This is a genomic window from Veillonella sp. Ser01 (assembly GCF_053850375.1).
On record NZ_JBSPUA010000001.1, the window covers coordinates 749,731 to 807,401 of the forward strand.

Annotated in this window: 51 protein-coding genes (2 of these 51 only partly in view); 6 read left to right on the forward strand and 45 right to left on the reverse strand. The window is 37.6% G+C overall.

Annotated features, from left to right (window positions below; genetic code table 11):
- The 33 genes from ACWTVK_RS03565 to ACWTVK_RS03725 all read right to left on the reverse strand — a co-directional run.
- On the reverse strand, positions 1 to 854 hold the 5' portion of the coding sequence (locus ACWTVK_RS03565; protein WP_295819146.1) for an ABC transporter substrate-binding protein. It extends 295 nt beyond the left edge of the window; only the first 854 of its 1,149 coding nucleotides appear in the window; the start codon lies at positions 852 to 854; its stop codon lies off the left edge, out of view.
- Between the two features lie 109 nt (positions 855 to 963).
- Positions 964 to 2,883: an ABC-F family ATP-binding cassette domain-containing protein gene (locus tag ACWTVK_RS03570; protein WP_456045950.1), complete on the reverse strand. Its 1,920-nt coding sequence runs from the start codon at positions 2,881 to 2,883 to the stop codon at positions 964 to 966.
- A 28-nt stretch (positions 2,884 to 2,911) separates the two neighbouring features.
- Positions 2,912 to 4,213: a type II secretion system protein GspD gene (locus ACWTVK_RS03575; RefSeq protein ID WP_456045951.1), complete on the reverse strand. Its 1,302-nt coding sequence runs from the start codon at positions 4,211 to 4,213 to the stop codon at positions 2,912 to 2,914.
- Positions 4,195 to 4,989 (reverse strand): hypothetical protein, encoded by a 795-nt coding sequence (locus ACWTVK_RS03580; protein ID WP_456045952.1) that lies wholly within the window; start codon positions 4,987 to 4,989, stop codon positions 4,195 to 4,197. The genes ACWTVK_RS03575 and ACWTVK_RS03580 overlap by 19 nt, the downstream gene beginning before the upstream one ends.
- Positions 4,990 to 5,118: 129 nt before the next feature.
- Positions 5,119 to 6,108: a UDP-glucose 4-epimerase GalE gene (galE, locus tag ACWTVK_RS03585; protein WP_456045953.1), complete on the reverse strand. Its 990-nt coding sequence runs from the start codon at positions 6,106 to 6,108 to the stop codon at positions 5,119 to 5,121.
- 9 nt (positions 6,109 to 6,117) lie between these two features.
- Positions 6,118 to 7,554 (reverse strand): glucose-6-phosphate isomerase, encoded by a 1,437-nt coding sequence (locus ACWTVK_RS03590; RefSeq protein ID WP_105085410.1) that lies wholly within the window; start codon positions 7,552 to 7,554, stop codon positions 6,118 to 6,120.
- Positions 7,555 to 7,638: 84 nt separating this feature from the next.
- The gene (locus ACWTVK_RS03595) at positions 7,639 to 7,917 is read right to left on the reverse strand and encodes a DUF1294 domain-containing protein (RefSeq protein ID WP_456045954.1); all 279 of its coding nucleotides are present in this window, start codon (positions 7,915 to 7,917) and stop codon (positions 7,639 to 7,641) included.
- A 20-nt stretch (positions 7,918 to 7,937) separates the two neighbouring features.
- Positions 7,938 to 8,861, reverse strand: a complete 924-nt coding sequence (locus ACWTVK_RS03600) for an NAD-dependent epimerase/dehydratase family protein (protein WP_456045955.1) — start codon at positions 8,859 to 8,861, stop codon at positions 7,938 to 7,940.
- Positions 8,862 to 8,883: 22 nt separating this feature from the next.
- A complete protein-coding gene (locus ACWTVK_RS03605) occupies positions 8,884 to 9,609 on the reverse strand; it encodes a ribonuclease H1 domain-containing protein (protein ID WP_456045956.1) in 726 nt (241 codons plus the stop codon).
- 9 nt (positions 9,610 to 9,618) lie between these two features.
- A complete protein-coding gene (gene ybaK, locus ACWTVK_RS03610; protein WP_105094441.1) occupies positions 9,619 to 10,110 on the reverse strand; it encodes a Cys-tRNA(Pro) deacylase in 492 nt (163 codons plus the stop codon).
- An 86-nt stretch (positions 10,111 to 10,196) separates the two neighbouring features.
- A complete protein-coding gene (locus tag ACWTVK_RS03615) occupies positions 10,197 to 11,195 on the reverse strand; it encodes a nucleoid-associated protein (protein ID WP_456045957.1) in 999 nt (332 codons plus the stop codon).
- A 27-nt stretch (positions 11,196 to 11,222) separates the two neighbouring features.
- Positions 11,223 to 12,518, reverse strand: a complete 1,296-nt coding sequence (locus ACWTVK_RS03620) for an AMP-binding protein (protein WP_456045958.1) — start codon at positions 12,516 to 12,518, stop codon at positions 11,223 to 11,225.
- Position 12,519: 1 nt separating this feature from the next.
- The gene (locus ACWTVK_RS03625; protein ID WP_456045959.1) at positions 12,520 to 13,626 is read right to left on the reverse strand and encodes a thiolase family protein; all 1,107 of its coding nucleotides are present in this window, start codon (positions 13,624 to 13,626) and stop codon (positions 12,520 to 12,522) included.
- A 66-nt stretch (positions 13,627 to 13,692) separates the two neighbouring features.
- On the reverse strand, positions 13,693 to 14,205 hold the full coding sequence (locus tag ACWTVK_RS03630) for a biotin transporter BioY (protein ID WP_456045960.1): 513 nt from the start codon (positions 14,203 to 14,205) through the stop codon (positions 13,693 to 13,695).
- A gap of 8 nt (positions 14,206 to 14,213) precedes the next feature.
- Positions 14,214 to 14,780, reverse strand: a complete 567-nt coding sequence (locus ACWTVK_RS03635) for a hypothetical protein (protein WP_456045961.1) — start codon at positions 14,778 to 14,780, stop codon at positions 14,214 to 14,216.
- A gap of 189 nt (positions 14,781 to 14,969) precedes the next feature.
- Positions 14,970 to 15,833 (reverse strand): UTP--glucose-1-phosphate uridylyltransferase GalU, encoded by an 864-nt coding sequence (gene galU, locus ACWTVK_RS03640; RefSeq protein WP_005387062.1) that lies wholly within the window; start codon positions 15,831 to 15,833, stop codon positions 14,970 to 14,972.
- A 13-nt stretch (positions 15,834 to 15,846) separates the two neighbouring features.
- On the reverse strand, positions 15,847 to 17,400 hold the full coding sequence (locus ACWTVK_RS03645) for an LptA/OstA family protein (protein WP_456045962.1): 1,554 nt from the start codon (positions 17,398 to 17,400) through the stop codon (positions 15,847 to 15,849).
- 37 nt (positions 17,401 to 17,437) lie between these two features.
- Complete coding sequence (locus tag ACWTVK_RS03650) at positions 17,438 to 18,556, reverse strand: hypothetical protein (RefSeq protein ID WP_456045963.1); 1,119 nt, start codon at positions 18,554 to 18,556, stop codon at positions 17,438 to 17,440.
- Between the two features lie 108 nt (positions 18,557 to 18,664).
- On the reverse strand, positions 18,665 to 19,111 hold the full coding sequence (locus ACWTVK_RS03655; RefSeq protein WP_005387067.1) for a hypothetical protein: 447 nt from the start codon (positions 19,109 to 19,111) through the stop codon (positions 18,665 to 18,667).
- A 258-nt stretch (positions 19,112 to 19,369) separates the two neighbouring features.
- Complete coding sequence (gene hypE, locus ACWTVK_RS03660; protein WP_456045964.1) at positions 19,370 to 20,377, reverse strand: hydrogenase expression/formation protein HypE; 1,008 nt, start codon at positions 20,375 to 20,377, stop codon at positions 19,370 to 19,372.
- A 1-nt stretch (position 20,378) separates the two neighbouring features.
- Positions 20,379 to 21,497 carry a hydrogenase formation protein HypD gene (hypD, locus tag ACWTVK_RS03665; RefSeq protein ID WP_060924795.1) on the reverse strand — a complete coding sequence of 373 codons (1,119 nt, stop codon included), beginning with the start codon at positions 21,495 to 21,497 and terminating at the stop codon, positions 20,379 to 20,381.
- Positions 21,457 to 21,708, reverse strand: coding sequence for a HypC/HybG/HupF family hydrogenase formation chaperone (locus tag ACWTVK_RS03670; RefSeq protein ID WP_060924796.1), 252 nt, complete (start codon positions 21,706 to 21,708; stop codon positions 21,457 to 21,459). Before ACWTVK_RS03670 ends, hypD begins: the two co-directional genes overlap by 41 nt.
- Before the next feature lie 143 nt (positions 21,709 to 21,851).
- Positions 21,852 to 24,131, reverse strand: coding sequence for a carbamoyltransferase HypF (hypF, locus tag ACWTVK_RS03675; protein ID WP_456045965.1), 2,280 nt, complete (start codon positions 24,129 to 24,131; stop codon positions 21,852 to 21,854).
- Positions 24,132 to 24,166: 35 nt separating this feature from the next.
- Complete coding sequence (scfB, locus tag ACWTVK_RS03680; protein ID WP_295867512.1) at positions 24,167 to 25,576, reverse strand: thioether cross-link-forming SCIFF peptide maturase; 1,410 nt, start codon at positions 25,574 to 25,576, stop codon at positions 24,167 to 24,169.
- A 166-nt stretch (positions 25,577 to 25,742) separates the two neighbouring features.
- The gene (scfA, locus tag ACWTVK_RS03685; RefSeq protein WP_004693318.1) at positions 25,743 to 25,886 is read right to left on the reverse strand and encodes a six-cysteine ranthipeptide SCIFF; all 144 of its coding nucleotides are present in this window, start codon (positions 25,884 to 25,886) and stop codon (positions 25,743 to 25,745) included.
- A 67-nt stretch (positions 25,887 to 25,953) separates the two neighbouring features.
- On the reverse strand, positions 25,954 to 26,745 hold the full coding sequence (locus tag ACWTVK_RS03690; RefSeq protein WP_456045966.1) for an ECF transporter S component: 792 nt from the start codon (positions 26,743 to 26,745) through the stop codon (positions 25,954 to 25,956).
- 49 nt (positions 26,746 to 26,794) lie between these two features.
- On the reverse strand, positions 26,795 to 27,637 hold the full coding sequence (locus ACWTVK_RS03695; protein ID WP_456045967.1) for a hypothetical protein: 843 nt from the start codon (positions 27,635 to 27,637) through the stop codon (positions 26,795 to 26,797).
- Positions 27,630 to 28,034 (reverse strand): hypothetical protein, encoded by a 405-nt coding sequence (locus ACWTVK_RS03700; RefSeq protein WP_105085392.1) that lies wholly within the window; start codon positions 28,032 to 28,034, stop codon positions 27,630 to 27,632. The genes ACWTVK_RS03695 and ACWTVK_RS03700 overlap by 8 nt, the downstream gene beginning before the upstream one ends.
- 115 nt (positions 28,035 to 28,149) lie before the next feature.
- Complete coding sequence (locus ACWTVK_RS03705) at positions 28,150 to 30,288, reverse strand: heavy metal translocating P-type ATPase (RefSeq protein ID WP_456045968.1); 2,139 nt, start codon at positions 30,286 to 30,288, stop codon at positions 28,150 to 28,152.
- Between the two features lie 16 nt (positions 30,289 to 30,304).
- Positions 30,305 to 30,565, reverse strand: coding sequence for a DUF6110 family protein (locus ACWTVK_RS03710; protein WP_005376730.1), 261 nt, complete (start codon positions 30,563 to 30,565; stop codon positions 30,305 to 30,307).
- Between the two features lie 107 nt (positions 30,566 to 30,672).
- Positions 30,673 to 30,879 carry a FeoB-associated Cys-rich membrane protein gene (locus ACWTVK_RS03715; protein ID WP_060918993.1) on the reverse strand — a complete coding sequence of 69 codons (207 nt, stop codon included), beginning with the start codon at positions 30,877 to 30,879 and terminating at the stop codon, positions 30,673 to 30,675.
- A 231-nt stretch (positions 30,880 to 31,110) separates the two neighbouring features.
- Positions 31,111 to 33,483 carry a ferrous iron transport protein B gene (gene feoB / locus ACWTVK_RS03720; RefSeq protein ID WP_456045969.1) on the reverse strand — a complete coding sequence of 791 codons (2,373 nt, stop codon included), beginning with the start codon at positions 33,481 to 33,483 and terminating at the stop codon, positions 31,111 to 31,113.
- A gap of 9 nt (positions 33,484 to 33,492) precedes the next feature.
- Positions 33,493 to 33,726, reverse strand: a complete 234-nt coding sequence (locus ACWTVK_RS03725) for a FeoA family protein (RefSeq protein WP_287518812.1) — start codon at positions 33,724 to 33,726, stop codon at positions 33,493 to 33,495.
- Between the two features lie 543 nt (positions 33,727 to 34,269).
- On the opposite strand from ACWTVK_RS03725, the gene ACWTVK_RS03730 reads away from it, so the two are divergent.
- Positions 34,270 to 35,568, forward strand: a complete 1,299-nt coding sequence (locus tag ACWTVK_RS03730; RefSeq protein ID WP_456045970.1) for a DEAD/DEAH box helicase — start codon at positions 34,270 to 34,272, stop codon at positions 35,566 to 35,568.
- A gap of 39 nt (positions 35,569 to 35,607) precedes the next feature.
- Here ACWTVK_RS03730 and ACWTVK_RS03735 read toward each other — a convergent pair whose 3' ends face one another.
- Positions 35,608 to 37,917: a DNA topoisomerase 3 gene (locus ACWTVK_RS03735; RefSeq protein ID WP_456045971.1), complete on the reverse strand. Its 2,310-nt coding sequence runs from the start codon at positions 37,915 to 37,917 to the stop codon at positions 35,608 to 35,610.
- Between the two features lie 176 nt (positions 37,918 to 38,093).
- Here ACWTVK_RS03735 and ACWTVK_RS03740 point away from each other — a divergent pair, with 176 nt between their 5' ends.
- Complete coding sequence (locus ACWTVK_RS03740; protein ID WP_060924805.1) at positions 38,094 to 39,689, forward strand: peptide chain release factor 3; 1,596 nt, start codon at positions 38,094 to 38,096, stop codon at positions 39,687 to 39,689.
- A gap of 360 nt (positions 39,690 to 40,049) precedes the next feature.
- Positions 40,050 to 41,297, forward strand: coding sequence for a sodium/glutamate symporter (locus ACWTVK_RS03745; protein WP_314109522.1), 1,248 nt, complete (start codon positions 40,050 to 40,052; stop codon positions 41,295 to 41,297).
- A gap of 123 nt (positions 41,298 to 41,420) precedes the next feature.
- Here the strand turns inward: ACWTVK_RS03745 and rsmA are convergent, their stop codons facing one another.
- The gene (gene rsmA, locus ACWTVK_RS03750) at positions 41,421 to 42,275 is read right to left on the reverse strand and encodes a 16S rRNA (adenine(1518)-N(6)/adenine(1519)-N(6))-dimethyltransferase RsmA (protein WP_456045972.1); all 855 of its coding nucleotides are present in this window, start codon (positions 42,273 to 42,275) and stop codon (positions 41,421 to 41,423) included.
- Between the two features lie 13 nt (positions 42,276 to 42,288).
- Complete coding sequence (gene rnmV / locus ACWTVK_RS03755) at positions 42,289 to 42,816, reverse strand: ribonuclease M5 (RefSeq protein WP_303940076.1); 528 nt, start codon at positions 42,814 to 42,816, stop codon at positions 42,289 to 42,291.
- A gap of 105 nt (positions 42,817 to 42,921) precedes the next feature.
- Between rnmV and ACWTVK_RS03760 the strand changes: the two genes are divergently transcribed.
- The 3 genes from ACWTVK_RS03760 to msrB all read left to right on the forward strand — a co-directional run bounded on the left by ACWTVK_RS03760 (position 42,922) and on the right by msrB (position 46,251).
- Positions 42,922 to 43,860: a LysR family transcriptional regulator gene (locus tag ACWTVK_RS03760; protein WP_303940074.1), complete on the forward strand. Its 939-nt coding sequence runs from the start codon at positions 42,922 to 42,924 to the stop codon at positions 43,858 to 43,860.
- 330 nt (positions 43,861 to 44,190) lie between these two features.
- Positions 44,191 to 45,312, forward strand: a complete 1,122-nt coding sequence (locus tag ACWTVK_RS03765; RefSeq protein WP_456045973.1) for a 5-methyltetrahydropteroyltriglutamate--homocysteine S-methyltransferase — start codon at positions 44,191 to 44,193, stop codon at positions 45,310 to 45,312.
- The gene (msrB, locus tag ACWTVK_RS03770) at positions 45,313 to 46,251 is read left to right on the forward strand and encodes a peptide-methionine (R)-S-oxide reductase MsrB (protein WP_456045974.1); all 939 of its coding nucleotides are present in this window, start codon (positions 45,313 to 45,315) and stop codon (positions 46,249 to 46,251) included.
- Positions 46,252 to 46,408: 157 nt separating this feature from the next.
- Here the strand turns inward: msrB and ACWTVK_RS03775 are convergent, their stop codons facing one another.
- The 9 genes from ACWTVK_RS03775 to ACWTVK_RS03815 all read right to left on the reverse strand — a co-directional run.
- Positions 46,409 to 47,386: a 3D domain-containing protein gene (locus ACWTVK_RS03775; protein ID WP_060924812.1), complete on the reverse strand. Its 978-nt coding sequence runs from the start codon at positions 47,384 to 47,386 to the stop codon at positions 46,409 to 46,411.
- Between the two features lie 429 nt (positions 47,387 to 47,815).
- On the reverse strand, positions 47,816 to 49,930 hold the full coding sequence (gene ppk1 / locus ACWTVK_RS03780; protein ID WP_456045975.1) for a polyphosphate kinase 1: 2,115 nt from the start codon (positions 49,928 to 49,930) through the stop codon (positions 47,816 to 47,818).
- Positions 49,920 to 51,485 carry a Ppx/GppA phosphatase family protein gene (locus ACWTVK_RS03785; protein ID WP_456045976.1) on the reverse strand — a complete coding sequence of 522 codons (1,566 nt, stop codon included), beginning with the start codon at positions 51,483 to 51,485 and terminating at the stop codon, positions 49,920 to 49,922. The genes ppk1 and ACWTVK_RS03785 overlap by 11 nt, the downstream gene beginning before the upstream one ends.
- Positions 51,485 to 53,032: an exopolyphosphatase gene (gene ppx, locus ACWTVK_RS03790; protein WP_303940064.1), complete on the reverse strand. Its 1,548-nt coding sequence runs from the start codon at positions 53,030 to 53,032 to the stop codon at positions 51,485 to 51,487. Before ppx ends, ACWTVK_RS03785 begins: the two co-directional genes overlap by 1 nt.
- A 203-nt stretch (positions 53,033 to 53,235) precedes the next feature.
- Positions 53,236 to 54,006 carry a TatD family hydrolase gene (locus ACWTVK_RS03795; RefSeq protein ID WP_155086899.1) on the reverse strand — a complete coding sequence of 257 codons (771 nt, stop codon included), beginning with the start codon at positions 54,004 to 54,006 and terminating at the stop codon, positions 53,236 to 53,238.
- A complete protein-coding gene (gene metG, locus ACWTVK_RS03800) occupies positions 54,006 to 55,952 on the reverse strand; it encodes a methionine--tRNA ligase (protein WP_456045977.1) in 1,947 nt (648 codons plus the stop codon). The genes ACWTVK_RS03795 and metG overlap by 1 nt, the downstream gene beginning before the upstream one ends.
- Positions 55,953 to 55,986: 34 nt before the next feature.
- Positions 55,987 to 56,835, reverse strand: coding sequence for a 16S rRNA (cytidine(1402)-2'-O)-methyltransferase (gene rsmI, locus ACWTVK_RS03805; protein ID WP_456045978.1), 849 nt, complete (start codon positions 56,833 to 56,835; stop codon positions 55,987 to 55,989).
- Positions 56,825 to 57,550, reverse strand: coding sequence for a tRNA1(Val) (adenine(37)-N6)-methyltransferase (locus ACWTVK_RS03810; protein ID WP_303940060.1), 726 nt, complete (start codon positions 57,548 to 57,550; stop codon positions 56,825 to 56,827). The genes rsmI and ACWTVK_RS03810 overlap by 11 nt, the downstream gene beginning before the upstream one ends.
- A protein-coding gene (locus ACWTVK_RS03815; protein ID WP_024064291.1) for a PSP1 domain-containing protein crosses the window boundary here: on the reverse strand, positions 57,543 to 57,671 show its 3' portion. The gene runs 717 nt beyond the window's last position; only the last 129 of its 846 coding nucleotides appear in the window; its start codon lies beyond the right edge, outside the window; its stop codon occupies positions 57,543 to 57,545. Before ACWTVK_RS03815 ends, ACWTVK_RS03810 begins: the two co-directional genes overlap by 8 nt.

A 57,671-nucleotide genomic window follows, 5' to 3' on the forward strand; every position in this document is an offset into this window, starting at 1 on the left:
AACCAAGGTGTACCTACGATAACACCATCAGCTGCAGCACCTGCAATTTTAATGAATTCAGGGCTGTTGAAACCATTAGAACCAATTACAGGTTGATTCATACCCATTTCACGCATTTTTTTCATGATTAATGCGCCTTCTTGGTAAAGAGAAGCAACTACGATAACATCAGGTTTTGCTTGTTGAATTTTAGTTAATTGTGCAGAGAAATCTGTATCTTTGTCTGCAAATGTTTCAGTATCAACGATTTGTACACCTTCAGATTCCAATGCTTTACGAGCTGTATTATTTACAGATACCATTTGGTCATTGTTATTAGAGTACATAATAGCTGCAGTTTTGAAGCCTAAAGTTTTATGTGCTTCTTTAATTGCAGTATCTACTGCCAAGGATTCAGGTACAGCGTTACGGAAAATGTAATCGCCGATATCTGTAATACCTTCAGCAGTTGTAGATGTGCCAAGAGCTACGATTTTGCTTTTGTTTGCTACAGGACCTGCTGCCATCATTTCGCCAGATAACATTGGGCCAATAACAGCTACAACTTTATCTTTAGAAATTACTTTATTCATTGCATTGATAGCTTCGTTTTTATCACCTTTAGTATCTTCTACTAATAAGTTGATTTTCACAGCATTTGCATCAGCGTTGATTTCGCTTACTGCCAATTCTGCACCAGCTTTAATGGATTCACCATATGCTGCTGCACCACCAGTTGTTGTTGTTAACAAAGCAATTTTAGCTTCATTGCTATTTGCATTACCTGCATCTTTATTACTGCCACAACCAGCAGCAACTGCCATTACACCAGCAAGACCAAAAATGGCTGCTTTTTTTAACATGGATTTATTCATGCTACACCCTTCCTTTGAAACATAAAACTTTAAATCTATATCTATATTATTAGAGTTTTTAATCCTTTGTCAATTAAAATAACTCTATAATAATATATACTATTATAAGTTATTCAGATAATCGTTCCCATTTTTCATACAATGCATCTAACTCACTTTGTGTTGATTCAATTTGTATGGAAATTTTGGACATTTCATCTAAATCTTGCTGTACTACAGGATTAGCTAATTGAACTTCATACATTTTCATAGTTGCTTCTAATCGAGCAATCTCAGATTCCACCTCAGCTAATTGCTTTTCTATCATATAGGCGTTCGGTTTCTTCTGTGATGCCTCTGTAGATTCTTCTACTGAAAGTATAGGTTCATTAATAGAAGTATGTTTATTATCACTAACACTGTTTTCTAAGTTTTGCTCGTTAGCAATGGCTAACAAATCTTCCTGTTCTTTTAACTTTTCCTTGTAATACGAGTAATTACCGAGATATTCAGTAATTTTTCCATCATCTAGAACAATGGTTTTTGTAGAAACTTGATCCAAAAAATATCTGTCATGAGAAATAATAAAGCAAGTACCTTCAAATTGTTGTAATGCTTCTTCCACAATTTCACGCGTTGGAATATCTAAATGGTTTGTCGGTTCGTCTAAGATAAGGAAATTATCTCCTTGAAGAAATAATTTTAACAATGCTAACCGAGCTCTCTCACCACCGGATAAGTCTCCTACTAGCTTAAATACATCATCCCCTTTAAATAGGAATGAGCCTAATACATTGCGGGCTTTTTCTTCAGTATAGTTAAAATGGTTCATAACCTCTTCTACTACCTGCCAAGAATCATGTAATTCCTCATGCTCTTGTGAGAAGTATCCCACTTGTACGCGGTTACCGATATCTACGTGACCATTCTCAGGGAATAATTCACCTACTATAGTTTTTACCAGAGTCGATTTACCAGCCCCGTTAGGTCCAATAAGGGCTACTGATTCGCCTCGTCGTACTACGAGTGATATATCATCAATGATAGGATTTTCACCATATCCTACCGATAAATGATCTAGAACAAGAACCTTATCGGCACTCATTGCAGCAGGAGGAAATGAAAATTGTAAATGATGTGAAGTTACCGGTGCATCAAGTCGTTCTAAACGATTCAATTGAGACTGACGACCACGAGCCATTTTAGATTTAATACCTGCGCGGTATTTATCTATATAAGCCTCTGTCTTTTTGATGTACTCCTGTTGTTTCTCATAGGCCATCATATCCGCTTTCAACCGTTCATCTCGCTGTTGAATATAACGACTATAATTACCACGATACGTTGTAGCCTTATGGTTATCCAATTCTACAACGCCAGTAACAATACGGTCTAAAAAATAACGGTCATGGCTGACAATGAGAATCCCGCCATGATAGGCAGACAAATACCCTTCAAGCCACTCGAGCATATCCATATCTAAATGATTTGTCGGTTCGTCCAAGAACAGAAAATCTGGACGACGAACTAAGGCTTTTGCTAAGTTAATACGTGTCTTTTGACCGCCAGAAAAAGCACTCGCTGGTTTGTCTAGGTCTTCATCAGTAAAACCTAAACCATAAATGATGCGCTTTGTCTTTTGCTCGTAATCATAGCCGCCTAACCATTCAAGACGATTTTGTAAATAATCTAATCGTTGTAAATCAGATTCACTCGCCACTTCTGTTTCTAAGCGTGTGGTAAGTTCTTTAAGTTGTTCTTCCAATGCATGTACATCAGCCCATGCCTTTTCAATCTCAGTAGCTAAACTATCATCACCAAGATTTACATCTTGTTGTAAGTAGCCAATGCTTGCAACAGGCGACTTAACTACATTACCCTCATCAAGCTCCTCATAGCCTAATATACATTTTAATAAGGTCGATTTCCCAGCCCCATTAGGACCTACTAAGGCTAAGCGATCACCTTCTTTTATCTCAAAGGACACATTGGAAAATACTTGGCGCACCCCAAATGATTTCCCAAGGCCTATCATTCGAATGCGTTCCATTCACAACCTCCTAATCATTTACCCTTTATTATACCACAGTTGCCCGTACTAACATCAACATTTCTATAGAGTCTTTTGATTTTCTGCTATGACGAAATAATTTGCCTAATAACGGAATATCTCCTAATATGGGTACCTTTTGTATTTGATGCTGGTCTCGATTATCCATGAGTCCACCTATGACAAGTACTTCTCCTTGTTGTAAACGTACTCTTGTATGAGCCTGCCTTGTACTAATTTTATAAGCTTTCATTTCCGATACCATAATTGGAGTACTTACCTCGGCATGTATTTTTGCATCTACACCGCCATCAGCAGTAATAATAGGAGTATAGTTTAATTTAATCCCCACCTCTTCATAGCGAGTAGAGCGCTTGCGCTCTCCATTCACCTCTGACTCTTCTATAACGGGGATACGTTCACCTATTAATATATGTGCCGTCTCACCATTAAGGGCCATAATAGATGGTTTTGCTATTAGAACAGCTTTTCCAGAACTTTCCATAAGACTTAGTTCTGGTTTCACAAAAAACTTATAAGCTTCTCCACTAGGTGTTTTACCAAAGGTAACGGCTCCATACAAATTAGTCTTATCATCCCCATGGCCAGTCAAACTGAGCCAAGACCAGCGAAAACCTTGTTCTTTTGCATAGGATTGCTCCATAGCAATAATGGTAGCTTCTAATTGCACTTGTTTAGGCTCTTTATCGATCGCACGGACTAAGGTTTCTACCCGTCTTTTTTCACCGCTCGTTAAATGCATAACCACCTCATTTTGTTCTGAAAGTACGGCCATTTTATCATTCTTTACTACAGTGCCCATTACAGCTTTCAAAGATTCTGCTGGTAAGTGTTCTGGGGATAGTACATAGAGTTCTCTATTCTCCAGTGCCGACTCATCAGATTCAATAAGTAATGTATTATGTTGCTTTGATACAGAAAAATGATATATCCGCCCTAGCTCTTTAATAACCTCTTCTGGAGACTCCCCTTTTACGGTTGCCGTAATATTTCCCTTTAAGGACTCTACACCGATAACTGATATACCATAACTTCGACAAATGCCTAATACAGTCTCTCTTAATGATCCGTTTCGTACAGATATTGTAATTGGTTCTTTATCTTTATTAATCTCAACGCTATTGGTTACACTATTGCTTACACTATTATTTTCATTATTGCTTACACTATTTGTTACATTATTTCTTGAATTATTTGATGACACTTCTTCTTTAGTATTTCCTAATACAACTAATGGTCCTACTAATAATAAATATATCAGTATAGCTATTAGTGTAACTATTTTTATGATTACTCGATTTTTAGCCATCGTGATGAACCTCCTTCAACGATTTCTACACTATTTTCAGTAATAGCAGATACTGATATCCCTTGCCAACTACTTCCAATCGTAACCATTTGTTCCTCTAAGCCTCTTCGTAAAATTGCAACCTTTTGATTGCCTTCAATAATTCCCACAAGTTCAAGCGGTTGTTCTGGGAGCATATTGCCATTCAAACCTTTACTCTTTCTATCCGTTTTTATAGTTTTATTCTTATTCCCCATTTGTCGCTGCGTAGTTCTTTTATTACGTATTTCTTTACTATTACTAAGGGATATTCCATCATTGCTAATGATATCAAACTCGTTAGCTAAATCGTTATCCACATCTTTAGTTTCATTATTTTGACTTAATACATCGGTACTAGAAATATCTTTAAAGACCTCTCGCCAAGGATGAGACCGTTCTACACCGCTCACATCATATAGTAAGTGTCCTTTAACAATAAAGTCGTCTTTCTCATCATGTACAGCCTTAATATCTACTCCTTCTTTACTAGATTTTCCATTATGATTTCTATTTTTATTAGATTTCCTTTGCGATTGCTCTTTTGTATCTACCATTCTTTGATTATCAGCACTATCCTCTAATTGAGCTGAATTAATATTGATATGTTCCTCTTCATGGGGATAAATAATACCTGCTACTATCATTGCTAAAGCAAGTAGAAAGAAAACAAAAATTGCAATCCTATAGTGTCGTACAAGAAAATATTGTCTACCAACCCACCCTTTAATCTGTTCTATATAGTTTTGTAAGTTCATAATTCACCTCCTTCAAACTATTTCTAGGAGACCCTTTTAAAACCCTACAAAAAAATGACTCTACCAGTCACCTAGGTGACTAATAGAGTCATTCATTATATTGACAAATCAAAAGAATTTGTTCTTATTTTATTTACTGTTAAAACCATCTGGATGAGATGTGTGCCATTTCCAAGCATCTTTAATAACATCAGATACATTACTAAATATAGGATCCCAACCAAGTAAGTTTTTAATCTTTTCAGAAGAAGCAATCAAAGTACCTGGGTCACCAGCACGACGTTCACCATATTGAACAGGAATATCGATACCTGTAACCGCTTTTGCAGTTTCGATGATTTCTTTTACGGAGAAGCCATTACCACTACCAAGATTAAATACTTGGGATTCGCCACCTTTACGCAAATAGTCCATAGCTAATACGTGAGCAGCTGCTAAATCATTAACATGAATATAGTCCCGCACACATGTACCATCAGCTGTATCATAGTCAGTACCAAATACAGTTATATGTTCTCTTTTACCACGAGCGGCATCGAGCACAAGGGGAATCAAATGAGTTTCTGGATGATGGTCTTCACCAATCGTACCAGATGGATCGGCACCTGCCGCATTGAAGTAACGCAATGCCACGTATGTAGAACCATAAATAGAACTATAATCAGATAGCATTTCTTCAATCATCAATTTAGTGCGACCATATACATTTGTAGGATGCAATTGAGCATCTTCACGAATTGGCACTACCTCTGGTTCGCCATATACAGCAGCCGTACTAGAAAACACAAAATGTTTTACACCCGCAGTACGAGCAGATTCAATAAGGTGATAGGAGCCAACCACATTATTTTCATAATAAATAGCTGGATTTACCATTGATTCTCCAACTTGAGAATGGGCAGCGAAATGCATAACCCCAATGATATGATGCTCTTTCATAATATCTACTAACTTAGGATCTGCAATATCCATATTGTAGAATGTAACCCCTTCAGGAATAGATTCCACATGTCCGCGAGATAAATTATCTACAATGATTGGTGTATAACCTGCTTGTTGTAAGGCACGTACAGTATGACTCCCAATATAACCAGCACCACCTGTTACTAAAATATTCATAGTTCCCCCTTATGAATTATGTGTATCCTTTGCACGAGCTAATTTAGGCCCGATGAGACGTTTATAGACCTCAACACCTGGTTGGTCAAAGGCATCAACACCAGCAAAAATAGACTCAAAATAAACCGCCCAACAATGCATAAACATAATTTCCCCTAAATGGAATGCATTAAGCGTTGGTACAGTTATAGTCATGTTGAAGCGATTATCACTGGATAAGGCCTCTCTATTGGCATCTAAGGCAATATTTAAAATATCACAAATACCTACATTTCCAAGTGCTTGTAATCTTTCATATTGACTATGTGTATTAGGCACTACGAGATTATGTTTCCAATCCTTAACCTTAATAAATTGAACCACCTTATTAAGACGGCCCTCTTGATGCTCTTGTACTTGAGCATGCATATCCATAGTCCCTACTGCAGCAACCGGTGTACGACCATATGGTAAGCAAGTATTACTCATCTTCCCTAAAGATTCTGATAATAGTTGTACATACCAATCAGATAAGGAGTGAAGAGCTTCACCATAAGGCATAAACACCTCAATAATACGACCGTACCGTTCAGACGCAATATATTTTAGTAAAGCACTTAATAAAGCAGGATTTTTAAAAATATCCTCTTCTTGACAGGCCGCATCCATTGAAGCTGCACCTGCCAAGAAACCTTCAATATCAAATCCTACGAGAGCAGCTGTAACAAAACCTACTTCAGTAAATACAGAGAAACGACCACCTACACCATAAGGAATACTATAGGTCTTCCAATGATTCTCTATTGCCATAGAGCGTAAAACTGTAGGATGTTCATCATCAGACATATCGGTAACAGCTACCACTTCATAATTTATATTACGATCTTGTAAAGCTTTTTCCAAAATCATAAAGTTAGCCATTGGCTCGATGGTAGAACCTGACTTAGATGTAATAACGAGCATCACCTTATAGTCTGATCCTTTTGTCTGTGCTTGGTACTCTAAAGTGCGAATAAGACCAGCTAAATAGTCACCATCTACATTAAAGCCTGCAAAATACATCCGTGGATATCCGTTTCGTTCTTCCGTACTGAGATTATTCCAAAACGCCCCACATTGGACATCAAAAATAACCTTACTACCCAAGTAAGAGCCACCAATACCTACAGATACAACTGTGTCAATATTATGGCGAGCATAGTCCCGCAGTTCATAAAGTCGTTTCAACATTGCAGGTGTATTGATACCATCTTCTGAAATATAAGGAAGTTGGTAAAACAATACCGGTTCAGGCAAGCCATCCTTAGAAACATGTCCTTCTTCAAAGCCTGTAGAACGCAAAATATTTGTATGACGCCAAACATTTTGTATAGCACGCTCAAAGTTATTTACGTCTCGTTCTTGTATGCAACTTTCATTATATATGTTAGCGTAATCTAACTCGAACCCCGATTGTAACCGCAACATCAAATATCTCCTTTACTGACATTTTATGTACAATATTCTACTCATTATACCATAAAACAATGAATAAAATATTAGTTTATACAATCATTTCACCCACAAACCATAGCCAAAACCCACTGCATAAACAGACCACAACAATGCGATAGGGATAGCCAGCTTAAATTTAACCTTTAATGTCTTATGGCGCCAAATAACCATGCCTAATAAAGCACCTACACCACCAAAGGCAAATGCTAAAAATAATAAAGTAAACTCTGAAATTCGTCCATATCCCTTGATGGCACATAATTTATCATATCCATACATACTAAATACGATAAGATTCCAGACACCTACCGTTACCCAAAATTGTGTATCACTCATATCCCCAAACCTTGTATCCCTTACTTATGATGAGCTTTAAAATACTCTAATGTTTTTTGTAAGCCTTCATCTAATGTTGTGGACGCTACAAATCCAAAATCGCGTTCCGCCCTGACATTGCTTAAACGAGAATGCTTGATATCCCCTACCCGCTCAGCCTCATAGTGCACCATAAAGTCTGCACCACTAATAGCACGGAATCGCGTAATCAACTCATTAACAGATGTTCCCTTATTAGTAGATACATTATAAATACCTGTACATTGACTATTCCTCATAGCCTTAATATTAGCATCTACCACATCATCTACATAAATGAAGTCTCTAGTTTGTTCCCCATCACCGTATACGGTTAAAGGCTGACCTTCAACAATTAAACGGTTAAAGACACTGATAACGCCACCTTCACCACCATCACCTTGACGTGGTCCATATACATTGGCATATCTAAAGCATACTGTATTTAATCCAAAGGCTTCACGATAAATACGTAAATAACCTTCTGCAGTAAGCTTTGTTAGTCCGTAAAAGGAAGAAGGCATCCCACTTAATTCCTCAGTTAATGGCAATACTGCTAAATCCCCATAAACAGCAGCGGACGAAGGCATTAAGAATTGTTCAACTTTCACCTGACGACATGCATCTAAAACATTAATAAGACCCAATAGATTCACATCACAGTCATAACTAGGATTCTCCATAGAGGATTGAACCATAGTTTGCGCTGCCTCATGGAATACAATAGAGGGCTTAAACTCTTCAAAAATAGATACTAACTTTGGATCTCGTACATCCATCTCAATAAATTGAGCTGCTTCATGTACAAAAGAACGCATACCAGTAGATAAATTATCTATAACAAGCACATTGTGCCCTAATTCAATTAATCGATCAACGAGATGAGAGCCAATAAATCCAGCTCCACCTGTAACACATATATTCATAGTACCCTCCCTTCTTATATTTCTAAATACCTGCACCTTGTTTAGCTAGTGCATCGGCCATTTCATTATATGTATCGCCCGTATGAGCAGCTACCTTGTGAAAGTGTACGCGCACACGGTCTTTTATGGAGTCATAAAATGCTGCGTACTGTTGAGTAAGCGCATTATTTCGTTTCCAACCCTTCGTAGCCCACATTTCAATGCCCATATAGTCGTAATAAAGTGAACATTCAGAAACGCCGCGATCAACAGCATATTTCATAACATACATAGCAGCTAATAGCTCACCAGCTACATTCCAAAATGATGTATATCGTTCATCCGTAGATGGAAATGAAAAGGTCTCCCTATTCCCATTCAAGAAGATAACACCACCAGCTCCAACAGTATTTGTCCCTTTATTATAACTACCGTCAATATAAGCAACCACATGGTTTGACTCAGTAAAATCTGGTTTCACAACACTTGTTGATACTTTACTTTGAGTCTTAGAACTAGAACGTACTGATCTAGAACTTATCGATTTAGACTTCACGTCTTGAGATAATTTAGGTTCGCTCTTATTAGCACTCATAAAGTCGCTTAAGGATAAGCCTGAGTCCTCCACAAAAGCAAGAGCTTCTGCTTCCGTAGGGAAAGACTTGTAGATAGCCCCACCAAAGCCTTTTACCTGTTTCTCACAGTCAGCCCATGTGGTATATACACCTGGTACACGACCCTGACGAACTGCATAATACTTCTTTGCCATACGTACCTCTTAATGATCCATTGTAAGTGCTATAAATTCAGCATTTACAACAGATGCCAAATCTTTTGGATTTACCTTCATTTGCATCCCTCGGAGACCAGCACTTACATATACAAAATCTTGAGGCTCCATAGTAGCATCAAAATATGTGGGAAATAATTTTTTCATTCCCACTGGAGAACATCCTCCTCGCAGATAGCCCGTAATACCTAGCAGGTCCTTGACATGAACAAGCTCTACAGACTTATTATGACTGACACGAGCAGCTTGTTTCATATCTAATTCAGCTGCAACAGGAATGCAAAATACTACATATCCTGTTTTGTCACCCTTACCAACTAATGTTTTAAAAACTTGTTTTTCATCAAGCCCTAATGCGTCCACTACATGAAGACCAGCTGCCCGCTCTTCAGACCACTCATATTCACTAATACTATAAGGAACCTTATGGGTGTCTAAAATACGTAATGCATTTGTTTTTTTATGTTTCTCTTTACTCACTATATTCCACCTTATATATTAGCGTAACAAATAAATCTTATCAATATATAATGAATTTCTATATATCGATAGAAATAGCCTTATTCTTATTTATTTACAATTTTATTAATATTTTTCAATTCAATGCGTAAAGTTCCATCATCATTAGTTTTAATTTCAATGAATTCACGATTTTTCATATACTCTACAGGAAATGAAATTTCGATTCCCGTGTCAGTTTTAATTTTGTGATGCTCACCGACCTTCGTAGCAAACTCACGGTTTACAGGTAATGGACGCATCATATCTGCATCAGCTAATTCCTTTTTAGCCGCCTCTTGTTGAATGGGATTCGCCTTAAATACCTCTTCCACAATACGAACAGGATCTACTATATCAGATACTTCAGCATTTTTAGCAATCATAGACTTTGCCATCGTCAATTCAACGACGCCATCCGACTCGTGTGCTTGAGCTACTTTGTCTACAATGGCTTTTACCTTTTTCACCGTATCTCGAGAGGATTGATTAGTACCTAATTGTAACACCTTATCGGCTAAGATATAGGATACTTCACCATCAAATTCACCTTTCGGTTCAAAAATACGAACACTAAAATCAAGTAGATTAACAGATGCAAAAGCACGTAATTTCTGTGATGGCATCGGCAATACAGCCTTATGAGAAACAAGTTCTGTGGCTAAGCTGCCATCATCTTCACTAAATAGTTGATGTGTAAAAGCATCATGAGCTTGGCACAAAAGAATACAGATATAAGATGTATCTGTAATAGCTTCACAGATAATCGTATCAATAACAACAGAATCCGTTGCTTGCTTCATATAGGTAAACAAGCTTTCACCTAAGTTCTTAGATAAATCTATAAACTTGAGATTTCCATTTTTATAATCAACTAATTGTTTACCAAATGGACTTGCATCATGCAAGGTACCTGTTCTAGCAGCTGGATCTTTGAACGCCTTAGCTACATGATTGGCAATATAATCTTGTATAGCTTGATCTCCAACCTTTAATTCATGTTCAGAGTATACGGCTAAAGAGGACGTAAAGTCGAAAATCTCTAGTGCCGCCTTGTTAATCTGCATGACGCCTCCTTATAATAGCAAAAACGATTACCCTTTATTATACCACTCTTTTAGTTTTCGTTTATCAACTTTTGAGCATTCTGTAAGAGGTAACATAGGAATTTCTAGAACTGCTTTTGGCCATTCAACTGAAGGTCTTTCGTGATGAATACGTTCAATAATTTTACTTAATTCAGCATTATCCTCTAATACCACATAAGCAATAAAATCTTCCCCTCGTATATCATCATTAATCGTAATAACAGCCACTTCAGAAACGCCCTGTAAGGATTGTAAATACAATTCCATTTCGGGAATAGAAATTTTATATCCCCCTTTATTGATTACATCACCTTGTCGTCCGTTAAACATAAGGTATCCATCTCTATCAATATAGCCACAATCATTTACAGTATAAGTATCCGGAATCCCTTCAATATGATATTTTGTCGTTACATAAATAACATCATCAGCCTCTATGATTTTAACAGATGGAAATGGTCTTCCCACAGTCCCTTCTCTATCTAACCACTCTTTACCTGTACAATATGTTATATAGTTAAGCTCAGTAGCACCATAATAAAGAATGAACTCCATGTTCGGACATATTCGTTCTAACTGTTCCATCAACTGTCGATCCAGTACTTGAGATCCTCCGATGATATAGTTAATAGAGTCTAGTTTACTTTTGCAATGACGTACTAATAATCGTAATTTTGTTGGTAATGCATATATATGGTCCACATGATATTCTTCAATAAGCTGTATCCATCGATTTGGGCGCAACGAACTCGTTGTAATAACTGTTCCTCCAGACCATAGTACAGCGATAACCATATTACTAACACCAGTGAAACTGAAGCTTCCATGTAAGAATATTTTTGTATCTTTGTTTATATGAAAAATATCGTTTTGGATATCAAAGAACTCTCTCCACGAGCTCTCACTACGCCACAAAGGTTTTGGACGCCCAGTAGTTCCAGAGGTAAGTACACCAAAGTCAGCTAATGGTGCCACCCCTTTATATGCTATAATACGAGCCAATTCCTCTACATACTCTGTATCCATCTCGTTATGGCATACCATAGGAATATAACCTGCATACAATACACCCAACCACTGTACAAGTTGTTCCACAAATGATTGACTCTGAATTAAAGCAACTATATGTTTCAGTGATTCTTTAGTTTGAGCAACATTTACTATACGACTAGTATCATTAATATCTATGGATAAAATAGCATCATACAAATCACCATATGTATACTTTTTATCATCTACAATTAGAGCAATCTTGTGAGGATCTAATTCTTTATATTGTCGTAAACGTTCAATAATTGTCATTTTACATTCGTTCCATAATTAAAGCAGTTCCTGTGCCGCCTGCGCCGGCAATAGCACACAAACCGTATCGACCATTACAGGATTCTAAAGCAGCCATGCAATGAAGAGCTAAAATAGCCCCAGAGCAACCATAAGGATGTCCATAGGCTAATGCACCACCAAGCATATTATATTTCTCCATATGATCAGGGTAGGACTTCTCAAAGAGCGCATCAATGATGGCGAAGGCTTCATTCCATTCCACCACGTCCATATCATCCATGGTTAAATCTGTCCGTTTTAAAATAGCTTTAGTACTTTCAAGAGCACCTTCTGGACTAAACTGAGGATTTCCAGCCCAAGGCATGATACTATGAATTCTAAACGGCCCTTTTTCATTAGATATGTATACAAAAGCAGCACCATCATGAGTTAAACAAGCATTGCCAGCATTTGTAATAGAGTCCTTACCTAATAATGGTTTCATCCTAGATAAAAGTTTTTCATTCATCTTTGGCCTAATACATTCGTCTACACACTCTTTTCCATCTATAGAAAAAGGCATTATATAAGATTGTAAATATGAATTGTCTAAAGCTTTAGTAGCTCTCTGATGACTTCCAATAATATATGGATATAACTCCTCCTTAGTTATATTGTGCTTATGGATAGTTCTTTCTGCCCCTTCTAACATAGCTAAAGGAGACCGATCTTGAGGAGTAAATTGAGCTACCTTATATAAACCGTCTCGATCATCTTCAGTTGCATAGATTCGATCTGGTTGTAATGAAGAGCTTTCAATGCCACCAGCAATAGCAGAATTCATCACGCCTGACGCAATATGTGTATAGGCCATCTCAATACTCATCAATGCTGATGCGCATTGCATATCAATTGTTACAGCAGGCGTCGATACCGATAAATTAGACATTAAACCCATTAATCGTCCAATATTTCCACCTGTACCAACTGCATTACCACAAAAAATACCATCTACAAAGTTAATTTCATGTCCTTTAATTAACTCATTAATCAATTGTGCACCCAATATCTCAGGTCTTGTATTTTTATATTGGCCGTTTAACACGCCTATAGGGCTTCTAAGCCCACCATGAATATATACTGACATATAAGCTCCTATAACAAAATGCACAAAAGAGGCACCCCAAGGAATGCCTCTTTTCATTATTACATGCTAAATTTTAATTTTAGTTGCTAGCCAGGATGCAACGAGACATTTTACGATATCCCCAGGAATAAATGGGAACATAACTATAGGCAACGCCGCCCAAAGTTCTGTTTTGGTAACAATCATAAAGCCTGCCACACCAAATAGGTATACTACAGGAATTGTAATTACAAGAGAGCGCCATGCATAAGAGAAAAAGCTCTTTTTAGGCCCTTTAAATACACTTAGTAAAGTATATGCTATTGGCCAAGAGAAGATAAATCCCCCTGTAGGTCCCAATAATTTACCAAGACCAGCTGTACCCCCAACGAATACAGGTAGACCAACGGCTCCTAGCAGAACATACACGACAAATACTATAAAAGCATCCTTTGGTTGCAATAATAAGCCTGTTAATGTCGCCACCAAAGTCAATGCGGTTACCATTGCCGGACTAAATGGCAATGGAAATGAAATATATGCTGAAATACATAATAAGGCTGTCAATAAAGCCATTTTTGTTAAACGTCTTGCTTCCATAATTACCTCTAACTAATACATCTTTGTTTTAAAGATGTTGAATCTTCATTTTCACCAAAAAAAGTAGCGGAAAATGCCAATGTATCTCCTACATAACCTTCTACATGAGCATCCTCAGGTACTTCCACTAAAGTCACCATATCCCCTGCAATGACAGGGGCATGAAAATAAATTGCCATCTGCTGTGCAGATTTACTAATATTCCAATAATCCCACAATGTTTCAAGAATCATGCACCCAGGTACGACATAAGGGTCCTCTCGATGAATTGGATTCGTGTCATTAATATCATTTACGAATTGTACTATATCTTTCTTGGAAAACGATATAGCTCCACTAATTTCATCATGATGTACGGTAGTGCGAATGCTAAATTGTTTCGGCACCGGTCGTAAATCAACCATTAAAAAACCTGATTTATCTAGAATACCAATTGTAGTAGTTTTAGCGATTTGATATAAAATACCACAGATAGATTGATCACTTCCTGAAGCATCATAATGCATATGCTTAATAACACTATGTCCTGGTAGATCTAAGTCATTATTACATAATGCTTTAAATAATGTTCTCATATAATCACAGTCCTTTATTTATTCAATAAATTGATTATAATCAACATCTTTTCATTCGTCAACAAAAGTCATTATCCATTTGTTAACAAATATAAAATAATATATCTATATGAGCTAAATGTACTACTAAAAGAAAAGAACCCATGATATATCATAGGTTCTTTCATAAGGTTAAATCTTATAGATTTGTTATTTAAGATCTAGCTCTTTTAAGTATGCCTTGAAGTTTTCACCTAATTCTTCATTGCGCAATGCATACTCAACAGTAGCTTTCAAGTAACCTAGTTTATCACCTGTATCGTAACGAATGCCTTCATAGGCCAATGCATACGTGTCAGTTTTAGATGCTGCTAACGCATCAGTCAATTGAACCTCATTACCTACGCCTGGTTTTGTATTTTCCAAAATATTGAAAATATCTGGAGTTAAAATATAACGACCTAATACAGCAAGTCTAGATGGAGCATCTTCTTTTTTTGGTTTTTCAACCAAGTTATGAACGCGATATAAATTATCCGCTAATGCTTCGCCAGATACGATACCATAAGAGCTGACTTTATCTTCCGGTACAAATTGAGCCCCTAGAATAATACCAGGATGTTCGTCATAACACTCAATTAACTGTTTTAAGCATGGATTTTCAGGATTATATACAATATCATCACCAAGCAATACAGCAAATGGTTCATCACCAATAAAGGCTTTGGCACATAATACAGCATCACCAAGACCACGTGGTGCCTTTTGGCGGATAAAGTGAACCTTAATATCTGCTAAATCCTTAATCATAGCCAACTGTTTATTTTTACCTTGGCTTTGTAATAGTAATTCTAATTCAACACTACTATCGAAATGGTCTTCAATAGCGCGTTTATTACGACCTGTAATGATTAGGATTTCCTCAATACCAGAATCTAGTGCTTCTTTCACAATATATTGGATAGCTGGTGTATCTACAATAGGAAGCATTTCCTTTGGTTGTGCTTTAGTAGCTGGTAAGAACCGTGTACCAAAGCCAGCTGCTGGAATAACGGCCTTTCTAATACGTTGCATAGTTATCTCCTAATTAAAAGTCTTTGCCAACAAATTTGATCTTCCATTGATCATTATTGCTTCTATGTGCATCCTTATAAGTTAAGTATAGATCAAAGGAGTGTAAATCACGATGCCATGTATAATATACAGAGTCTATTTGACCACTCATCATATTTGTTTTCACACTAATAGAAACATCATCCAAGCGAGTTAATTTATAAGAACCACCATAAATGAGCTCCTTAGGAAGCTCTGTCGTATCGAATCGATATGGAGAGTTATTATAAGAAATATTACGTTGATTATAACTAACCCATACATTAGCACGATTTCCCACTTTAGATTGGAAACGAGCGCCCCAATAAGGCATGCTACGAATCGTACCATTATAACCATAATAATCTCGTTGATAACCACCTAAGAAACGTAAATCTGCATTTTCCCAAAGCTTAATTGGATCATGAGATACTTCTGTATAATACTCTTTATGAGAACCTTTTACAGACCCCTCTTTCCAATAGCCCGCGTTTACACCACCACGTACAGTAACAGGAGATTTACCAACATGATATGTATGAGTATCTAAACGAGCTTCACCAATCTTTTCTACCCATACAGTTTCATCGTTATACTCATTAGATTCTTTACTGTAACCTATGGATGCAGTAGCCCAAGGCAAATAATGTCTATAGCCTAATTTTGGTTTAAATCCAGACTTTGAATACCAACGGTAATCAATATAGGCTTCGCCATGCTTACCGATTGGATACTCTGTACTACCATGCAAACCAATGCCATCATCACTACTATATGTAGGTTTTGGAACCAAGGAGAAAATACTAAATTTACCCTCTTTATCATGACGAAGGGATGCTGTATAAGAAGGCAAAGATAAAACCTTGAAGTTTTTAATATAGAAGGATGGTTTTTTGATAACTACTTTATCGCCAGGATATACCTTGATATCTTTACCTTCTACACGATAGTCAGGTGTATGTTTAAAAGCCATCGCATGTTTTGTGGTAACCATGCCTTTTTCCATATGACCAGTTTCACCATCAAATGTAGCATTTTGCCCTTTTACATAGTAAGGGTCATTCCAACCAAAAGCTTGATCCGCTGTAAAATGATGATCACTAGTACGATATGTCATATTTTGACCTGTAATATCCTTAGTTTTACCGCCATTTTCTAAAAAGCGATATCCACCAACAGTACGATATTCTGTAGTTTTCGTGTTACCTTCTATACGCGGAGACATCAAGGTTTGATTACCTTGAGTCACTACTACATCACCTTGTGCATATACATCACCAGTGGACCCTATATAGGACATTTTATCTGCATCAATACGAGTCGGCAACTGTTCTGTAGGTTGATCAGACTTTGCCTTTTCACCACGACGTACAACACGGATATTACTATTGTCAGGTGTAGATGCTTTAGAGATTTCTCCAAGATAGGATTGATCAACGCTATCCAATTGATCTTGATATACCGTGGTTGACTCTGTAGCAGCCCATACTGGTTGTGCTAAACAGAAAACACATGCCGCTGCCAGCCATTGTACTTTACGTTTCCTCATGGTTACTAGAACTCCTCTTGCTTTAAGAATTTGTTAATTATTGATTACGCTTTACAACTACGATAGGTTGAGAAACATTTTCTACTTGCTCTTCTTGTTCTTCTACTGCTGCTGGTTCCTCTGTTGTTGTTTCATTTTCATCAACAGCCGCTTCATTAGTATCTACAGTTTCTTCAGATTCATCTGCTGCATTCGGTACAGTTACAGCTTCAGCCAATTCATCATCACTATGAGCTAAACCGTCACCACCAATTACAAGACCTTGAATTGTTACAGAATCTTGAGGTTGTACATAAATTGTTGCACCAGCAGGGTACTCAATATTTTTACCCTTAACAAAAGCGCCACCTACTAAACCTACTGGTCCAAGTAAAACAGCACCAGCTACGGATGCACCTGCAGCTTTAACTTCATTACGAGTCTTGTCTTTCGCTTCTTTACCTTGTACAGCAGTGAATTCTGTACCATCGATAGCAGGAATAGTATCGAATGTAATATCTAAGGCACCATTACGACCAAAGGAACGCGCCTTTTTCAAAGACTTAATCGTACCAGAACCTACTGTACCTGCAGGAACTAATAACACATTGCCATCCATAACATTTTCAGCTACTGTGAAAGCAACAGTGTCGCCTTCATGGCTAGTTTTTGAAGAAACAGCATCATTTAATGTAACTTTGAAAACTTGATTGCCTGCTAATGTACCCACTTGATTTGTGAGCGTTACATTGCTACCATATACTTTTGTTTTTAAAGAAATGATACGTTTTTGTAAAGAGCCGCTACCAATACGACCATTAACGCTACGTTCCATCTTTTCTACACGATCAACAAGAGAACCTGCATTAATGCTATTTTGATATGTATATTCAAGTGCGTCCATTTCTTCGCGCAAAGAAATATTTGTACCGCTACCTTCTACGGAGTTATAAAGGGAATCGACACGTTTGCTCAATGTAGCAGAATTACCATTGAAACCAGTACCATACACGGTTTCATCAAGTTGATTAATGCGGTCCACTACAGCACCATCTTGTACAGCGCCATATACAGTAGTTTCTAAAACATTTGTTTTTTCAGTAACTGTACCAGGAGCAGCAAACGCAGTGCCTGAAATCAAGGATGCCATTAAAAGTGTAAGTACTTGCTTCTTCATAAATTCCTCCACAACGTATCTAATGTATAACTGTTATACAACAGAATAAGCACGGGCCTAAGACCGTGCTTATTCCCTGAGTCTACTATTTTATATGCTCAGTGGCCATTAAATTTTCAAATCGATAATCGCAGATACACCTACGCCTTGAACACGAGATGCACCAACTGGGTTTGTGCTATCAACTGGTACTAAACCTTTTACACGAACCATACCGTTAAAGCTACCTTCAACTTGAGCAACCGCTTTAACTTGTTCAATGCTAGATGCTGGTCCAGTTACTTGAGCAGCACCAATATAACCTTTTGTACCAATACTGATAATAGGTACAACTTTAGTTGTATACTCTGTGCTTAAGTTATTTTGTTTCAATAATTTATTTAAGAAAGAGTCAATTTGAGGACCGAATTTATTGATAACAATACCGATACCACCAATTTTAGCTGCACCACCAAGAATACTGCTAAGGCCGCCAGCTTGAGTAGTCAAGATGCCACCGAATGCAGTTGTAGTTAAACAAATCCCTAGAACAGCTGTAATAATCTTCTTTTTCATAATAAGCCTCCTATAGATACTTATATTTTAACAAATTCTATACATAGATTCTAGTGAAAGTATAAGAACTTACACATAAAGATACTAGTATTGTATAAAAGTCCGATGAACAATCAATGAATTTTATACAACTTAATTTAATGCTACTATCCTAAGAGATTATTGTCAATATCTACTATTCTTCACAATCTATAAGTACAAAAATTCTTTTTATACATATAAAATCAGCTAAATGTAAAATAATCTTAGTCTATATAATCAACAGATACGAGGGACTTGATCTTCACCTAACAAATCAATTAAACGGACACCACCAATTGCGGTTTGCAATCCAACCTTGCCAATATTTTTATCTAATGTTTTACCGATTAATACAGCTTCTTTGCCTTCTTCAAAGCCATGAAGAATAGATAAAACTTCATCGGTAACCGATGGGTCTACCACAAGCACTACCTTACCTTCATTGGCTAAATATAATGGATCATACCCTAAAATATCACAAACAGATTGCACTTCAGCATGAACCGGTATAGCTGCTTCGTCTACCTTAATACCAACTTGACTTTGATCTGCAATTTCTTTTAAAACAGTCCCCAAGCCACCTCGTGTAGGATCTCGCAATAGAGCCACTTGAGGCCCCACTTTATCAAGTACGGCATGAACCATATTGTTTAAAGGGGCACAGTCAGTTTTTAAAGAATCAGATAGGTCTAGTCCAAACCGTTGTCCCATAACAGCAATAGAATGATCCCCTATAGCACCAGATAAGATAACATCCATTCCCGGCTTTACGCGATGTGGACCAATATCTATCCCTGTTGGAATCATACCAATCCCCGCAGTATTTATGTAAATTTTGTCTACCTCACCCTTTTTAACAACTTTAGTGTCTCCTGTAACAATTTGTACATTTGCAGTTTTTGCCATATCTGACATGGTATGAAGGATTTCATCTAACTCATTAAAGGCAAGGCCTTCTTCTAAAATGAGCCCACAACTCAAGTATTGTGGAATAGCACCATTCATAGCTAAATCATTCACTGTACCACATACAGCTAATTTACCAATATTTCCGCCAGGGAAAAACGCTGGTTGTACTACATAGGAATCTGTAGAGAACGCCATACGTCCTGCTGTAACGGGAAATTGAGCACCATCGTGTAAAGGAGCTAATAAATCATTTGTAAAATATTTTAAAATAAAACGCTCGGTCAACTCATGACTAAATCGACCACCGTTTCCATGGACTAAGCGAACTCGCTCCATATTAATCCTCCCACGTCGATCCACCACTGGAATAACCATATTTATACCATGCAGCACAACTACCTTCTACAGATACCATGCAGGCACCAACTGGATGGTCAGCAGTACAACTTTTACCAAACAATGGACATTCACTCGGTTTAATAAGACCTTGCAATACACGGCCACATTGACAACCCTTTGGATCAAGAGAAGGTCGTTCAAGATGGATAGGTAATGCACGTTCTACATCATAGGCTGCATATTCGTCCTTTAATCTTAAACCAGAATTTGGAATGACACCTATACCACGCCACGCATCATCACATACATCATATACCTCTTTGATCATCGCTTGCGCTACAGGATTACCCTTCTGCATAACTACAGAATGATATGTATTTCCTACTATAAAATTACTAGTTTTTCGTTGCTCTAAAATATTTGCTATAGCAGATAAAATTTCAAGTCCGTCAAAACCAGCAATACATGATGGTATGTGATATTCTTCAGGTAAGAATTGATATGGTTCTTCTCCGATAATAACACTCACATGACCCGGCAAAATAAAACCATCAATATGACCTTCTTGTTTATCTAATAAAGCTCGCAATGCAGGAGGCACTAATTTATGAGATACAAGGAAGAAAACGTTCTTCAAGCCTGCTGCATGAACTGCTTTTACAGTTGCACAAATAACGGCAATAGTCGTTTCAAAACCTATGGCTAAAAATACGATTTTCTTTTCCGGATATTTCTTACTAAGTTCTACTACCTCTAAAGGCGTATAAATAACATGGATATGCGCGCCCTTTGTTTGAGCTTCACTAAGACTACTATAACTACCTGGCACCTTTAACATATCCCCAAAGGTTGCAATAATAACATCATCACGTTCAGCATAAGCCAAAGCCTTATCCATATACGTTTGATCCGTTACACATACAGGACATCCTGGTCCACTAACAAGTTCAATGCCACTTGGCAATAACTGACGAAGACCTTCACGGAAAATCGATACAGTATGTGTACCACAAACCTCCATAAGTCTCACGGTTTCCCCTGGCTTATGAAGAGCATTGATACGTTTTAACAATGCATCAGCACTGTTCTGCTTTTCCTGCAAAGTAAGCTTCTTCAAGTTCTTCTAGCTCCTTAAAGGCCTCTAATGTTTTTTGTGCCTCTTCTTCATCAACAATTTGTACAGCAAAACCTGCATGGACTAACAACCAGTCCCCTACCTTTGCTTCTGGTACGAGGAGTAAGCTGCAGTCACGGGTAGCACCTGTTAATTCTACAGTGCCAATAACATCATTCACAGCTATTAACTGTGCTGGTACAGCTAAGCACATATTATCTCCTTATATATTACTTTAATAACAAATTCTATAAGTTTACTTTTATGTAAGTAAACTCATTATATATAAATATATCTAATATCATTGTATCACAATTATAGTATTTATTAAGTGATACTAGCTACATGAGTATATAACTATTTCTGATTACCAATCCATAATTGGCCGAGTGCTAAGCCCCCATCATTGGAAGGAACAGCCTCATTCATATATAAATTGCCTACATGCCAAGCGCGATATATTAACTCTACTAATTTGCGATTTTGAAATACACCGCCTGATATGGCCGCATCACTAATATTATATCGCTCCATTAAATCGGCTGAAGTTTCACATAATGCAATGGCAACTGTTTTATGGAATGATACTGCAAGATGAGCTCTAGATTCACCTTTAACAACACCATCCATAATAGATTGAACAGTTGGAGTAAAATCAAGAATTCGTCCGTCATAGTTATAATCAAGCAATGTACCTTTTTCATCACCACATAAAGATTCTAATGCAATAGCAATTTGCGCATCATAAGTATGAATCATTCCTAATCCTAAAAGAGAACCTACTGCATCAAATAAACGCCCACAGCTCGTTGCTTGAATCATAGGCATTGTAGATTGTAATGCTTTGTCTAATATTTCCCAACCTTTAGGTAGCCTATTCATCCAATCTTGGTAAACAGGTGGAATATCATTACCATAATAATTTCTGATATACCATAAGGCTTGACGCCATGGCTCAGAAACCGCTTTTTCTCCACCTGGTAGCGGCGCTTCATGGATATGAGCTAATCGTTGATATTCGTTGCCTTTACAAAGAAGGAATTCACCGCCCCATACGCTTCCATCTGGACCATATCCTGTACCATCCATGGCAATACCTAGTACAGGGCCTTCAAGATTGTGTTCTGCCATAACTGATGCAATATGAGCATGATGATGTTGGACAGGTATAACAGAAATCTGAGAACTTTTACCAATACGTTCCCCTAAGTGAGAAGAGAAAAATTGAGGATGACTATCTACAATGATTTTCTCTGGTTGTATAGAAAATAATTTCTCATATCGATCAATAGTCCACTCCAAAGTTGCATGAGTGGATGCATTCTGTAGATCACCAATATGTGGTCCTACAAGAACTTCAGAACCTTTATTCATAGCAAAAGCATTTTTTAAATCACTACCCATGGCTAATATCGGAGTTTGCCCTGAAATTTCACAATGAATAGGTTCTGGCACATAGCCACGACTACGACGAATAAATCGAGGTTTCTTATGAATAACAGTTACAACAGAATCATCGAGAGGTGCATAAATTTTCCGATTGTGGACCAAAAAATAATCAGCCACTGACCCTAACTCTTCAAATGCTTGATTATCATCATATAAAACGGGATCACCGCTACGATTGCCGCTCGTCATGACCCACGCCGCATCTGATGGTAATAGTACCTCATGCATCGGTGTATATGGTAACATTACGCCAAGCATATGATTATCTGGCGCTACATGGGTACTCAAATGCACTAAACTATGGTGATTTCTTTCTAATAATACGATAGGACGTTCCATTCCAGTCAAAATATCTAGTTCTACATCATTAAGATGGACTAGCTCGATTGCCGTATCTAGAGACCCTACCATAATTGCTAGTGGTTTATGTGGTCTGTTTTTACGCTTACGTAAGCGTTGGACCGCTACATCATTTCGAGCATCACAAACTAAATGATAGCCGCCAATCCCCTTTATAGCGATAATACTACCTTCGTTAATTAATTCACGGGTTGTATTCCATACATTTACTGTATCTACAACCATACGATTAGGTTTATATAGAGTATAATGCGGCCCACAAAGAGAACACGCATTAGGTTCAGCACGATAACGGCGCCCCTCTATATCCTCATATTCAGCCTTACAAGCTTCACACATAGGAAACTCATCCATCGTCGTTCGCTCACGATCATAAGGTAGAGATTTAATAATCGTATACCGAGGGCCACAATTTGTGCAATTAATAAAAGGATATTCTTTCCTACGCTTGTCCCGTTCTAGTTCTTTAAGACAGTCATCACATGGCGCTGTATCAGCACTAATAAACGTACTAACCTCTTCACCTAATGGAGAGGGCTTCACAGAGAACTCAGCTTCATTGTTTTGTATAGTAAGATGTTCTACCCGTTGACTTGTAATGCGGCACAATCGAGGTTGGTCATCTTGAATCGCATCTAAAAACAACTGCAAATCACTAGTACAACCTTGTATCTCGACGTAAACACCTTGGCTATCATTATATACAAAACCTGTTAAACCTAGGGAATGTGCCCACATAGAAACAAGGGGCCGGAATCCGACCCCTTGAACTATACCGGTATAACGAATTCCCCAGCGTTCTATAGTTTGATTACTATTTTGTTTCATATAAACTCCTACTATAGACGGAGAATTAATGGCTATTAACCTAATGCTACAGGAATACTGCCATCAATGCCAGCTTGTTCTAACTCGGCTTGAATCATAATAGCGCATTCAATACGTTTCTTTTGTAAGCGGCAGCCAAATTCATAAGGTGTTTCTAAATCGCCACCTAATGTAATATTATTAGCATGACAGCCACCGGAACAGAAGAATTTCGCCCAACATTCAGCACAAGTTGGTTTAGAGAATACATGTGTATTACGGAAATCTTTAGGAATTTCTGTATTTTGTAATCCATCATACACATTGCCAAGCACATATCCATCTTTACCTACGAATTGATGACATGGGTAAATATCGCCATTAGGTACGACTGCCATATATTCATGACCTGCCCCACAACCACGAAGGCGTTTAGCCATACATGGACCGCGATACAAATCCATACGGAAGTGGAAGAAGTTAAACTTCTCGCCCCAACCTTCTAATTGACGTTGTAAATAAATATCTGCTAATTTTTCATATTCTTTTTCCAATACAGGCCAATCCTCTTCTCGAAGAACATAATCCCCCTCTTCACCTACTACAGGCTCCATGGATAAATGTTCGAAGCCAAGATCAGACATAGCCATAACATCTTTTGTAAAGTCCAAGTTTTTATGTGTATACGTACCACGTACGTAGTATTCAAGGCCATGGCGTTGTTTTACTGCATTAATAAGGTTTTTAGCAATATATTTATAAGATTCAGCACCACTACCAGCTACAGGACGCATCGCATTATGTACAGATTCACGACCATCCAAGGATAATACAAGGCTCATCTTATGTTCGTTTACATAGTCGATTTTATCTTGTGTTAACAGCATGCCGTTTGTAGTCAATGTAAGCTTGAAAATCTTATTGTGCTTTTCTTGAATGGATTCAATATATTCAACTGTTTGTTTAACAACATCCCAATTCAATAAAGGTTCTCCACCAAAGAAGTCTATTTCACAATGTTGACGAGGGCCGCTCATTTTAATGAGGAAGTCCACTGCACGCTTCGCCACATCAAAACTCATTAATTCACGTTTTACACCGCCGTAATCACCTTGGCTGGCAAAACAGTATTTACATGCTAAATTACAATCATGAGCAATATTTAAGCATAATGCCTTAACAATAGGTTTTTCACCTACTACAAGTTTAAACTCTGTACTCATGGGAGCAAACAATTGCTCTGCTTTAATGAGCTCATCTAACTCATCCATAATCTCATCAAGTTCTACGGCATCTTCCTTAGCATCTAATGCAGCATGTACTGCATCGCGATTAGTGCCATCGTATATGTCAAGAACTCTATCAATGAGTTCGTCGATAACGTGAATAATACCACTATTAACATCTAAGCAGTAATAGTTATCCTTCATCCGAAACTTATGGATCATTGGTTTTAATTCTAACATGGTACCTCCAATTAATATGTATGGTAAAAGTTCTACTATATAGAACTTTCTAGATAATTGTACCACATTTCCACGCTAAACGTTATGAAAAGAGTCATAAAGATATACCATATAAAGTATGTATTATACACATAAATAAAAAAGGCCCGCTAAGCGAGCCTCTTTATTATTTTTGTTTGCAAACTTGGTTACCAACTGTGCAGCTTGTTTTGCAAGCAGATTGGCAAGATGTTTGACATTCCCCACAACCGCCAGTTTTAGCAGTTTTTTGCAAGGATTCAGTGTTGATAGTACGAATACGTTTAGCCATGGTTATCCTCCTCAATACTTATCGAATGATATTTATTTTATCATATTTATGAAAAGCCTGTAAAATACTATTTAGTTATGTTTTCTTCTACAGATTTTATTTTATTAACTTCTGTAGTTTTGTTTGCATCCGCTCCTACTGTTGTTGCAGCGCTTGTAACAGCATCAGTTTTTTCTTTCTTAGGAGTATCCTTACGCAATACCTTACGTAATGCCAATGCAACTGGAGTAACAATAACAGCTGCAAAAACAGCTTCTGGAATACCGTGCGTAACAGATAAGAATACAATAGAGCCTAATACTTGATCTGGGCTTAGGTTCATTTTAATAGCAAACATATCTGCGTAAAGCAAGAAGATAAGTCCCATAACCATAATTGTATGGAATACAGTACCCATAAATGCAGATACAAGAATGCGTGGACCTTGAGGTGCTTTCCACAATAATAAGTATACTAAATATGCTAATACAGGGAAAAGTATACGTGGTAACACAGAAATGATTGGATTAATGAATAGTGGGGATAAAATATTAGGTGCTGTAATATTTTGCCACAAGCTATAGCAACCAAAGATAAAGCCTACAAAGGCACCTACCTTAGGGCCCTCTACAATAGCACCAATAAGTGTCGGTACATGTAGAGTTGTCACATTAAGAGGCCCCAATGGAATAATCCCATATCCAGATACACCTAATGCGATTGTGATCCCCGCCAACAAACCAATAATGGTAAGCTCACGAATAGTAATACCACTCTTTTTCTCTTTTTTAGCCTTTTTACGTTCAACGGAGTTAGTCGTTTCATTGCCTGGGATTGATACAGTTGAGTTATCATCCACTAGACGTTCATTGTTGTTCATAGATCCTCCTTCGTTCTCATTCCTTACGGATATAAGTCGAAACTAGAAATTAAATACGTTCACGGCGTCGTGAAATAATACCACGCTCTACCAATGCACCTATAATCACTGCTACACCTGTCATACCAGCTTCTAACAAAGTTGGGGTAACAAACACTAGTGGATTACCTTGATACGTTGGAAAAACGGTGGGAACTAAAGATAAAACAAACTCTGGAATATAACCACCATATAAAATATGGGCATTCATAGCGAGCCATAAACCAGCAGTTAAAACAATACGAAATAATCGTATACCTTTATAGGCTATTTCTCTTGGATATAAATAGAATACGAATACCAATAAGGATATAAGTAACGACACCAATTCTGCAAAGAGTATATTCACATTCATAGATGACGCATACATGAAATAAACCATTGGATCTTGTAGATCAACATAGAGAAGTGAACCAATATATAAGAATGGAATTGGAATAGTATATCCAATTATATCGAGTGCTTCATCTACCATTCCCCATCGATGATTTCGATTGAAAAACTTAGTAGCTAGCAACCCACAAAGTTCAATAAGTACTTGAACTATAAAATACACCACGAAGAGAAGTAACGCTGTTACAATTCCATTATCTGCAGTAAAGCTAAAGGGCGTATGAAGAAATGAAAATACAGTCCACCAAGCCCAACTATACGCATGATATCCCATACTCAATGGTAAATCGTCATTAAATTTAGCATTCTTAAGTCTTCGTACCATAAGAGGTATTACGAGGGACAACACGGGAAATACTAAAATTGGTAAAGCTAGCGCTCCACTTAAAGAAAGAACTGTCGTTACAGCACTTACAAATAATGCACAGACAACGGTAAATAACCAGAAATTCTTATTCATTACGGCCTCCTACTAAACGAGTAAGACCGTATGCCAAAATCAAGCTAATAGTGACACCAATATACATAGCTACTAAGAAAGCTACATCTCGACCAACTGTTGGCCAGCTCCATAACATAGATAAATCTATACCGAGAAAGATACCTTTATAGCTAATACCATGAATTATAATCCAACTTATAAAATAGGCAATACGGCTAATCGATTTACCCTCGCCAAAGGTACTACTTTTAAACGATAAATATGCCCAAGGCATTATTAACGATAAGAGCAAATACCATGCTAGTGCTACTGTCGCACTCGATCCATTATGAATCATATACGCAATAATAGGAATTACTACGATAAATATATTCAAGTAGATGGATCTTTTACAAATATCTATTAATGTGTTCATAAAGATCTCCTATGATATGTAATCTCTTTGTATTTTACAATAATCATAGATAAATGTCATCAAAAAAGAAAAACCTCCATATAGGTAAATAAATACCTTATATGGAGGTTTTTAATTAAGCCACTACAGAGTCAGCTGTTACATCAATTGTAGGAACAGTTTCCTTTTGTTCTTCTTTCTTCAACAATGGAGTCATGCTTTCTAAGCCGATACCCAATGTGAATAGATTATGCAACCATGCTGTTTGGCTTGGCGGCATAATACCGAGTACGCCACCACCTACAAGAGCACCATTGAAACCAACGATACCATTGTAATTTGCTTTGATGCGTTTCATCAATGCCATAGAAATGCGGCGTAAATCTACAAGAGCTTGTAGATGATCGGAAGAAATAGTAACATTTGCAATTTTTTGAGCGATTGGTGCGCCTTCATTCATAGCGATACCAACATGTGCTTCAGAAATTGCTGGGGAATCGTTAATACCATCCCCTACCATCATAACAGTATAGCCTTCAGCTTTTGCTTGTTTTACATAAGCCGCTTTATCTTCTGGCAATACTTCAGCATGCAATTCATCGATGCCGAGTTCGTCAGCTACACGTTGTGCATTACGTTTGGAGTCGCCAGTCATCATGACAACCTTTTTAATGCCCAATGTATGTAAATCAGCTATAACTTGTTTTGCTTCCTCACGAACAGGGTCTTTAATACAAATAACCGCTGCTAGTGTACCTCCAATAGCGAGGTAAATATGGGAAGATGAATTTGGTAAATTATTGAACTTTTCTTGTTCATCTGCAGGAATCTTTGTTTTTTCATCATCAAAGATGTAGTGAGCACTACCAATGCGTACACGGTAGCGGCCAACTTTAGATGCAATACCATGAGCTACAACGTATTCTACGTCGGAGTGCATTTCCTTGTGAGGCAAGGAATGATCCTTAGCAGCACGTACAATTGCTTTTGCCATGGAATGAGGGAAATGTTCCTCAATACATGCAGCCAATTTTAACATTTCATCTGCATCATGACCATTAAATGGAATGATTTGTTCAAACTCAGGTTCTGCTTTTGTAAGAGTACCTGTTTTATCGAATACAATCATATCTGCTTGTGCAATTTGTTCTAAGAATTTACCACCTTTAACAGTGATACCGCGTTTAGATGCTTCTTGCATAGCGGAAAGTACTGCCAATGGAATGGATAATTTAAGAGCACAAGAGAAGTCAACCATTACGAAAGACAATGCTTTCATCACATTACGAGTCAACAAGTATGTTAAACCAGCACCAATAAAGCTTATTGGAACTAATTTATCAGCCATGCGGTATGCTTGTTGTTCCATACCGGATTTCATTTGTTCAGACTCTTCAATGAGGTTAACGATTTTTTCGTAACGAGATGTTTTGGATGTGCTACGTACTTCTACAATAGCTTTACCGTCTTCAACAACAGTACCTGCATATACAGAACTGTCTTGATCACGACGAACCGCTTCTGGTTCACCAGTCATGGAGCTTTCATTAACAAGAACAACACCATCGATAACGACGCCATCCAATGGAATCACTTCGCCTTGGCGAATAATGATTTTATCACCTGCCACAACTTCGTTAACTGGCTTGCTCACTTCAATGTCATCAACTAAAACCCATACTTTATCTACGTTCAAGGACATGCTTTGAGCAAGATTCAATACGGATTTACGGTGAGTCCATTCTTCTAAGATATCGCCAATACCTAATAGGTACATAACAGCGCCAGCTGTAGGATAATCTTTTTGAAGTAATGCAGCACCAATAGCTACACCATCAAGTACTTCGACAGTTAACTTACGTTGCCACAATGTTTTAATGGCTTTACCGATAAATTTAATACCATCAAACCAAGCCCATGCAGCCGCAATCGGTGCAGGAAGCACTGCTTTTTTACCTAAGTAAAGTGCAGTGCGGTTGATCATCATTTCACGGTATTTTTTATTTACCAAGCGAGGAGAATATTCGTTTAAAGCAGGAGCTTCAGACAAATCTAAATCGCGTAGAGCTAACACTGCATCACGTACAGAATCAGAATCGCCAGTATGTTTAATGGCGATTTGACTGCTACGAGTGTAGAAGGTTACATCTACAATTGCATCATTAAGGAGTAATGTATCCTCTACATAAGCAGCTTCAGCTTCTGTAAAGCGATGACCAGTTACCTTAACATGCAAGCGATTTCTGAGTTTTCGTACAACAGAAAATTGTAACATATCTGCAATCCTCTAATTATTTGTTTTCTTCAAAGATTTCTTCGTTGCGTGCTTCGTTGATTTCTTGAGCTTCTGCCAATACATCAGATGCGGATGCTTGTACTTTTTCAGCTGTTTCTAATACAGTTTCTTTAGCGCGAAGGCCAGCTGCTACGATACCAGCATATACTTTTTTAGCGTCTTTAGAAGTTAATACTTTAAGACCTACAGTACCCAATGCAAGGCCTGCTGCGAATAAGTTAGCGTTTTTAAGATTGTTTTGGTTGAAGTTGAACATGATAATATCCCTTTCTACTAATAAATATATAAAAAATTTACTTACTATATTTGAAAAGAGGAGCCTATTATAGAGACCCCTCATTCAAATTCAGAATTCGTATTAGCTTACTTAGCAGTACGTTTAATGCCTAGTGCTTTATTGGAACCATCACAGCTGCAGCTACCACCGCAACCAGAAGATTTTTTAGAGCCAGAATCGGAGCCACCGCCACTACAGCCGCAGCCACCTTTACCAGACATTTGTTTGTAAAATTTATTACCGATATAAGCTAATGCTAATACAACTATGAGTCCTATAACAAGATTATCCATTATTATGCCTCTTTCTCAATATCTACTAAATTACAATATGTGTATTAGTGATAAACAAGATAAAAGCAATATCTAAAGGATATTTCCCTTTTCTCATTATCATTTAACCACGAATATTGATAATTATCAAGTATTATTTTTAAATTACTTATAACAAAATCGCAATTTTTAAATTCATTTTTGTTTAAAGAATCTAAAAGTGGCTAAACTCTCCTATTTAGCGATTTTAGATTAGAAACCTAATGCGCGACCTATGTTATAGAAGATGAAACATGCAATCCAAGCAAATGTATTTTCATAGAAGAACATGAAAGCAACCCATTTCCAAGAACCTGTTTCACGTTTGATAACAGCTAATGTTGCCAAACAAGGTGGGTAAATTAAGATAAACAACATCATTGTCAAACCAATTAATGGTGTAAAGTGAGAGTCGTTTTGTAGGTACTCAGTCAACGGTGCTGGATTTTGATCATCACCACCAACAGCATAGACAGTACCTAACGTTGAGATAACAACCTCTTTAGCCGCCAAACCAGCTACTAATGATAGGCCCATTTTCCAATCAAAGCCCAATGGTTCTAGCACTGGATTGATAGCTTTACCAAAGGATGCTGCATAGGATTGTTCAATTTTTTCAGCAGCTTGTTCTTTATCAAGTTTGTCATTTTCAGCATCTAAATTAGCACTGTTTTTATACATTGCCCATGCTGCTGGGAACAAGTCTTTATTTTCATCTTTAATATCATTGAATAATTCAGGTGCTTCAGAATCATCCTCTACTGCTACTTCAGGTTCATCTTCTCCTGCTTGCTTAGCAGCATCAGTAGCATCTTGTACAGTAGATTTCATATCTTCCACAATTTTATCAACTGCATCTTTTTGGTCATCTGTAGCAATACCGAATTGAGCTAATGTAGCTGCATCTTTTACTTCATACTCTTGAGCAACTTGTTCTTTCATTGCATCATAGTCTTTAGAGTATTCTACATCCATTGGGTACGCAGTAAGGAACCAAATCAAGATAGATGCAGCCATGATGAATGTACCAGCTTTAATGATGTACAATTTAGCACGTTCGTACATGTGCATCCAAGTAGCTTTCAATGTAGGTAAATGATATGGAGGTAGTTCCATTACAAATGGTTCAGCTTCACCTGCAAATAAGAACTTACGGAAGATCTTTGCAAAGATAATACCGAAAATAATGCCCAAGAAATATACTGAAAATACAACAAATGTACTATCCCAACCATTTGGGAAAAATGCATTTGCAAATAAGATATATACCGGTAAACGAGCAGAACAGCTCATGAATGGTGTAATCAAGATTGTAACCATTCGATCCTTATAGTTATCAAGGATACGAGCGCCCATTACAGATGGTACGGAACAACCGAAACCTAAAAGCAACGGAATAAAGGATTTACCATGCAAACCACAAGCGCGCATTACACGGTCAATAACGAAGGCTGCACGAGCCATGTAACCAGTATCTTCCAAGAAAGAAATGCCAAGGAAGAGTAATAAAATTAATGGTAAGAATGAAAGTACCGCACCTACGCCGGCAATAATACCATCAGATACGAGTGACTGTAATTGGCCCTCTGGAATAGTCTGAACCGCATAAGCTTGTAATGCAGCGAAACCATCCTCGATCCAACCTTGAGGAATACCACCAACGAAGTTAACGAACGCAAACAATAAGTACATAACAACCATGAAGATTGGTAAGCCCCAAATTCGATGCGTTAAGATTTTGTCATAACGGTCAGAGCGTGTTTCCAATTGAGTTGGCGCTTGTGTTAAACATGTATTATATACTTCTACAGCAAAGCGGTGACGATATTCTTGGAAGACAATATCAAGATCAACTTGATCCTTAATTTCTTCACGAATAGCTTCAGCCTTTTGAATAATAGCTTCTGTATTATCAAAGCGCATAACTTTGCCAATAACGTCCGCATCTTTTTCTAACAACTTAACAGCAATCCAACGAAGTGGATATGTAATAGTGCCAGCTTGTTTTAGCGCTTCTACAAGCTCACTAATTTTGCCTTCTAACAAATCACCATAGTTAATTGTTACACCAGGAGCTTTTTGAGAAGCAGCTACACTAATAGTTGCTTCTAACAAGTCTTTTGTACCAATGTTTGTACGACCTACGGTGCTAACAATTGTAGCCCCTGTCATTTCTGCCATTTTTTTTAGGTCGTATTTGATGCCCATATCTTCAGCAACATCAGACATGTTTAGAGCAATAACCATTGGCTTTTCAAGTTCCAACAATTGTGCCGCTAAATATAAGTTACGTTCCAAATTAGATGCATCAAGAACATTAACAATAACATCTGGGTTATCATTTACGATAACATTACGCGCTACTAACTCATCCAAGGAACGTGCAGTTAAGCTATATGTACCTGGTAAGTCAATAAACAATAACTCATGGCCATCAAAATTCGTATGGCCTTCCTTTTTTTCTACTGTAACGCCGGCATAGTTACCAACGTGTTGCTTCGCCCCTGTGATATTGTTAAACATTGTAGTTTTACCACAGTTAGGGTTACCTGCTAAGGCAATGCGAATTTGCCCATTTTCTGCCATGTGAACCTCCTATTGAACCTCTACATCAATCATGCCAGCTTCGCTATTACGAAGTGCTAATTCAAAGTTTTTTACTTTGATTTCCACTGGATCACCCAAAGGGGCAAACTTCATAACATGGATTTTTGTACCATTTACAAGACCCATGTCAATTAGACGATGCTTAACATTGCCACTGCCATGTAGTGCAACAATAAGACCAGACTCACCTGGTTTCATGTCTTTTAACTTTTTGATAGCCATACGACACCTCCTAATTATTGTACCTAACAACCTCATATTAAACACACCAAATAATAATGCGTATTAATATCTTAAATTATTATATCAAAGAAATCATTAATTTCAACAATTATTATCATTTTTATGGTAGTTTTCTATCTCATATATATATTTTTTTCTCATATTAAATATGAGAATTATTTTATCATTAATCAAAATAAACCCTGTAGAGTATAGCTTTTTATGAACCAATACAAATCATAATTGCTTCACCAAATAAGAAGCACTACTAAGATTATCATTATTAATAATTTAATCATTCTCAATTAAATATTAAATTTTTATTTAAATATGAATACTTTAATGTTTTTTATTCTCATGAACATACATATATTTCGTTATTTTTCAATATATTATCATTTAAATATACCAACATACGCTTTCTTTATGGCAACTTAATTTCCCATCTAATAATAATCACTATAAATAACAATTCATTTTATTTGCCCCTACTATATGCATAAGGTATAATTAATATAATATGTATTATAGAAAGGACGATCCATGAAATCTTTTAAATCTCTAGGTGTTTGCGATGAACTCATTCAAGCCCTTCAAAAACAAGGTATCAAGGAGCCCACTCCAATTCAAGAACAAGCCATTCCTGTAGTTTTCAAAGGAAATGATGTCATAGCAAAAGCTCAAACAGGTACAGGCAAAACATTAGCCTTCTTATTGCCTATTCTTCAACGGGTGCACACAGATGTGCATCAAGAACAAGTACTTATCATTGCACCTACGCGAGAACTAGTAAAACAAATTTCTGACGAAGCAAAAGAAATAGGTACCATTTTAAATGTGGATATCCTCCCTCTTATCGGTGGCAAAACGATTGAAGCACAGCTACAACAATTAGGACGTCGCCCTCAAGTTATCTTAGGTACGCCTGGCCGTCTATTAGATCATGCTAAGCGTGGTTCACTTCACCTAGATTGTATTCGTCGTGTCGTACTCGATGAAGCCGATCAAATGCTCCACATGGGGTTCTTACCAGATATTGAAAATCTCATCAGCCAAACAGATGCTAACCGACAACTTTTACTATTCTCTGCAACAATCCCAGATAAGATTAGAAACCTTGCAAAAGCTTATATGTCAAAACCAGCCTCTGTAACAGCAGAAGGTAAGCATGTTACATTAGAATCTATTGATCAACGTGTATACATGATGAATCCAGAGGAAAAAACAGAACGCCTCATCAAAATGATTGAAGAAGACAATCCATTCTTGGCCATTGTTTTCTGTAATAAACGTGAAGGTGCAGTTCGCTTATCCTATGAATTAACTGCTGCAGGCCTAAATATTGCTGAAATGCATGGCGATTTAACACAAGGTCGCCGCACTCAAATATTGCGCGATTTTGCAAAAGCTAAGACACAAATCTTAGTAGCAACAGATATTGCAGCTCGCGGTATCGATATTGAAGGCATTACACATGTTTATAACTACGACGTACCACGCGACGTAGATTACTATATCCATCGTATTGGTCGTACTGGTCGTGCTGGTAATTCTGGTGTAGCTGTTACATTTGCTACGCCACAGGATGAATCTTGGCTACGACGTATTGAGCGTGCCATCCAAGCAACGCTTACTAAATATACTAAAGATGGACAAATTAAAACTAAAGGTAATGCAAGTGCTGCTCCAAAACGTGCAAAATCTTCTGGCAAGCCTAAGATTACGAGTTCCTATCAATCTACAAAGGCTAAAGCTCATAAAGCTCGTGGCCACAAAGGTGCTAACACACGCCAACGCCGTACCTCTACATCTCAAACTGGACGTCGCGGTAAACGCAGATAAAACTAAAGACGCGTACAGATTAATCTGTACGCGTCTTTTTTATTTGTTCGCATAAATACTTGGCGTGCCATTTACATCAGAACATTGTGTCTTACATTGAGATCGATTACTGCAAACCCAGTTAATGCGGCCTCTTGCCTCTTGTTTAACAAAATAACCTTCTTTACATCGCGGACATTTATATTTCTTTTCTTCTTCAGATAGAGTGATATTACTTTCACCAGTTGAAGTCTCTCCATCGATTGGTTGTGTATGTTTACAAGTTGGATAATTGGTACAACCTAAAAAAGCACCATATTTACCATTACGCTGTTGCATACGTCCCTTATTACATTTCGGACATATAGGCAAAGTAGATAAGTCTACATTTTCATTATCCATAGGTCGTTTACGATTTTGATTCGTTATCGTGCGAACTACATTTGGCATCATTTGACCAGAGTTTACCTGTTTATCAAAGCCAAGCTTATCAATCAATAACTGTAAAAACTTAACTTGATCAGATAAGAAGGAATCCAATGTATCCTCCCCTTCACTCATGAGGGCCAAACGTTCTTCCCAAACTGCCGTTTCATCAGGATACAACAATTCATCAGGCAATGCATCTACTAAAAGATAGCCTGTTTCCGTAGGTGATAGAACTTGCTTCTTCCCCGAAGTTTTCATAAAACCACGACTGATGAGTTCGTCAATAATATTAGCACGAGTCGCCTCTGTGCCAATACCAGATACAGCCTTTAACTGTTTTTTCAAATCTTCATTTTTTACAAATTTATGAATTTCCTTCATCGCTTGCAACAATGTAGATGGTGTAAAACGAGATGGTGGTTTTGTTTGTTTCGCCTCTACAGAGGAATCTGTATAAAGAACGGAATCATTTTTCTTAACAGCCGGCAAATGATCTGTTTCTTCAATAGCCTCTTTTTTAGAGTCAGATTCTGCGCCACGTTCATCAGTTAAATCAGGTTCATCATTATCTGTCATCGATTTGGACTTTTGTCGTTTATAAAGCAACTTCCATCCTTCGTCTATAACTACACGACCATTAGCAACAAACTCTTCCTTACATTGTTCCACTACAATTTTAGTTTGTTCATACACGTGCTCACCATAGAATTGAGCAATATAAGCCTGACTAATGAGGAAGTAAATATTGCGCTCCTCACGAGACAAACTATTTATATTACACGCTACCGTAGTAGGAATAATTGCGTGATGGGCGGTAATTTTCTTTTCATTCCATGCGCGGCTCTTAATAGAACGATCGGCATCTGTAGCCCATTGTGCTAACCTTTCATCTCCAGCATTCTGCAAATTATTGAGGATAGCATTGCGATCACCATACTGATTTGGTGGTAAATATTCACAATCAGAACGAGGATACGTAGTCAACTTTTTCTCATATAATTTCTGTGCTGTATCAAGTACAGTTTGCGGATCATAGGAGAATGCTTTACCCGCCAATACCTGTAACGATGACAAGGATAATGGTAAGCGTTGTACATCTTTCTTTTTAGATTTTGTAACCGCCTTAATGATACCATCTGGACCAACTTGCAAGCGCTCAACCAATTCATCTGCAATAGCCTTATTTATGAGACGACCATCTGGATCAAGCCCCTTTTGTTCATCTGTAGGTTGCCACGTAGCCCAGAACACACCATTTGGATGGTTATATAAAACCTTTAGTGTGAAATAATCGACCGGTTTAAATGCGGCTAATTCACGTTCTCTACGAACTACTAATGCTAACGTTGGAGTCTTAACACGACCTATAGGTAATGTTACCTTATTACCTTTATATCGTTCAGATAAGGTATATGCACGAGATAGGTTCATTCCAATAAGCCAATCTGCACGCGCTCTGGCCAATGCAGATTGATATAGATTGTGAAAGTCTTTATTGTCTCGCAAATCATTAAGAGCTGCACGAACAGATTTTTCGTCCAATGCATTTAATAAAATACGCTGTACAGGTTTTGTATTTCCTACATAATATAAAACCTCATCAACTAACAGTTGCCCTTCCCTATCTGGGTCACCGGCGTTAACGATAGTGTCAGCTTTACCGATAAGGTCTTTCACCGTTTCAAACTGTTGACGACTACTATCCGTAACCAATAATTTCCACTCATCAGGCACAATAGGTAAATCTTGAGGGCGCCAGCGAACATATTTATCATCGTAATCACCAGGTTCTGCTTGATGTAATACGTGACCTACAACCCATGTCACCACATCATCACCTTGGATAAAGTAGCCATTCCGTTTTTGGATATTCTTATTTTCCGGCAAGCATTTACTAATTTCGCGAGCCATGGATGGCTTTTCCGCAATAAATAACCGCATGGTCCCCTCCTTAACATAAAATAACGGCTATTCCCCTAAGCCGCTCTTTGAAATCTCATTATACTACAATTTAGTGGTCATAACTACCAAAATCATGTATAATTTTAAAGATATGAATGATGTGAAAGTTATATAATAAGACAAGACTTTTACAAACGAAACAATAGAGGTGAACTATGACATTTTTAGAAGAAGTGCAACGTCGTCGTACGTTTGCTATCATATCTCACCCGGATGCGGGTAAAACTACATTAACAGAAAAATTACTTTTATATGGTGGTGCTATCCACTTAGCGGGGTCCGTTAAATCTCGTAAAACAGCAAAACACGCCGTATCTGACTGGATGGAAATCGAAAAGCAACGTGGTATCTCCGTAACAAGTTCTGTGTTGCAATTTGACTATGATGGTTGTCGCGTCAATATCCTAGACACCCCTGGTCACCAGGACTTTTCTGAAGATACATATCGTACCTTAATGGCTGCAGATAGTGCTGTCATGTTGATTGACGTAGCAAAAGGCGTAGAAGCACAAACAAAAAAACTATTTGCTGTATCTAAAGAACGCGGTATTCCTATCTTTACATTTGTAAATAAAATTGACCATTTCGGTCGTAGCCCATTTGATTTGATGGAAGAAATCGAAAATGTTCTTGGCATTCGTACATGCCCTATGAACTGGCCAATTGGTATAAACGGCGAATACAAAGGCGTATACGATAGAGAACATGAAACTATCGAGCTTTTCGCAAAAGATGAAACACATGGTCAAGAAAAGTTAGCCTCTGAAAAAGGAGCTTTGACTGACCCTCGTATGAAAGAATTATTAGGTGATGATGTATACCAAGCATTACTTGATGATATTGAATTATTAGATGTTGCAGGCGACCCATTCGATTTTGACAAGGTTCGTGCTGGTGAATTAACTCCTATGTTCTTCGGCTCTGCCATGACTAACTTTGGGGTAAAACCATTCTTAGAGAAATTTTTAGAACTTGCTCCATCTCCTGCTCCACGCCAAGCTGTGGAAGAAATGGTCCAACCTACAAGCGAAGACTTCTCTGCCTTAGTATTTAAAATCCAAGCGAATATGGACCCTAACCACCATGACCGTATCGTATTTATGCGTATCTGTTCTGGTAAGTTCGAAAAGGGCATGTCCGTATTGCATCGCCAATCTAATAAAACGATTCGTCTATCTCAGCCTCAACAGTTTTTGGCTACAGAACGTACCATCGTAGAGGATGCATATCCAGGAGATATTATCGGTGTCTTTGACGCTGGTACAATGGGTGTAGGTGATACACTGTGTGCTCAAAAACACAAGGTAACCTTTGGTGACTTCCCTGTATTCCCACCAGAGTTCTTTGCTCGCGTATCGCCAAAAGATACTATGAAGCGTAAGCAGTTCCAAAAAGGGATGACACAATTAGCCCAAGAAGGCGCTGTTCAAATCTTTGAACAACCAGGTGCTCTTGATTCCTTCGTAGTCGGCGCTGTAGGTATGCTTCAATTCGAGGTTCTGGAATACCGTTTAAAAAATGAATATGGTGTTGATTTATTAAATAATACATTACCATACAGTGTTGCTCGTTGGATTGATGGTGAAGTAGATATCGCTTCTTTAAAAGGGGTAGATAATGCGATGATTGTTAAGGATAATCGAGATCGCACCGTAGTCCTCATTTCCAATGAGTGGCAAATGGGTTGGGTTCAGGAACGTAATCCTGATGTTACATTCTTAACCACTCCAAAACTTCATCACGAACTATAGAAACGCTTTCCTGTTATTAACTGGAATATATTTCTCAATATATAAAAATTGGAAATATATTCCAGTTTATTTTTTTATAATAGGCAGGAATATCACAGAATTTAGTCGAATACATATAGTATGATTATGTAAAGAAGTGATTTATACTATTACTTTCTCGTATTTTTGTATATAATATAAATGTATTATAAAAAATATATATCCAATATAGATATATAATAACTAAATGGTTTTAATGTTGTTGTGAGTGTTGAAAATAAATAATATATAATTATTATACCTTATATATTCTATAGTCTTTTTCGACCATTCATGATACCATAAAATAAGTTTTATTTTTTATTTTAAAGGAGTGATTTTATGCCACTTATTGACTTAGCTTTAGTCAACGATGTATGGACTTTAAAACTGTCCATGATTCAAACTGTAGGCCTTGCTGTAATCACGTTATTCATAGGTACTTGGATTAACAAGCATTCCAAGTTCTTACAACGTATGTGTATGCCTGCACCAGCTGTAGGGGCTTTGCCTTTTGCATTTTTAACTGCTATTCTTTCTTACTACAAGATTTTGAACATTACCTTCGAAGGCTCCCTACAAACATTCTTAATGCTCGCTTTCTTTACCACTATTGGTTTAATGGCTTCCTTGAAAGTCCTCAAAAAAGGCGGCATTTTTATTATCTTCTTCTTCCTAGCTTGTGCAGTGTGGATTGTTGTTCAAAATACTGCAGGTATTATGATTGCTAAAGCTTTAGGCATTGAACCAATCATCGGTATTATGGCTGGCTCCGTATCTATGATCGGTGGTCTTGGTACGGCTGGTGCCTTTGGTCCATACTACGAACAATTACTTGGTATCCCTGGTACAGCATCTGCTGCAGTTGCAGCAGCAACATTCGGTATGGTTGCTGGTACAATCCTAGGTGCTCCTGTAGGCGAACGCATTATTAAAATGCACAACGTAAAAACACCATACGAAAATCCTGAGTTAATGGAAGATGAAGGCATCGACATGATCGAAGATCGCGTTGAAAGCGGTGGCAAACAATTCGATGCTCAAGACCTTTTAACAATCTGTATGTGGATTGGTCTCGCTTTAGGTATCGGTACTATCGTAAGTGCTGGTTTATCCATCCTTACTCCACTACCTGCATACATCGGCGCAATGATTTGTGCTGCTGTAATTCGTAACTTTGGTGACTTCACTAAAGCTTACAAAATCAACGATGCAGCACTCGATGCAGTATCTAACGTAGCATTGTCCTTATTCGTAACAATGGCTATTAACAGCTTGAAACTAGTTCAATTAATCGATCTTGCATTACCATTGATTACTATTTTAGTAGCGCAAATGGCACTTATCTGTGTATTTGCATACCTTATCTACTTCATCTTTGGTCGCAACTACGATGCTGTTATGCTCGGCGCTGGTGCCATCGGCTTCGGTTTAGGTGCTACACCAAATGCGTTAGTTAACATGTTATCCTTAGCAGGCAAACACGGTCCATCCCCTCGTGCATGGCTCGTAGTTTCCTTGGTAGGCGCATTCTTAATTGACTTTGCGAATGCTTTCCTTATTACAACGATGGCTGGCATTCTTTACTAAACAAAAAGGACCCATTCGGGTCCTTTTTTATGCAAAATACTTATTAGCATAAAAAGAGCTTATTAATACAAAAGAGCTTATTAGAATGATATTATCAATCTAATAAGCTCTTTTTACATTATACTATTTAATTAAAGAAGCCCACGCATTGGCTACATCGGCAAATTCTTGAAGGGTAAATGTTTCCCCTCTTCGTTGACCATCGATATTCGCTTTTGCTAACAGCTCTTCGATTCGATCTTTTGATAATCCCGTTGTCTTCATCGTATTAGAGAATGTTTTACGTCGTTGCGCAAAACCAGCTTTCACAACTCGGAAGAATAGTTTCTCATCAATCACATCAACAGGTGATTTATCTCGTAATACGCAGCGAATGACAGAACTCGTTACCGCTGGAGCTGGCAAGAAGGATTTAGGTGGTACATCAAGCACAATATCCGGTTCAGTATAATATTGTACCGCTACAGATAATGCACCATAATCCTTTGTACCTGGCTTAGCTACCATTCGCAAGGCAACTTCCTTTTGTACCATTACAACGAGACGCTCAATTGGTAATTTACTTTCTAATAGAGACATAATAATAGGTGTTGTAATATAGTACGGTAAATTGGCAACCACCTTAAATGGTTTATGATTCATGATAGATGGTACATCAAGTTTCAACACATCGCCATGAATAATACGTACATTATCATAGGAGGCCAAAGTAGTGTCTAGGACCTCTAATAAACGTCGGTCTAGTTCAATGGCCGTTACATCTGCCCCACTTTGTGCTAACCCCTGTGTCAATGTACCGATGCCAGGACCTACCTCTAGTACAGGTTCACCTGGTGTCAATTCTGCAGCATGTACTATTTCATCAACAATGCCGCGTTTAATAAGAAAGTTCTGCCCTAATTTCTTGCTCATTTTAATATCGAAGCGTTTACATATATAATGCACCACCTCAGGGCTTGCAATTACTGATTCTAACATCTTAACTCCTATTTTAACTATTCACAGCCTCTTCAAAAGCATCTCGACTTATACCATAATGATTTAAGCGATATAAGAACTGCTTGCCATTGCCATAACCAATACCTAACTTAGCACCAATAATCGCACGGCGAGAAGCACTATCTGGCATACCTGAAAGCCCATGCCGAACTAGATCCACCATCGAAAATTCGTTGGATGATTCCAAAGATTCTACATGTAAAGTAGATAGTGCCTTTCTAATGGATTCAGGCGATGCTTGTTCTATGCCAATATCATCATTCGCAAAAGCTTCATCACGAGGAACAAAAGCATGCTGAGCATTAGGGAATTTTTTTGTTAATACACGACGAATTCTTTCCCCTGCTGTATCAGGATCTGTTAATATGATAATACCTCTTTTTTCATAGGCTACGCGAATCATATCAATAACACCTTTACGGAGTGTGAAACCCTCTGTCGCAATGCAATCCGCTTCCACAGCTTGTGCAATACGTTGTATATCAGATTTTCCTTCTACCACGATGACTTGTTTGAGCATAGGTCCTCCTTTATTCTATTAGTACATTGTAACACATATATAACATTGCTTAAATACTTATAATCGAGTAGTATAAATAGTGTAATATATAAAAGGAGGCCAATTATGACCTTACAACAACTAAAGTATGTCACAACAATTGCAAATATAGGCAGTATTAGTGAGGCTGCTAAGAGATTGTTTGTATCTCAACCTAGCCTTACAAAGGCTATTAAAGAATTAGAAAAGGAAATGGGTATTACCATTTTTGACCGCACCAATAAAGGGATTACTGTTTCTAAGGAAGGGGAACGTTTCCTCGGCTATGCGCGCCAAGTACTAGAACAAGCTGCATTATTGGAAGAACAATACAAAAGCCAAAGCGGTGGTAAAAAGCAATTTTCTGTTTCTACACAACATTACTCCTTTGCAGTAAATGCCTTTGTAGAGCTTTTAAAAGGTGCAGACATTGATCAATATGATGTATCCTTACGAGAAACACAAACCTATGAAATCATCGATGACGTAGCTCATATGAAGAGCGAAATTGGTTTACTCTATTATAATGATTTCAATCGCCCTGTATTAGAAAAATTGATTCACACTAATGAATTAACCTTTACAGAATTATTCACTGCTCATCCTCATATTTTTATTGGCAAAAATCATCCATTAGCAAATAAGGATGTAGTGTCTATGGATGAACTTGAGGAATATCCTTATATTTCTTTCGAACAAGGCGATCACAATTCCTTCTATTTCTCTGAAGAGATTTTTAGTACCGTTGTCCGTCCAAAACATATTCGGGTACGCGATCGGGCTTCCCTCTTCAGTTTATTGCTTGGTCTAGATGGATATACCGTATCTAGTGGCGTAATAGATGAGGAAGTAAACGGTGAAAATATCATTTCCGTGCCTCTTGCAGAGGAAGGTTTAATGCATATCGGTTACATTACAAATAATAAAATGCATCGTAGCCGTTTAGGGCAAGAATATATCCAAGCGTTAGAACAATATGTAGGTAACTATGGTAAACACATTAAATTACCTAAAACAAAGGAATAATATCGTATTATATTTGATGATAGTTTAAATGACTCTTCATAATAGTTTAACTGCAAGTAAAAGCACTCCTATTTGGAGTGCTTTTTTGCATATCCATAAAACTCAACACGATAAATTAACCCTTTCAAAGCATTGGGTACTTTACAACAAAGTAGATACTATAAATTAACATCACATTTTGATATAACTAAATCCAAAAAATAATGCACAGATATAACTAAAAGCTATGTACAACATTAATATATTGATATTTTTATATATACTCATACTTAGTTATAATAAACCTATCGAATCTATCGGTTATACCGTTTAATATAAGGAGGATTATATATGTCCAAACAATTAGCACCATTCCATTTTGATATCGTAGGTTCTTTCCTACGCCCAGCAGAATTAAAAGAAGCTCGTGAAGCTTTTACAAAAGGAAATATTTCTAAGGAAGAACTAACAGCTGTAGAAGATCGTCTCATTACGGACCTCATTCAAAAACAAAAAGCTGCAGGCCTTCCTGTTATTACTGATGGTGAATTCCGCCGTGCCTATTGGCATCTAGATTTCATGTGGGGATTCAATGGCGTAAAGGAAATTGAACTTGAACACGGTTATAAATTCCATGGTCAAGAAACAGCGCCTGGTTCTCTCGCCCTTACTGGTAAAATTACAGGCACTAACCATCCATTTGTAGAGCATTTCAAATTTGTAAAACAGTTTGAAGACGAACATACTACAGCTCGTCAAACTATTCCTGCTCCATCTCAATTCTTAGCTGAATTATTCCGCGAAGATAATGGTATTACAACACGTTCCTTCTATCCTGACTTAGAAGAGTTAATTCAAGATATTGCTGCTGCATATCGTCAAGTTATTAAAGACCTCTACGAGGCAGGTTGCCGCAACATTCAATTTGACGATTGCACTTGGGGTATGTGCTGTGACCACGCTTACTGGACTGGTCGCCAAAAAGATAAAAGTGTAACTATTGAAGGAGAAACAGCCAAATATTTACGCATTAATAATTTAGCCTTAGAAGGCCGACCTCATGATCTAGCATTCACAACTCATGTATGCCGTGGTAATTACAACTCTACTTGGGCTGCTAGTGGCGGTTATGAACCAGTCGCACCAATTCTATTTGCTAAAGAAAATGTAGATGCGTACTACTTAGAATTCGACGATGACCGCTCCGGTGGCTTTGAGCCATTGCGCGAAGTGTCCCCTAATAAAAAGGTTGTATTAGGCTTGGTTACATCCAAACGCCCTGAATTAGAAGATAAAGAAGTTATCAAAGAACGAATCAAAGAAGCTACCAAATATATTCCTCTCGATAGACTTTGCCTATCCCCTCAATGCGGCTTCGCATCTTGTGAAATCGGCAATCAATTGACTGAAGAAGAACAATGGGCTAAACTTGCATTAGTTAAAGAAATAGCTCACGAAGTTTGGGGTGATTAAATGAATGAACATACTATATATTTAGGTGGCGGTTGTTTCTGGGGCCTTCAAGGGTATATCAGAAAAATCTCTGGCGTCATTTCCACTGAAGTAGGCTATGCTAATGGCCCTACGGAAAATCCAAGTTATGAAGATGTCTGTCATGATAGTGGTCACGTAGAAGCTCTAAAAGTTACATACGATGCGGACGTACTCTCCTTAGACCACTTAATTCAATACTTTTTACGCGCCATTGATCCATTCAGTGTTAATAAACAAGGTGGTGACGTAGGTATTCAATATCGAACTGGTATCTACTATACCGATACAGCGGACAAGCCTATTATTGAAAGTACATTAGCACGTGCCCAATCCTTCGAAGGTAAGCCATTTGCCATTGAAGTATTACCTCTATCAAACTACTACGCTGCCGAGGAATATCACCAAAATTACTTAGATAAAAATCCTAATGGCTATTGTCATATTCCACTAGGCCTATCCAATGAACCACTTGTAGATGACAACGCCTATAATAAGCCTTCCGAGGAAGAGCTCAAGGCTTTATCTCCGCAAGAGTTCGAAGTTACACAAAACTCTGCTACAGATGCGCCTTTCAGCCATGAGCTAACTGATGAATTCAAAGCAGGCCTTTACGTAGATATCACTACGGGAGAACCCCTTTTTGTTTCTGCTCATAAATTCGAATCTCACTGTGGTTGGCCTAGCTTCACGAAACCAATCGCTAAGGATGTCATAAAATACTATCAAGATGACTCACATGGTATGAATCGTATCGAAGTGCGTAGCCGCATTGGTAACGCCCATTTAGGTCATGTATTTGAAGATGGTCCAAATGGATCGCTTCGATACTGTATCAATGGATCTGCTTTACGATTTATCCCGAAAGATGAATTAAAAGGTACAAAATACGAATATCTAATTCCATATATTGAAGACTAAAAAAAGACGCCTTAATCATAAGGCGTCCTTTTAGTATACATAATGATTGCTTACTAAATATAATATATTATGATATATATTTACTAAGTAGACGGTAACTATATAAACCAAATAAAAAGAGAATATATCTATTAGATATATCCTCTAAATTATTATATTAGTCCAATACGTATACTGTAACGTCTTGGCGACCAAAGTCCATAGCCTCACCATAAGAGTCCATTACAAGGTCGATTTTATTACCCACAATAGCACCACCTGTATCGGCTGCAATAGCTTCACCGTAACCAGGAATAAATAAACGTGTGCCTAATGGAATAACATCTGGGTCAACAGCTGCAATACCACGTACTGCAGGTACACCAGTAGCTGTAATACCAGCGCCATCACCATCGCCAGCAAGGTAAGCAGAAGCTTCCATTACAATAGCACGAGATGAGCGACCAGCTATATTACGAGATGTAGTCACTTCACGAGTACCTTCTTTAATAATAGTAGGTACCATTTCGCGTTGTGTTACTTTAGATACGTCATTTGTTTTAATAACCGTACCATTACTATATAATGTTTCACGTTGCACTCGCTCTAAACCAGGTTGGCCAACTTGAACAACCTCTTCTTCACCTTGTGCCATTGTATCATCTTTTTGTCGAATTACTTGAATAGCAATTTCTTGATCTACTGTGGACAAGGAGCGGCTTGTTACTTGTGCAATTGTAATATGTGTGCCACTTAATACAGAACCATTTGCATCACCTACTACGGCATAGTTAGGCATTTTAAAACCAAGTTCATTAGCAACGCCTTGTGCAGTTGTTTCTGTAGTGAAAACAGCTCTAGTCTTACCATTAACAGTTACATAAACTGGAATGGCACGTACAACAGTTAATGTTGTACCATTTTGAACAGATGCTGAGCTGGAAATAACTTTATCATTTGGATTTAATTTAACCCCAGCATCGCGTACGATACCTTCGTTAGAATTTAAATGTGTTCTAACAGTGTGTGCTGCACCATCTACCATAACGGTTACGGTTTTATCATTATAAGAAAAACCTGTCATAGTTACAGCTGTTACAATCAATCCTGCAACAACAGACGAAATATATCGTTTGTGTGTCTTATGAATTCTCATATTGTAATCCCTCCTGTAATGTAATTATTCTACTACAGATAGATATAACCTGTCAAACGCCGTAGGTTAACAATATGATATAAACACTTGTAAATGCTGGGTTTTAAGTTATTTTATTTTCTATATTTTTTATAAAAGTCCACTGCATACGTACATATCGATATTTTTAAATACTATACAATATATTCCGAATTGTGTACATATATACGATACCACTACTATATATAGTATGTTAGTTTTTTTTATAATATAAATTGTATTTTTATGTGTTTTTGAATTGTTACCAATTTTTTCTACACATCGCAAAACTTCATTTTTATCTCATTTTAAAAAATATATACATGTAAAAAAGCCTGTAAAAACAGGCTTTTTCACTATTATGAAAATGTATTAAAATTCATCATTCAACACTACGTGTGAATTTCATTATTAATTCATCTTAAACATTGGTTGTAAACGCTCAATTACGGTCATTGACTCCTTATGCTCATGGGCAATAGCCTCTTTCATAAGTTCTTCTTGAGCAGAAATCGGATGTTCTCGATCATTAATTTTACGATATGAACCATCGGCTCTCATAATATGAGCTTTTAAGGTATCTTCTAAATATAAATCCAATATATCTTTAACGCGCTCCTTATGTTGTTTATCTTCAATAGGAATCATAAGTTCTACACGTTCATTTAAATTTCTTGGCATCCAGTCTGCACTAGATAAGAATAGACTTTCATTTCCCCCATTTCGGAAATAAAATAGACGATGATGTTCCAAGAACCGTCCTACCACTGAACGTACCGTTATATTATCGCTGACACCGGCAATACCAGGTCTTAGTGTACAAATACCACGAACTATAAGATCTATGCGAACACCTGCAGCAGAGGCTTCATATAATTTAGCAATAACTTCTTTATCAAGCAAGGAATTCATTTTACCAATAATATATGCTTCTTCACCTTGTTTAGCGAATTCTATTTCACGGTCAATTAATTCCATTATTTTTTCCCGCAAATTTAAAGGGGCGACAATAAATTTATTCCAAATTGGAGGATCGGAATAGCCAGAAATTAAGTTAAAGAAACGAGATGCATCATCGCCATATTCATCGTTACACGTAAATATGCCACAGTCCGTATACATTCGAGCCGTCTTACCATTATAGTTACCTGTAGCTAAATGAACGTAACGTCTAATACCTGCATCCTCTCGGCGCACAACCATGGTAATCTTAGAATGAGTTTTAAGACCTTTCAAACCATAAATTACATGACAACCTGCCTTTTCTAAGCGGCGTGCCATATGGATATTATTCTCTTCATCAAAGCGTGCTTTAACCTCCATAAGTACGGTTACTTGCTTGCCATTATCCGCAGCCTTAATCAAGGATGCAATAATTGGAGAATCCCCACTTACGCGATACAAGGTTTGTTTAATAGCGAGCACATCTGGATCTGTAGCTGCTTGTGCAATAAATTGTTCTACTACAGCAAAAGACTCAAACGGATGGTGGACGAAAAGGTCTTGCTTTCCAATAACAGAAAATAGACTTTCACCTTCATGATTAACTAATTCACTAGGTAGTTTAGGTTCAAATGGTACATAACGAAGCTGGTCAAGGCCTGGATAGTTACAGAAATTAAAGTACATACGACAATCAAGATGACCATCTATACGGTATACATCCTTTGGTTCTAATTCAACACTGGTAAGCACAAAGTCTAATAAATTATCCTTTACCTCACCACACACCTCTAATCGTACCGCATCACCACGACGGCGACGACGCAAAGATGCCTCTACTTCCGATAGCAAATCCGTGGCTTCTTCTTCATCGATTTCTAAATCTGCATCACGAGTAATTCGAAACACCATATAATCTTCAATGCCATAACCTTGGAAAAACTGATTTGCGTAATATGTAATGACATCCTCTAGGTAAACGAATCGATGTTCCTTATACCCTCGACTTGGGATTTCAATAATACGATCGAGTACAGATGGAATTGGCAAGATAGCAATCTTATAATCCTTAGTACCATCTGGTTGTATTTGAAAGATACGCACAATAGCATTGATGGTATGATTTGTTAAAAATGGGAATGGATGACCAGAGTCAACGGCTAATGGCGTTACAACAGGATAGATATGTTCCTCAAAGTAATGACGTAACCAAGCTTTTGATTTTACATCTAACTGATCAGGTTTAATAAAATAGAAACCATATGATTCAAGCTCAGTCAGTACGTTGTTCAAATACGTACTTTGCATCGATACTAGACGTTGTACAGATTCATCAATAGCCTTTAATTGTGCCTTGGCATCCATATGAGCAGCATCGTACTTAACAATGCCATTCACAACTTGATGACGTAAACCAGCTACGCGAATCATAAAGAACTCATCTAAATTAGAGCTGGCAATGGCAATAAATCGGAGTCGTTCTAATAAAGGAGTATTTGTATCAATAGACTCTAATAGGACGCGCTGATTAAACTTTAACCAAGACAATTCACGATTAAAATAATACTTTGCATTATTGAACATGACAATCCCCTCCCCTTACTAGTACGATTTCCATACCAAATACCTCTGTAAAGTATTCAGAATCTCGATTAAAGGTCCACCATTCTAAGGAGATATCCTCATTAGTACGACAGAATACATATAGTACATTATCTCTTTCTTCCACTGTTACATCGGAGATTTTTTGATTGCTCCCCGCATCGAGTGCACAAGCAACACGAATAATTGCTACTAGCTTTGTAACCTGAATTTTTTGTAATTCTGTTAATGCATTGAAATACGCATCGTCATCATTTGGAGTTCCCTTGTAGTGGTAATATACAACATTAGCTACTACTTGTTTTTCTTCTTCTGAAAGCCCAAATATATCGGTTCCCATTACGATATGATACGCATGCTCTCCATGATTTCGTAAATTTACAAACTTGCCAACCGAGCAAAGAATGGCAGCTATACTACATAAATATCCCCATCGTTCTGGTAAGCCTTTATGGCGTAAAGCATCACAGAATAAAGCGCTAAACTTTTCTACCTCCGCATCATGAATACGGTCTGTATGATATCTTGCGGCCACAGCACGGGCTAACTGTGCATTTTGCTCCCGCAACTGATACATAAATGGATTATTCTCTGACTCTACCCCATAGAACCAACTAATGCCTTGAGAGAATGAAAAGCTACTAAAAATTAATGATTTCGGCCCTATAGCCGTAATAATTTCATTAAATAAAATCATGGTAGGCATTAAAATATTAGCCTTATATTCAGGTAATTTATAACGGTTCATCAACTTTGTTGCAGTTACACCATCAAAAGAATTAATAAGACCTTTAAATCGTTCTGGCTCAACAGTAATGATATCTTCTTTATTATTTTCTTGTCCCATTAAATGAGTCATATATTGCGCTTCGTCACCAGATAAGACAATACTATCAATATTAAAGGTTTGTAGTTCTTCACGGAGTGGTCCAATCATACGATGTAAATATTCCGTAATAGCCCTTGGAAATGATATAGAAGATCGTTGATTTCGATTAAATGACTCCATAACACGTAAGGAACCACTATGCATATTGCGTTGGAACAGTAAGCTTTCACCTCGCCAAACTGTTAAACCGACCCCACCAGATGTAATATCTAAGAATAATGTAGCCTTTGTAGGATTAGTCAGATGGTATTGATGTGTCATCTTGTAATATAGCAAGGCGTATTTGTAATATACCTCTTTCGGCATATCGATGACCTCAACACGCATCCCTGTTTGAATATAAATTTGGTCTAAAATACTACGACGATTAGTAGCCTCACGTATTACTGTCGTACCATATAGTTTGGAACGAGTCACGCCATAATCGGCCATTAATTGTTTATATCCTTTTAAAATATGACAGATTTCTTCAATTGTTTTAAAACTCAACCGAGAGGTTTGAAATAATTCTTCCCCAAAGGTTACTTCTCGCGCTGCATAATCGATAACACGTACGTCGTCTATGCCTTTATATTCTAATATGGTAATGCTCATGCTACTGGAGCCCACATGTAACACCGCATATCGTAATGCTTTTGGTAATGCCATTATGCCTCCTTACGAGATTCATGCCACTCTATTTCTAATGTTTTCTCAAATTCCTTTTTGAAAGATTTTGAAAGCTTTTCTACAGCAGTTTTTGTGACACTTACATCGCGACCCTCTAGGTAAAATACCTTTATAACTACACTCGTATATTTAATATTTACCTCTAACCGCTTAATAAATTGTTCATGACTTTCATCAAGAGCCTCTGCTATGGCTAAAATAATGGAAAGTTTTTGCCCTAATAAGCGTTGCTCTTGATCTAATAATTTACCATATAAGAAATTTTTATATTCCTTTGGCGTCAATCCATGAGAGTTCATCACTAAAAATGCACTAAAAGCTTGTTCCACATGGGAAATACCATATAAATTACTATTAACTAACATGTAACAACCATGGCGGGCATGACTATAATAGTTAACACGTTTGCCTATATCATGCAATAATCCCGCTGCGATTAAGCATCGTCTAAAATTCTTATCCGCCTTATGAAGTGGCTCTAATGCATCATACAAAGTGGTAGCTAATTTCGTAATATACTTAGCATGCACTAGCTCATGCTTTGTCATACTTAGCAGCACATTTTCTGCAGAGTGGACTAAAATATCGTCGATAATTGAATTTCCACCTAAATAATTCTCTCCATAATAATCATAAAACAAACCTTCCCGTAAACCGCAACCGCCCACAACGAGTGTCTTAGTATTTACATAGTTAAATAGTTCATCCACTATAGTAAGCCCTGCAATGATAATATCTGCACGGTCCGATGATAAACCACTAATTTTTTTACGAGCCTCTAAGGATTTACCTTTTACATCTTCCAAGATTTCGTGAAATCTATGATATGGTAGTTCATAATTATGTAGTTTCGTAATAGGATATGATAGCTTACGTTGATCTATTTTAGCAATATTACGAGCTGTACCACCTATACCTAATAGAGGTAGTTTTATATTTTGAAGCCACGTATGTTCCTTAATGGTTTTCTTTACGGCCTTCGTCATCTTTTCTAGTTCTTTAGGAGTATACTCATCACCTTTTTGATAGGTTCCTGTTAAAGTTAGAGCCCCTATAGGTAAGCTAACAGCTTTCACGATATGTCGATTTTTTACTAGCGTTACCTCTGTACTAGCACCACCTAAGTCAAAGATAATAAAATCTTTGAGCCCAATCGTATTAATAACCCCAAGGAACCCAAGGCGAGCCTCTTCTTCACCAGCAATACATTCTAAATTAAGACCAGTTCGTTCTTTTACAGCTTTAATAAAAGCATCTCCATTTTTAGCTAGACGTACTGCAGCCGTAGCAACAGCTTTTATGGTATCTACCCCCATAGCATCCGCCATGTGAACAAAGCCTTTTAATGCGCGTAAAGAACGCTCCATTGCCTCTTTAGTTAACTCATGAGTGCCCCACATATTTTCACTTAAGCGGACGCTTTCTTTCTCTTGATATATGAGTCGATAACTACCGGTCTTAGAAATCTCATAAATGACAAAACGAACGGAGTTGGATCCTAAATCTATAAATGCAATACGTTTCATGCTACTAACCTCGACTTACTATAGTTCAGTATGAATATACTTAAGTATACCATAGAAAAACGCGATTCTCACCGCAAAGGGAGAATCGCGTTTTATAATTTATTATTCTAGTTATACTTGGTGTATTTTGTAATATCTAATACTGAAGCTCTTAGAATCTGACCAATATTATTTACTAACATACATGATTACGAGCATTCAAGTTATTTAATACCAAATACATGTTTACCATTATTATAGGCAATCTCTGAAAACTCATCAACATCAATGCCTTTAAGACTTGCAATCTCTTCTGCTACAAATTGAGTCTTACTAGGATCGTTGCGGCGACCTCTAAATGGAGGTGGCGTCAAATATGGTGAATCTGTTTCAATAAGTATTCTATCTAAGGGTACTTGACGAGCTACTTCCTTAAGATTAGTAGACTTAGGAAATACAACAGGACCAGCAAAGGAAATGTAGAATCCTAATTTAATAGCTTCTTTTGCCATTTCCCAACTGCCAGAATAGCAGTGAAAAATCCCCCAGTTATCCTTACCTTCATTGCGTAAGATATTCATAATATCGCCATGTGCATCGCGATCATGAATGATGATTGGTAAATCTACTTCACGAGCGAGTTCTAATTGACGAATGAATACCCGTTTCTGTGTTTCACGGTCAGAAAAATCATAATAATAATCTAATCCGATTTCACCGATAGCGCGGACCTTATCGTTGTTAAGGGCTTGATCCTTATAGAACTCGTAGTCTTCTTCTGTAAAATCTTTTGACTCATGAGGATGTGTGCCTACAGCAGCATATAAACGATCATACTGTTTTGCTAAAGCTAGTCCTGATTCAACAGTACCTCTATCTACCCCTGGAATCATAATGTATTCTACGCCAGCATCAAAGCAGGCTTGTAACATCTCATCGCGGTCATTATCAAAACGACCGTCATTCACATGAGCATGTGTATCAAAGAGTTTCATTATTTAACCACACTTCCTGCTGGTAATGATTCGATATTTGTTACTTCTAAATGTTCTTCCCAATCAGATGCAGACAAAATCATGCCATAAGACTCGATGCCCATCATCTTCTTAGGAGCCAAGTTAGACAAGTAAATTACCTTTTTGCCAACCATAGTTTCTGGTTCGTAATATTGAGAAATACCACTTAATACTGTGCGCTCTTCAATGCCGATATCCAATACAAACTTCAATAATTTCTTGGACTTAGGAACCTTTTCACAGCTTACAACTTTTGCTACTCGAAGATCAAGTTTTTCGAAGTCATCGTACGTAATATTTTCTTTCAATGGTGGAATATTAGATGTGTCTACAGAGTTTTCAACTTCCTCTTTAGCAACCACTTCTACCATTTCCGGAATTTCAAAACGTGGATAGATAGGATCGCCTTTTACAACCTTTGTACCTGTTGGCAATGCGCCCCAAGTTTTAGCATCTTCTAATGTAGCTTCACCAAAACCAGGAATACCTAATTGATCCCAGATTTTCGGAGCACCTACAGGGATAACAGGGCTTACTAAGATAGCGATGATGCGCAAGGCTTCCGCTAAGTGATACATAGCGGATTGAAGACGAGCTTTATCATGAGCATCTTCTGATTTAGCCAATACCCAAGGCATTGTTTCATCAATGTATTTATTCATGCGACCAATAAATGCCCATACGGATTTAATCGCTTTATTAAGCTCCATGTTTTCCATGGCCGCTTCAAAATCTTTTGCCGTTTGAACAGCCAATGTGGAAACATCACGATCCAAATCATCCATATCATCACATTTTGTAATCACACCGCCATGGTATTTTTCAATCATAGCAATGGTACGATTCAATAAGTTACCTAAGTCGTTAGATAAGTCAGCATTGATCTTTGTAACGAAATTAGGCAATGTGAAGTTACCATCATTGCCAAGCGTAATTTCACTTAATAAGTAATAACGCAAGGAATCTGCACCATAGGTATCAATCAATGGTATTGGGTCGATAACATTTCCCAAAGATTTACTCATCTTTGTGCCGTCAACGATCATCCAGCCGTGACCAAATACCTTTTTAGGTAATGGCAACTCAAGGCTCATGAGCATCATAGGCCAAATAATAGTATGGAAACGAACGATTTCTTTACCTACTAAATGGAGATCTGCTGGCCAGTATTTTTTGTATAATTCACCATCCCCATCAAATGGAGAGAGTGCACTAATATAGTTTACTAATGCATCGAACCAAACATACACAACATGTTTAGGATCGAATGGCACCTTGATCCCCCAGTCAAAGGATGTACGAGAAACAGCCAAGTCTTCAAGACCTTGTTTTACGAATTGGATCATTTCATTACGACGAGATTCAGGTTGAATGAAATCAGGGTTCTCTTCGATGAATTTCAACCATTGATCTGTATATTTACCGAGTTTAAAGAAATAGCTTTCCTCTTTAACCTTCTCTACAGGGCGACCGCAATCTGGGCAAGTATGGTTTTCACCAAGTTTTTGCTCAGTCCAGAATGTTTCGCATGGTGTACAGTACCAACCTTCATATTCAGCCTTGTATATATCGCCTTTTTCATAAGCTTTTGTGAAGAGCTCTTGTACTACCTTCTCATGGCGTTCATCAGTAGTACGAATAAAGTCATCATTGGAAATATGCATCTTTTCCCATAAGGCTTTGAAACCATTTACGATATTAGTCGTGTATTCTAAAGGTGTAATACCTTGCGCTTCCGCAGCGCGTTGAATTTTTTGACCATGTTCATCAGAACCAGTCAAGAATCGTACATCATAACCAGCTAAGCGTTTGAAACGAGCAATCGTATCGGCTACAGATGTACAGTACGTATGACCAATGTGCAACTTAGCACTTGGATAATAAATTGGTGTCGTAATATAATACGTTTTTTTTGTGTCTCCCATGATGAGCCTCCTTCTAACCTTCGAATGGGAAGGTTTAACGTTCTACAATATTATATACATCCCGGCGGGAAACGTTAAATCGCTTTGCCACCTGGCGAATTGCTTCTTTTTTAGGTACCCCTGTTTCTACAAGGTCTTGTACAGCATCTACATACGATACTGGTTCATCCGAAACTTCACTAGTATCAGACTCTACTGTATCAGCACCACCTACAATGAGGACGAATTCCCCTTTATACGTGAGTTGTTCCAAATCATTTACAAGGCTCTCTAAATCGGTGCGTACAAAGGTTTCAAACTTCTTTGTCAATTCCCTTGCCACCGTGATAGATCGATTGCCAAAGGCTTCATACATATCTTGTAAGACTTCTTGCAAACGATGAGGTGCTTCATAAAACATCAACGTTCCCGTTACTTGTGAAAGTCGCCGTAGTTCTTCAATCCGATGTTTGCCCCGTTTAGGTAAGAATCCGGCAAAAGCAAAGGATTTAGTATCTAAGCCTGATGCAATAAGCGCTGTTAATGCCGCATTAGCACCTGGCAGTGGTACCACCGTTATACCTTCTTCAATAGCTTTTGTTACTAGGTCAGCCCCTGGATCAGATATAGCCGGCATACCTGCATCACTAACGCAAGCAATAGACTGTCCCTCTAATAAAAGCTCAATAATATAAGCACCTTTTTCCTCCTTATTATGTTCATGATAAGAAATCAAAGGCTTCTTAATGTCAAAATGTTTTAATAATATGCCTGTATGGCGCGTATCTTCGGCAGCGATAGCATCTACTTCACCTAAGATACGAACTGCCCGATAGGTCATATCTTCTAAATTACCTATTGGTGTAGGCACTAAATATAAGATGCCCCATTCGTTATCGTTCATACCAAGAGGACACCTCCTTTGTGTACACATTAGGCTTCTCATAAACGATTAGTGGTGGCTCTAACACAAGACCAGCCTGACCTTGATAGAGAGCCTCTATTAGTACAAGTTTCGCAGGTTTATCTATCATACCGTGAATAAAGCGAATTCGCTTAGCTTGAAAGTTAGCTATTTCCAGTTCATGCAGCACATATTGTAAGCGACTAGCACTATAAATCATCCACAAACGACCTTTACACTTGATAAAGGACTGTACAGCGTTCAAAACTTCTTGTAACGATGTATGTTTATCATGAAGAGCTACCGCTCTTTCATCAGAAGTGGGCTTTGCACCGCTTTCATAATCATAAAAAGGAGGATTTACAATAACACCATCAAAAGGCTTGTCTTGTACATCCCGATACGACATATGACGATAATCGCCACATAATATCGTTACCTTATCTTGTTTATGATTGTATTCCACACTACGTTGAGCCAACTCAATGATAGTCTTATTTATATCAATGCCCGTTATATGGCCCGCTCCTAATGACGTACCAATGAGTGGCATAACACCCGTTCCCGTGCCTAGATCAACATAGGTATGACGACCGTTAAAATGGCAAAAGTGAATGAGCGCAATAGCGTCAAAGGAAAAGCGAAACATATCAGTACGCTGATAAAGCTGTAAGCCATCTATAATTAAATCATCAAGTCGTTCTTGATCATTCATCAGGCAATGCCACCTCGGACCATTTCAAATCAATGGTGCGACCTGCTTCAAGCTGTACCTTTACAGTATGCTTGTGATGATTTACCTTCAAGACCTTACCAATGCCTTCATCGGTGACGAC

Bases quoted from the DNA above. Each gene is read 5' to 3' on its own strand.
- hypF (WP_456045965.1), bottom strand. From the start codon at position 24,131: ATGAAACAAAATAGTAATCAAACTATAGAACGCTGGGGAATTCGTTAT.
- ACWTVK_RS03575 (WP_456045951.1), bottom strand. From the start codon at position 4,213: ATGGCTAAAAATCGAGTAATCATAAAAATAGTTACACTAATAGCTATA.
- metG (WP_456045977.1), bottom strand. From the start codon at position 55,952: ATGGGAGACACAAAAAAAACGTATTATATTACGACACCAATTTATTAT.
- feoB (WP_456045969.1), bottom strand. From the start codon at position 33,483: ATGGCAGAAAATGGGCAAATTCGCATTGCCTTAGCAGGTAACCCTAAC.
- ACWTVK_RS03700 (WP_105085392.1), bottom strand. From the start codon at position 28,034: ATGAACACATTAATAGATATTTGTAAAAGATCCATCTACTTGAATATA.
- ACWTVK_RS03715 (WP_060918993.1), bottom strand. From the start codon at position 30,879: ATGGATAATCTTGTTATAGGACTCATAGTTGTATTAGCATTAGCTTAT.
- ACWTVK_RS03670 (WP_060924796.1), bottom strand. From the start codon at position 21,708: ATGTGCTTAGCTGTACCAGCACAGTTAATAGCTGTGAATGATGTTATT.
- ACWTVK_RS03595 (WP_456045954.1), bottom strand. From the start codon at position 7,917: ATGAGTGATACACAATTTTGGGTAACGGTAGGTGTCTGGAATCTTATC.
- ACWTVK_RS03735 (WP_456045971.1), bottom strand. From the start codon at position 37,917: ATGCGGTTATTTATTGCGGAAAAGCCATCCATGGCTCGCGAAATTAGT.
- ACWTVK_RS03785 (WP_456045976.1), bottom strand. From the start codon at position 51,485: ATGGCATTACCAAAAGCATTACGATATGCGGTGTTACATGTGGGCTCC.
- ACWTVK_RS03630 (WP_456045960.1), bottom strand. From the start codon at position 14,205: ATGGAAGCAAGACGTTTAACAAAAATGGCTTTATTGACAGCCTTATTA.
- ACWTVK_RS03580 (WP_456045952.1), bottom strand. From the start codon at position 4,989: ATGAACTTACAAAACTATATAGAACAGATTAAAGGGTGGGTTGGTAGA.
- galE (WP_456045953.1), bottom strand. From the start codon at position 6,108: ATGAATATTTTAGTAACAGGTGGTGCTGGTTATATTGGGAGTCATACT.
- ACWTVK_RS03645 (WP_456045962.1), bottom strand. From the start codon at position 17,400: ATGAGGAAACGTAAAGTACAATGGCTGGCAGCGGCATGTGTTTTCTGT.
- ACWTVK_RS03570 (WP_456045950.1), bottom strand. From the start codon at position 2,883: ATGGAACGCATTCGAATGATAGGCCTTGGGAAATCATTTGGGGTGCGC.
- ACWTVK_RS03810 (WP_303940060.1), bottom strand. From the start codon at position 57,550: ATGAATGATCAAGAACGACTTGATGATTTAATTATAGATGGCTTACAG.
- ACWTVK_RS03705 (WP_456045968.1), bottom strand. From the start codon at position 30,288: ATGTTACAATTTTCTGTTGTACGAAAACTCAGAAATCGCTTGCATGTT.
- ACWTVK_RS03710 (WP_005376730.1), bottom strand. From the start codon at position 30,565: ATGTTCAACTTCAACCAAAACAATCTTAAAAACGCTAACTTATTCGCA.
- ACWTVK_RS03650 (WP_456045963.1), bottom strand. From the start codon at position 18,556: ATGAAGAAGCAAGTACTTACACTTTTAATGGCATCCTTGATTTCAGGC.
- ACWTVK_RS03695 (WP_456045967.1), bottom strand. From the start codon at position 27,637: ATGAATAAGAATTTCTGGTTATTTACCGTTGTCTGTGCATTATTTGTA.
- rnmV (WP_303940076.1), bottom strand. From the start codon at position 42,816: ATGCTCAAACAAGTCATCGTGGTAGAAGGAAAATCTGATATACAACGT.
- ACWTVK_RS03795 (WP_155086899.1), bottom strand. From the start codon at position 54,006: ATGAAACTCTTTGATACACATGCTCATGTGAATGACGGTCGTTTTGAT.
- ACWTVK_RS03605 (WP_456045956.1), bottom strand. From the start codon at position 9,609: ATGGCAAAGAAGTATTATGCAGTTCGTCAGGGTCGTGTACCAGGTGTA.
- msrB (WP_456045974.1), top strand. From the start codon at position 45,313: ATGAATGAACATACTATATATTTAGGTGGCGGTTGTTTCTGGGGCCTT.
- ACWTVK_RS03745 (WP_314109522.1), top strand. From the start codon at position 40,050: ATGCCACTTATTGACTTAGCTTTAGTCAACGATGTATGGACTTTAAAA.
- ACWTVK_RS03690 (WP_456045966.1), bottom strand. From the start codon at position 26,745: ATGAACAACAATGAACGTCTAGTGGATGATAACTCAACTGTATCAATC.
- ACWTVK_RS03775 (WP_060924812.1), bottom strand. From the start codon at position 47,386: ATGAGAATTCATAAGACACACAAACGATATATTTCGTCTGTTGTTGCA.
- ACWTVK_RS03765 (WP_456045973.1), top strand. From the start codon at position 44,191: ATGTCCAAACAATTAGCACCATTCCATTTTGATATCGTAGGTTCTTTC.
- ACWTVK_RS03600 (WP_456045955.1), bottom strand. From the start codon at position 8,861: ATGAATATATGTGTTACAGGTGGAGCTGGATTTATTGGCTCTCATCTC.
- ACWTVK_RS03740 (WP_060924805.1), top strand. From the start codon at position 38,094: ATGACATTTTTAGAAGAAGTGCAACGTCGTCGTACGTTTGCTATCATA.
- ACWTVK_RS03625 (WP_456045959.1), bottom strand. From the start codon at position 13,626: ATGTCAGTATATATTCATGGTGGGCTTAGAAGCCCTATAGGCGTGTTA.
- ACWTVK_RS03655 (WP_005387067.1), bottom strand. From the start codon at position 19,111: ATGAAAAAGAAGATTATTACAGCTGTTCTAGGGATTTGTTTAACTACA.
- ACWTVK_RS03730 (WP_456045970.1), top strand. From the start codon at position 34,270: ATGAAATCTTTTAAATCTCTAGGTGTTTGCGATGAACTCATTCAAGCC.
- galU (WP_005387062.1), bottom strand. From the start codon at position 15,833: ATGCAACGTATTAGAAAGGCCGTTATTCCAGCAGCTGGCTTTGGTACA.
- rsmA (WP_456045972.1), bottom strand. From the start codon at position 42,275: ATGTTAGAATCAGTAATTGCAAGCCCTGAGGTGGTGCATTATATATGT.
- ppx (WP_303940064.1), bottom strand. From the start codon at position 53,032: ATGAAACGTATTGCATTTATAGATTTAGGATCCAACTCCGTTCGTTTT.
- ACWTVK_RS03760 (WP_303940074.1), top strand. From the start codon at position 42,922: ATGACCTTACAACAACTAAAGTATGTCACAACAATTGCAAATATAGGC.
- ppk1 (WP_456045975.1), bottom strand. From the start codon at position 49,930: ATGTTCAATAATGCAAAGTATTATTTTAATCGTGAATTGTCTTGGTTA.
- ACWTVK_RS03635 (WP_456045961.1), bottom strand. From the start codon at position 14,780: ATGAGAACATTATTTAAAGCATTATGTAATAATGACTTAGATCTACCA.
- rsmI (WP_456045978.1), bottom strand. From the start codon at position 56,835: ATGAACGATAACGAATGGGGCATCTTATATTTAGTGCCTACACCAATA.
- ACWTVK_RS03725 (WP_287518812.1), bottom strand. From the start codon at position 33,726: ATGGCTATCAAAAAGTTAAAAGACATGAAACCAGGTGAGTCTGGTCTT.
- ACWTVK_RS03590 (WP_105085410.1), bottom strand. From the start codon at position 7,554: ATGTTGCGGTTACAATCGGGGTTCGAGTTAGATTACGCTAACATATAT.
- ACWTVK_RS03620 (WP_456045958.1), bottom strand. From the start codon at position 12,518: ATGACAATTATTGAACGTTTACGACAATATAAAGAATTAGATCCTCAC.
- ACWTVK_RS03615 (WP_456045957.1), bottom strand. From the start codon at position 11,195: ATGCAGATTAACAAGGCGGCACTAGAGATTTTCGACTTTACGTCCTCT.
- hypE (WP_456045964.1), bottom strand. From the start codon at position 20,377: ATGGAGCGAGTTCGCTTAGTCCATGGAAACGGTGGTCGATTTAGTCAT.
- scfB (WP_295867512.1), bottom strand. From the start codon at position 25,576: ATGTTAGAATTAAAACCAATGATCCATAAGTTTCGGATGAAGGATAAC.
- scfA (WP_004693318.1), bottom strand. From the start codon at position 25,886: ATGGCTAAACGTATTCGTACTATCAACACTGAATCCTTGCAAAAAACT.